Here is a 55,556-nt window from a genome sequence, read left to right as displayed (position 1 = left end):
CGTACATGATCGGGAACATCGTGATCTCCCTGATCGCCGGCGCCGCCAGTTACGTCGCCCTGGAACTGCTCGGCGTGCCCTTCGCCCTGCCGCTGGCCTTCCTGGTGGCGGTGACCGACCTGATCCCGATGATCGGCGCGACCCTCGGCGCCGTGATCTGCATACTCGTCGCGCTGGCCGCCGTCCCGATCTGGCCGCAGGCCGCGCTGGTCGCCGCGTTCTTCGTCCTCTACCAGCAGATCGAGAACTACCTGATCCAGCCGCGGGTCATGCGCAACGCCGTCGACATGCCAGCGATCGCCGTGCTGCTCGCCGCCCTGGCAGGCGGGCAGATCCTCGGCCTGCTCGGCGCGCTGATGGCCATCCCGATCGCCGCCGCCGCGAAGATCATCCTGACCCGGTGGCGGCAGGTGCGCAAACAGGCACAGCCGGAGGGTGCACAGTCCTAGGGGGAGCGATGCTGACGAAGGAAGACCTGAAACTCGCCGTCACCCGGCAGGCGGTCCGGCTCGTACCGGACGGCGCGCTGATCGGCGTGGGCAGCGGGGGAGCCGTGCGGGCGTTCCTCGACGAGCTGGCCGGGTGCGGCAAGAGCCTGCGCGGCGTGCTGGCCAGCTCCGAGAACTACATGATCCACGCCAAGGCCCTCGGCCTGCCGCTCGCCGGGGACGACCTCGGGCAGCGGCTGGACGCCTATGTGGACAGCCCGAGCGAGATCAATCCGGCGCTGCGGCTGACCAAGGCCACGGCCGGCGCGCTGACCCGGGAGAAGATCCTGGCCGCCCAGGCCCGCCAGTTCATCTGCGTGGCGGCGGTGGACTGCGGGGTGCCGGTGCTCGGCGCGGTGGCTGTGCCGGTGGAGGTCGCCCCCCAGTACCGGACGCACGCGGCCCAGCAGCTCGCCCTCCTGCCCTCGACCGGGGCCCGGGTGCACGCCGAGCTGCGCATGACGCTCGACGGCGGGCATCCGTTCGTGACCGGCGACGGCAACAACATCCTCGACACCACGGAACTCGACCTCACCGACCCGGCCGGCACCGAGGGCCGGATCAACCAGATCGCCGGAGTGATCACGTCGGGACTCTTCGCGGTCAGGCGGGCCGACGTGCTGGTGATCCCGGGTCCGGACGGCGCGCTCGTCAGGCAGCCGTCCTGACCCTTGCGCGCTTACGGTAAGTTCGCTCCCGTCTATCGGGAGGAGGACGGCGTGGGGTTCTGCCTGGACACGACCAGTGCGCATGGCTGAGCGCTTCGGCCGCGGGCGGGTGTTCGCCGTCCTGGCCGCCGTCGCCGTCCTGCTGCTGGTCATCACCCCCATCAGCGTGTACCTGATCGCGGGCCCCGACCGCTACGGCACCGACTCCGGCCGCGTGGTGGCGACCGGCACGGCCGTCGTCGAGGACTGCACGCCCAACACCGTCGGCCCCGGATACCTGTGCCGGGCCGCCATCACCTGGGCGCCGGACCCGGCGACGGGCGTCCAGCGCAAGGCGACCCAGGAGGTGCTGTCCCGGCTCCCGCTGAACGGCCAGGCGACGGTCGAGGAGCGGTACTGCGGGGACGAGGGCGCCAGCGCGCACACCTGCCAGGTCGTGATGAAGGGGTACCCGGTGCGGCCGAGGGCCCTCACCTGGGTGCCGGGTGCACTCCTGCTCGTCGTCGCCGCCCTGCTCTACCCGCTGTACAAGCTCTCCGGGCGCATCGCGAACCGGCTGGGACGGTAGGAAAGCCCGGAGCCGCGACGGCGTACACAATCAGATCTTTGTTACTGAAGGTATTTCTCGACCTCGTCGATCGGGGCCTGCTCGGCGTCGTCGGGGTCGAGGCCCGAGTCGCGCAGCGCGCGGCGCTTGCGGAGCAGGTCCCAGCACTGGTCGAGCGTCTCCTCGAGTGAGCGCAGGCGGCGGGGGTCGACAGCGGTGCCGGACTGCTCGGCCGCTCGCAGGTCGTGTTCGGCGTTCACCAGCTCGCGGATCTGGTCGAAGATCTGCTTGTCGTCCATGCTCGAAGCCTCGCACACGGCCCTGCCCCCGGCAGGCGTTCGCGTAACCAGCCCGGCGAGGGCTCCGAAGCGGGCAGCGGCGGCGTCCGTCCCCGCCCGGTCGCCGGTCGCCAGCAGGTCGAGCAGCAGGCCGCGCATGGCGGCGACGGCGAGCCGCGCGTCCGCCCGGTCGAAGCCCTGGGCCTCGGCCTGGTCGAGCCACGAGGTGACGACCCCGTCCAGGAGGCCGGTCGTGCCGGGGCGGCCCTGGAGCGCCTGCCCGTAGATCTCGAAGAACAGCCGCTCGTGTGGCCAGAGCGCCGGGTCGGCGAACCGTTCCCAGGCGCGCACGAAGTCCGGTTCGGCGCCGGCCATCGCGTCGCGCTGCCCCTGCTCCACCGCGCGCACGACCTCGGTGAGCAGGCCTTCCTTGGAACCGAAGTGGTAGATCAGCATCCGGTGGCTGGTGCCGAGGGCCGCGGCGAGCTGCCGCAGGCTCAGGTCGCTGATCCCGCTGGCCGCCAGGTGCTCGATCGCCGCGCTGAGGAGCCGTTGCCGTGCGTCTGCCATGTACCGTATGGTACATGTACCGAGTGGTACATCGAGGGATCGGAGTGTCCTGTGCACCGGATCGACGCCACGGCCCGGTCGGCCGCCAGCCCGCACGTCGTCTTCCCGCTCGTGGCCGACGGGTCCACCTGGCCACAGTGGAGCGGCATCGGTTCCTTCGAGCTCGAACGCCCCGGGGCGTCCGCCCGTGAGGGCATCGGGGCGATCCGTGCCTTCCGGACCTGGCCGGTCACCAGCCGCGAGGAGATCGTCGAGCTGGTGCCCGGCGTCCGCCTCGGGTACGCGCTGCTGTCCGGCCTGCCCCTGCGCGGGTACCGGGCGGCTGTCGAACTGTCCCCACTGGACGATGGCGGCACGCTGATCCGGTGGCGCTCGTCGTTCACGGCGAAGATTCCGGGTACCGGCTGGTTCTACCGGTGGTTCCTGGGCCGGTTCATCCAGCAGTGCGCCGACGGCCTCGCCGCCCACGCCGCCCGGATCGCGGGGCAGCGCGCGGACGCGTAGCCGGGATATGTTGGCCCCTCCATACACGAGGGGGTACACATGCGGCGGTTCATCGCTGTCTTCGCACTGGTCGCCATGGGAATGCTCGCCGCTGGCGCGGGCCACGGCTCCGGCACGTCCTCAGCCAACGCGGGAAATGACGCCGGGTTGATCAAGGCCGCCTCGGGTGGCAGCACGGACGGCGACCTGCACCACGTCGGCTAACGCCGTAAGAAAAGGCTGGCGGCATCGTGCCGCCAGCCTTTCCGCGCTACGGGGCGGATACCTCGTGCATGGTGCAGCCGAGCAGTACCGAGGGGTCGGCGAAGATGCCCACGACCGACACTCCGGACGCCACCGGGGCGACCCGGACGGCTGTCCCGCCGTACCCGTCCGGAGCGGACGGCATGGTGAAGGTGCCGTAGTTCACGATGTAGTCCGCCATGCCCCCGCCGGGCGCGGGCATCAGCTCCGGCCGGGGGCGTACCCGGCGCTGGAGCACCCAGGTGCCGTCGGCCCCGGCCTTCACGCGGCTGGCCCAGTCCTCCGGGGTGGTCTCCCAGCCGGGTACGACGCCGTGGCCGCCGTGCAGCAGGGCCGGCTTGAGGACGAGGTCCTCGCGGGCCGCGACCGCGTAGTCCAGCAGCTCCGCCGTCTCGCCGCCGCCGATGCTGACCTCGCCCGGCCGGCAGATCCGGGTCCACGGCAGGATCCGGTCCAGGCTCTCCCGGGTGGCCGGGGGGTGCTCCTGCGCCGCCAGCAGCCCGAGTGCGGCCTTGGAACCGAACACCTGGCAGCCCATCGGCGTGAACATCCGTACCTCGCCCCGCTCCACGGCGGCCAGCAGCGGCTCGATCAGCTCGCGGGCCTCGGGGTGCACGGCGTGCTGGAGCATGAAGATCCGGTACACGACGTCGACGGGGCGGCCCTCGGCCCAGACCCGGCCACCCCGGTACTCCAGCCGGCCGAGGTGCGTGGCCACGGTGTCGACGTCGTACCGCTCGCGGTGCAGGTCGCCGCACAGCCGCAGGGCGGGCTCGTTGGCCGGGTACTCACCCGGCCAGTCGCACAGCGCCACGACCGGCCGGGAACCGGCGGGCAGCCCGCACTCCAGCCGCATCGTCGCCAGGCTCTCGCCGATCATGTCCACGTACCCGAGCCCGCGTTCCGCCGCGAACTCCGCCAGCGCCGGGTGCCGCAGCAGCGCGTCGTTGAGCAGGCTGGCCTCGATGAGCCCGATCGTGCTGCCGACGTTGTACTCCAGCAGTTTGAAGCCCCCGGTGTCCGCGTACAGGTCCGCGCGGGTGAACCGGGTCAGCGGCAGCCCGGCCTGGCTGCGCTCCGCGAACTCCGCCTGCTGTGCTGTCAGGCCAGCCATCCGGGCGAGCCGGGCGATGCTCCCGCCTGCCACAGCCTCCGGCAGCCCGGCCAGCGCGCCGTGCAGGGCGGCGAGATCGGCTGTCAGCTGGCTGACCTCCGCGCGGTTCAGGAACACGGGCCGGGCGAGCATGCGCTCGCGGTAGAAGGCCCTCAGGATCGGCGGGATCCGGTCAGCCGGCAGCAGTGCCGCGGCGTCGAGCCCGCGGGCCGTCAGAGTGTCCAGATAGGACTGCGTGAGATGCACGTCTCATCATAGGCTGGCGGGGTTCTGTAACGGCCGCGAGTCCACTGTGGATCGCAAGCGGGATATCGAGTGCGATCAACGACAGTGCCGACCGGCTGGTATGGGAACCGCCCGGTTTGTCTCCCCTCCCGTTGCTGCCATGCACTTTCCTGACCGGTCAAAGAACTGGATCCCGGATCCCTTGCGGGGCAAGGTATTTGCAGACGACGACGGCGCGGACAAGAAAAGATCCGCCATTGACGTAAAAGGGAAGACAGGCCAAAGATGAGCAAGCGTTTTGCTGCTGTGCTGACCATGCTGGTGCTCGGGGTGACCCTGGCTGGCACGATTGCCGCCACCGCACCCGGCGGCGGCAGCCACGCCCCGCTCGCCGACACGGGCTGGGGCAAGGAAACCGCTCCCTACGGCCCTATTCCGGTGACTGTTACTCCGTGATCCGAGTGTCGGGCAGGTGACTGTCCGCTGAAGACTTACCGCCCCTCCAACCGGCAGCTTTCCGATGATCCGGTAACAGAAGGGGACTCCGCCGCCGCCTGACGCGACACGGCCCAGCCGCGCCAGCCAGGTCCGGACGTTTTGCTGATCCGGCCTGTGGTCGCCGTATTGATCACGCCATTCATTCGACGAGCACCGGGGGTACAACTGTGTCTGTTTCTGTTCACCACCTGCCCAGTGACCTTGCTTCATTGGTCAACGAAATATCGGGCTGGCTGAGTCTTCCCGCCGACGAGGTCGATCGTTTGCACGGCCACGGCAGAGCCGGAATCGCATCGGCGGTCAGCGCCATGAACGAAAAGGCGCTGGCCGGCGACGAGGAGGCTTTCTACCAGCAGCAGCTTCTCCTTTCCCGCATTTACGCGATGGCGATGCGCATCCCGGAGGCCCCGACCGCCGAGGGTTCGATCGTCATCCATGAGGTGACCCGCCTGCTGGAGTCGGCGACCATCGCCGCCGAGGACCGGTGGATCGAGGCCGGCACCCTGGAGGGCGCGCCGGTGGAAGGCAAGGCGTTCCTGTCCTGGATCAAGTCGATGGCCCGCGACCACCGGGTGTTCAAGCACCCGTACTACGTGGACTTCATCAGCGCCCACGCCGGCGCCGAGGACCTGCGGACGTACGTCATCCAGGAGTCCCTGGTCGACGGCCGGTTCGACGACCTGCTCGCGATGATGCAGGTCGGCACGGACGGGGCGGCGAAGATGGAGATCGCCCAGAACTTCTGGGACGAGATGGGCAACGGCAAGCCCGAAGAGGTGCACACCTACCTCTTCAACAAGATCTACGAGGTCTTCGAGATCTCCGAGGACGAGATGGAAGCCGCGATGACCGCCAGCGACCTGCTGGCCGGGAACCTCGCGCTGCTGGTCTGCCGCTACCGGCACCTGTACCCGGAGGCGGTCGGCTTCCTCGGGATGACCGAGTGGCTGGTGCCCGACCGGTTCACCAACGTGATCCGTGCCTGGGAGCGGCTCGGCCTGCCCGACGTCGGCATCACGTACCACCGGCTCCACGTCCAGATCGACTCGCTGCACGCCGCCGGATGGTTCCACAACGTCGTGGTGCCGGCGGCGACCAACGACCACATGCGCCGGGGTATCGCCCGGGGCACCCTGTGGCGGCTGAACTCCTCGGCCCGCCACCTCGACGAGCGCCTGGCCAACACGCCACTGGCCGCCGCGGCCAGCTGACTACCAGGGAAAGGAGATCGCCATGCCGCTGAACGAACAGCACTTCGCCATCATCGATCTGCCGGAGATCGCGCCAGAGGTCCTGGCCAGCTACGACAACTGCGCGCTGGACCCGTACATGGGCAACCTGACCCGGTACAAGCGGTTCTCCCAGTACCGGCTGCACCACGACGCCGACACCGGCTGGGGCTTCGAGCTGCTGGAGCACCGCGACTACACCACCTTCACGCACTTCAACAAGGTGGCCGGGGGCATCAAGCGCAAGTACGACCCGCTGGAGGCGGACTTCAGGCCGATCATCCGGGCCGGTATCGCGGGCTTCGGGCTGGACGAGTCCGAGGACTGGCAGATCAACGTCCACCAGAACCGGACCAAGGCCACCCCGGAGAAGCCCGGCCAGCTCACGCCGGAGGGCGTGCACCACGACGGGCACGAGCTCGTGATGATCGCGATCCTGGCCCGCAACAGCGTGACCGGCGGCGAGACCCGGCTGTGGGAGAGCAAGGACGCGACGGAGCCGTTCTGGAACGGCACGCTCCTGCCCGGCCAGGCCGTCCTGCTCGACGACCGGGCCATCGCCCACGACGTCACGGACGTGCTGCCGCTGGACGGCCAGCCCGGTAACCGCGACATCCTCATCGTCGCCTTCTCCCGGTGGAAGGAGAAGTGGTACGGCGACGACCACGACGCCGCGGCACTGGCGACAGCTGGCGAACAGTCCGCGATGTAGCTGACCAGCAGTGGCCGGCCCGGTCCCGGGGCCGGCCACTGCCACGAGTGGGGAGGTGAGAGGACATGGCAGAGTTCGCCAAGTACCAGGCCCTGGGCAACGACTATCTCCTGATCGACCCGGCCAGCGCCGCCGTCCCGCGCACGGCTGAGGCCGCGCGGGCGCTGTGTGACCGGCGGTTCGGCGTCGGCGCCGACGGCGTGATGTTCGGCCCGCTGGGCGGCGTCACGGCCGGCGAGCCGGTCGCGGTGCAGATCTTCAACGCCGACGGCACCGAGTGCGAGCGCAGCGCCAACGGGCTGCGGCTGTTCGCGTTGTACCTCGCGGAGCACTACGAGCCCCGCGACCACTACGTCCTGCGCACGGTCGCCGGGGAGTCCGCGGTGGACATCCTCGACCGCGAGCGTGGCCTGATCCGGATCGGCATGGGCGTGCCGTCCTACGACCCGGCCGTCATCGGCGTGCTCGGCGTGACCCAGGCCCTGGCCTTCCCGCTGAAGGCCGGCCGCAGCGAGTACACGGTGACCGCGCTGCACAACGGCAACCCGCACGCGGTGGTCCTGCTCGACGAGGCATCCGAGGCGCTCGCCCGCGAGGCTGGCCCGCTGATCGCCGGGCACGAGCGGTTCCCGTCCCGGGTCAACGTGTCCTTCGCCCGGGTCGCCGACCGGCACACGATCGACCTGTTCGTCTACGAGCGCGGGGCCGGCTACACCCCGGCCTCCGGCGCGTGCGCGTGCGCCACGGCCGCCGCCGCCCGCTCGCTCGGTTTCATCGAGGACACGGTGACCGTCCGGATGCCTGGCGGCGAGCTGGAGATCAGCATCGCGGCCGACGGCGCGGTCAGCATGACCGGCGTCACGGCGCTGGTGTGCACCGGCCAGCTCGCCCCAGCCCTGCGCTCGGCACTCGGAGGTGGATCGTGAAGGAAATCGGTTACCCGATGCGGCAGTGGTTCTTCGAGGACTCGGCCGGCCGGTTCGACATCGACCTGGGCGACAGCTACGCCCGGTGCGGCACGCTGGCCGAGCTGTCCGTCCCCGCCGACATGGAACTCGGCTACGGCTACGACCGGGGCGGCCCCGGGCTGCGCGCGCAGATCGGCGAGCTGTACGGCGGCCCGGCCGGCAACGTGGTCGTCGCGCACGGCGCGCAGGAGGCCCTGTACCTGCTCTACAACGTCCTCCTCCGCCCCGGCGACCGTGTCATGACGTTCCGGCCCGGCTGGCAGCAGTCGTGGCTGGTGCCCGACCTGCTCGGCTGCGCGGTGGACGTGCTCGACCTCGACGGCGACTTCTCGATCGACGTGGACGCCGTCCGGGCCGCCGCCGGGATCGGCCACCGGCTGATCGTGCTCAACACGCCGTGCAACCCGACCGGCCGCCGCATCCCGGAGCAGACGCTCGCGGAGCTGCTGGAGCTCGTGACCCGCCTCGACGCGTACCTGGTGCTCGACGAGGAGTACGAGACGGACCTGTCGGGCTCGCTGGCCGCCCGCTCGGACCGGGCGATCTCGGTCTCCGGGCTGTCCAAGGTGTACGGCTACGCTGGCCTGCGCCTCGGCTGGATGTACGGCCCGCCAGAGCTGATGGCGGCCTGCGCCGAGCGCAAGCACCTCACGACGATCGCGAACTCGGTGCTCTCGGAGGAACTCGCCTCGGACATCCTGGCCCGGCGCTCGGGGTACGTGCGGCGGTACCAGGACCTGATCTCCGGCGGGCGCGGCCTGCTCGGCGACTGGGTGGACGGGCACGGCGCCCGGCTGGGCCTCGTCGAGCCGGAGGGCACGCCGTTCGCCTGGGTGCACCTGCTCACCGGCGAGACCTCACTCGACTTCTGCCGCAGGGTGCTGGAGACCGGCGTCCTGCTGGTACCGGGGGAGACCCTCGGCGGCTCCGGCGGCTTCCGGCTCAGCTTCGCCCGCCCGCCGGCCGTCCTCGCGGAGGGGCTGGCCCGGATCGACACGGTACTGCACGGGGGCACGGGTGCCCGGATCCCGCGCCAGGCCGCCAAGACGACGACAGGGGTATAGGCGATGACCATGACGAACGAGCGGGTGCCGCTGTCCTTCGGCCAGGAACAGCTCTGGTTCCTCGACCAGCTCGCGCCCGGCGAGACCACGTACAACATCCTGCTCGCGTGGCGGCTGCGCGGCGAGGTGCGCACCGACCTGATCCGGCGGGCGCTGACCGTCGTCGTCGGGCGGCACGAGTCGCTGCGCGTGACGATCCACGCGGCGGACGGCACGCCGTACCAGGTGATCGCCCCGGCACCGTCCAGTGTGGACCTGCCGCAGGTCGACCTGAGCGCGCTCGGGCCGGACGAGCAGGAGAAAGCCGTGCAGGCGGCGATCTCCGAGCAGACCTACCAGCCCTTCGACCTGGAACAGGGCCCGCTGTACAGATTCACCCTGTTCAAACTGTCCGAAGAGGACTATGTTCTCTGCCAGGGTTACCACCACATCGCCACAGATGGCTGGTCGTCCGCCGTGATGAACAACGAGCTGTCCGCCGCCTACCGTGCACTGCTCGGCGGCGAGGACCCCGAGCCGGCCGGGCAGGCGATGGGCTACACCGAGTTCGTGCGCTGGCAGCGCGACCGGCTCCAGGGCGAGGCGCTGGAGGAGGAGCTGGCCTTCTGGCAGGAGAAGCTGGCCGGCCTGCCCGTGCTGGAGATCCCCGCCGACCGGCCGCGCCCGCAGACCGCCGCCAACCAGAACGGCGCGACCGCCATCCGGATCTACCCTGAGGCCCTGCTTGCCAAGGCCCGCACCCTCGCTGAGGAGCACGGAGCCTCGCTGTTCATGGTGCTGTCCGCGGCGTTCAGCGTCGTGCTGGCGCGGTACTCCGGGCAGGACGACTTCCCGCTCGGCGTGCCGATGCTGGGCCGGGTCGAGCCGGAGCTGGAGGACGTGGTCGGCCTGTTCACCAACATGGTCGTGATGCGCTGCGACCTGTCGGGCGACCCGGAGTTCACCGAGCTGCTCGACCGGACGGCCGACGCGAGCCTGGAGCTGTACGAGCACCAGGAGGTCCCCTTCCACCAGGTCGTCGACCGGGTGCAGACCACACGCGACCCGAGCCGCAACCCGCTGTTCCAGATCGCGGTGCAGGTGCTCGGCGGCGGCACGTCGGGGGACAACATCTTCCTGCCGGGCGTCGACCCGGAGTACCTGCTGCTGCCGTCGGTGCGGTCCCGCTTCGACATGTCGCTGAACTTCATCGAGACCCGGGACACGCTCAAGGCCAGCGTGGAGTACTCCTCCGACCTGTACGACGCGTGGCGGGTGGAGGCCATGCTCGGCCACATCGAGACGGTGCTGGAGGCGGTGACCGCCAACTCCGCGCTGAAGGTCTCGGAGATCCCGCTGCTGACGGCGGGGGAGCGGGCGGAGCTGCTCGCGGCCGGTACGGGCGAGGTCGTCCCGTTCTCGCAGGACCCGCTGCACGTCCGGCTCGCTGGTCAGGCCGCCGAGACGCCGGACGCGGTGGCGATCGTGTGCAAGGGCGCCGAGCTGACGTACGCGGAGTTCGACCGGCGGGCCGGCCAGCTCGCCAGGTACCTGCGCGCGAGGGGCCTGAAGAACGGCGAGGTCGTGGCGGTCGTCATCGACCGTGACCTCGACGCGTACGTGACCATGCTCGGCATCCTCAAGGCCGGCGGCGCCTACGCGATGCTCGACCCGAAGCACCCGGCCAGCCGCCTCGACCTGATGATCCGGGACACCGGGGCCTCGCTGCTGGTCACCCGGACCGGGTTCGTGGACGTGCTGCCCGAGTCGAGCGGCTGGTCTGCGGTGCTGCTCGACACCGAGCAGGAAGCGATCGAGGCCGAGGGCGGCGAGCTGGCGGAGTGGGCGACGAACGAGTCGCTGGCGTACATCCTGTACACCTCGGGCTCCACGGGTACGCCCAAGGGGGTCATGATCGAACATCGGGCCGTGGCCTTCTTCGCCGAGGCCTATGTCCGCAGTTTCGGCCTGACCTCGGCCGACCGCATGCTCCAGCTGCCCGCGCTGACCTTCGACATGTCGCAGGGTGAGATGTGGACGGCGTGGGCGGCGGGCGCGACGGTGATCGCCGTCGCCCCGGAGGAGGCCCTGTCGCCGGAGTCGCTGGCCACGCTGATCCGTGAGCAGCGCTGCACCTACGCCGGCCTGCCGCCGGCCATCCAGTCGGTGATCGACGCCGACTCCTACCCGGACCTCAGGTACGTGATGGGCGGGGCGGAGGTGCTGCCGCCCGAGCTGGTCAACAAGTGGAACCTGGACGGCCGCAAGTACCTCAACCTGTACGGCCCGACCGAGGCGGCCATCGCCTGCACCGAGTACCTCGTGGACCACAAGGTCTGGGAGACCTCGCCGCCGATCGGCCGCCCGCACGTCAACCGGGTCGTCTACGTGGTCGACCAGCACCGCAACCTCGTCCCGAAGGGCGTGCCCGGCGAGCTGCTGATCGGCGGCGAGCCCGGCGGCCTGGCCCGCGGCTACCTCAACCTGCCCGAGGCCACGGCGGAGAAGTTCGTCGCCGACCCGTTCGCCGACGGCCGGCTGGTCTACCGCAGCGGCGACCTGGTCCGGTGGAACGCCGACGCGCAGATCGAGTTCGTCGGCCGGGTCGACAACCAGGTCAAGCTGCGCGGCCTGCGGATCGAGCTGGGCGAGATCGAGGCGGCGCTGGCTGCCCACGAGGACGTGGACCGGGCGGTCGTGCTGCTCCGCCCCGACCGCAACGGCGAGAACAGGCTGGTCGGCTACGCGACCGGCGAGAACCTCGGCGTGGACGGCCTCAGGGCCCACCTGGCCGGGCTGCTGCCCGACTACATGGTGCCGACCGCGTGGGTGCTCCTCGACGAGTTCCCGCTGAGCGGCGGCTGGAAGATCAACCGCAAGGCGCTGCCGGATCCCGTCGAGGACGGCGGCGGAGCGGAGTTCGTCGAGCCCCGCACCGAGACCGAGGCGACGGTCGCCGGGATCTTCGGCGAGGTGCTGTCGCTGGAGCGGGTGTCCGCCGAGGACAACTTCTTCGGCGTGGGCGGCAACTCGCTCCAGGCGATGCGGGTGGTCAGCCGGATCAACAAGACCTTCAAGATCAAGATCAATATCCGTCTTTTGTACGGGAACGCGACGGTCGCCGCGATCTCCGTTGCCATCGATGAGCGCGTCAAGGAGAAGGCGAATGGCTGACCTCGAACGGCTCGTACCCCTCCGCGAGGAAGGCACCCGCCCCCCGCTCTTCTGCCTGCACGCCGTCTCCGGCTCCGCGTACTCCTACACGGGCCTCGTCCAGCTCCTCGGCGACGACCAGCCGGTGTACGCCTTCGAGGCCCCCGGCTTCGACAACGAGCGTGCCCCGGCGGACTCGGTGCCGGGCCTGGCGGCCGAGTACGCGGCGATCCTCCGCGAGTTCCGGCCGGAGGGCGGCTACGACCTGCTCGGCTGGAGCTTCGGCGGCGTGCTGGCGGTGGAGATCGCCCAGCAGCTCGCCGAGGCCGGCGTCGGCGTCCGCCGTCTGATCATGGTGGACTCCGGCGTGCCGTGGGTGGCGGAACTGCCCGCCGAGAAGGAGATCATCCGCCGGTTCATGGCGGACCTGATGGGCATCGCCGGCACCTCGGCGGCCGAGGTCGAGGCGGTCATCGCGCGCGACGGGCTGTCCACAGCGGACGAGGTCTTCGCCGCCATCGAAGAAGCGGAGATCCTCCCGGAGGAGCTCGACGCGGAACTGCTCGGCGAACGGTACACAGTGTTCCGTGCGCATCTTGCAGCGCTGTTCGGTTTCGAGTTCACTAAGGAATACTCCGGACCGGTTACGCACATCATGGCCGGGGATGAGTCGTTACGGCAGTACATGCGCTGGGAGAAGGTGACGCCGGAACTGACCGAGCGCACCGTTCCCGGCACCGACCACCACTCGATCTGGTCCGGCGGGCTGACCCAGCTCAGCGAGATCGTCCGGGCGACCTTGGCAGAGAAGGGGACCACACTGTGACCACTGGGCAGGAGTCAGTCAAGGCGGAGGAGGAGGCGCCGCCGGAGAGCCTGTGGCGCAACGGCGACTTCCTCAAGTTCTGGTTCGGCGAGACCCTGTCGCTGTATGGCACCCAGGTCACCAGCCTCGCCCTGCCGCTGACCGCGATCCTCGCCTTCAACGCGACGGAGGAGCAGGTCGGACTGCTCCGGTTCCTCCAGCTCGCGCCCTACCTGGGCCTGGCCCTGATCTTCGGCGTGTGGATCGACCGGGTCCGCCGCAAGCCGGGCATGATCGCGGCCAACGCCGCCCGGCTCGTCCTCATCGCCCTCGTGCCGATCCTGTACTGGGCCGACATGCTCGCGATGGCCCCGCTGCTGGTGATCGCCTGCGCGATCGGGATCGCCTCCGTCTGGTACGACCTGAGCTGGATGTCCTATGTGACCACCGTGGTGAAGGAGCCGCGGCAGTACGTGGAGGCCAGCTCGAAGATGGGCATCTCCTCCTCGTCCGCCGACGTGGTCGGCCCCGGCCTGGCCGGCGGCCTGGTCAGCCTGCTCACCGCGCCGGTAGCCCTGGTCGTCGACGCCTTCAGCTACCTCGCCTCGCTGGTCAGCCTCCTGCTGATCCGCAAGCCCGAGGCCGCGCCGAAGCCCTCCACTGTGGAGCGGCACCTCGGCCGGGAGCTGAAGGAGGGTGTGGGCTTCGTCTTCAAGCACCCGATCCTGCGCCCCCTGGCGATCGTCGCGCCGTTCTGCAACTTCTCCCTGGTCACCGTGTGGACGATGTTCCTGCTGTACGCGGCCAAGGACCTCAAGCTGAACGCGACCATCATCGGCGTGATCTTCTCGGCTGCCTCGATCGGCGGCCTGGTCGGCGCGACGATCTCCCGTAAGGTGATCGACCGCTTCCCGATCGGCCCGGTGTACCTGGTCTCGATGTCGATGATCTTCCTCAGCCCGCTGCTGATCGTGTTCGCCCAGGGCGGCACGCTCGTCCGGTCGGCCTTCTTCGTCCTGTCCTTCTTCATCAGCTACCTGGGTCTCGGCGTGGCCGGCGTCGTCATGGTCAGCCTCCGCCAGACCTGCACCCCGCCCTCGCTGATGGGCCGGATGAGCGCGGCGTTCCGCACGATGCTGTTCGGCGGCGGCTCGCTCGGCGGCCTGTTCGCCGGGCTCCTGGCCGGCGGGATCGGCGCGAAGCCCGCGCTGGTCTGGGCCGCGGCCGGCTCAGCTGCGGTCGTGATCGGCCTGCTCGTCTCGCCGGTCAGCCGCCTCCGGGAACTCCCGCCGGCCGCCAAGGAAGCGGAGGCCGCGTCCTGATGACCGGCATGTACATCAAGGAACTGTGGCGCTACCCCGTCAAGTCGATGCGCGGCGAGCAGCTCGAGGAGGCCGTGCTGACCACGAACGGCGTGGCCGGCGACCGGCTGATCCACGTCCGGGGCAGCTACGGCCCGCTCACCGCCCGGACCAGGTACGGCATGCTCGGCCTCGCCGCGACCACCGGCCCGGACGGCAAGGCCCTGATCAACGGCAGGCCCTGGGACGACCCGGTCACCACCAAGGAGATCCGGGCGGTGGCCGGCCCCGACGCCGAGGCCGTCGAGTACGACGGGCACGAGCGCTTCGACGTGCTGCCGCTCCTGGTGGCCACCGACGGCGCGCTCACGGCCTTCGGCTACGACTACCGGCGGCTGCGGCCGAACATCGTGATCGGCGGCGTACCCGGCCTGGCCGAACGCGACTGGCCGGGCCTGGCCCTGCGGGCCGGCGGCGCGCTGATCGGGATGCTCAAGCTGCGCGCCCGGTGCGTCGTGACCACACTGGACCCGGACACCACCGACCAGGACCTCGACGTGCTGCGCATGCTGAACCGGCAGTACGAGGGCCGCTTCGCCCTCGACAGCTGGGTCGCGGAAGAGGGCACGATCCGGGTCGGCGACCCGGTCGAGCTGGTCGCCGGCTGCCCGACGGGCCCGCGCCCCGGCGGCTGGATCGTCGGCGCGCCCTACACCGTTCCGTAGGCAGTGCCGGCCCGCTGAGAGCGCCGATGCGCGCGTTGTCCCGCCTTCGCCTCGGCGCTCTCAGCGGGCCACCCCGCCTGAGATCGAGACCAGAAGATCAAACCACCCGCAGGGCGCTGTATTGTGGAGGAACTTCAGCATGTCTGAGCTGCGGATCTATAACTTCGAGCCGACCGGCATCATGCCTGCCGAGTGCGGTGACCAGAACGGCATCATCGTCATCCGGCAGCTCTTCGCCGGCCTGGTGTCCTTCGATCCGGACAGCGGGGCGCCGGTCAACCTGATCGCCGAGTCGATCACCTCGGCCGACAACACGGTCTGGCAGATCGTGCTCAAACCCGGCTTCGCGTTCAGCAACGGCGAGCCGGTGACGGCCAGGTCCTTCGTGGACGCCTGGAACTTCGCGGCGTACGGCCCGCGCGAGTTCGCCAACGCTGGCTTCTTCGAGCGGATCGCTGGCTTCGCTGACCTCCAGGGCTCAGAGCCGGCCGCGACGGAGATGTCCGGCCTGCGGGTGACCGGCGAGCTGGGCTTCGAGGTCACGCTGACCGGCCCGTTCCCCGGCTTCCGCGCGCTCGTCGGCTACTCGGCGTTCTTCCCGATGGCCTCGGTGTGCCTGGCCGACTTCGACCTCTACCGCGAGGCGCCCATCGGCAACGGCCCGTACCAGATCGTCAGCTGGGAGCACAAGTGCGAGATCGCCCTCGTCCGGCACGACGGCTGGGGCGGCGAGCCGGCGAAGGCCGACCGGCTGGTCTTCACGCTGTACCCGTCCCTGGAAGCCGGGTACGCCGCGCTGGTCGACGGCGAGCACGACCTGATGGACAACATCCCAGCCGAGAGCTACGTCGCCGCCCGCCGCGACTTCGCCGGCCGGATCTTCGAGCAGGCGAGCAACAGCTACAGCTACCTCGGCGTCCCGCTCTACGACGAGCGGTTCCGGGACAAGCGGGTCCGGCAGGCCCTGTCGCTGGCGATCAACCGGGAAGAGATCATCGAGCGGGTCTACGAGGGCCAGTACCTGCCGGCCCGCGGCGTGATCAGCCCCAACTTCCTCGGGTACCGCCCGGACCTCACCGGCTACTGCACGTTCGACCCGGAGCGGGCGCGGGAGCTGCTGGCCGAGGCGGGCGGCTGGCCGGGCGGGAAGCTCGTCCTGCACGCCAACGTGGGCGGCGGCCACGAGCCGTGGCTGGAACTGGTCGGCCAGCAGATCACCGAGCACCTCGGGATCGAGACCGAGCTGGACGTCAGCCGGGCCTTCGCCGACTACTTCGAGCAGGCCAAGCAGGCGGAGTACCAGGGCTTGTTCCGCCGGGCCTGGGCACCGGACTACGCCTGGGCCGACAGCTACCTCCGGCCGATCTTCGCCCGGGGCGGCTCGGCCAACCAGCAGTTCTACGACAACCCGGACTTCGACGCGCTGCTCGCGGCCGCCGACGCGGCCCCGGCGGAGGCCGAGACCGTCCGGCACTACCAGGCGGCCGAGGACCTGGTCCTGGAGGAGATGCCGATCATCCCGCTCTGGTTCCAGAAAACCTCCATCGTGTACTCGGAACGGATCACCACCTACGCCCGCAACATCATCAACGGCTCCGACTACTCGGTGATCGAGGTCGGGTAACCCTGACCGGTACCGGGCTCCGGGGCCTTACTCCCGGAGCCCGGCCGAACAGCCCGTTGGTGCTGGGCCTTCGGCCAGTTGCCAGTTCCGGGCTCGGCGACCAGGTCTGTTCGCCCGTACCTGGGAGCCCCGCCGGGCACTGCGGACTGGTGCGTGGCGCACCTCATCGGGCCCCGGCAAGGTGCGCCAGGCGTGCCGCGTCGCCGATGCGGCAGCCGGTGTCGTGGCAGAACGTGAGGACTTTCAGGGCTTGGGTCGCGGCTTGGGCCGGTTGGCCTTCGGAGGCCAGGAGAAGAGCGAGTTCGGCTCTGGCCTGGTGTTCGGCGACGGGGTCCCGGCCACCGGTCGTGACGGTGAGTACCTGGTCGATCTTCGCCCGAGCCTGGGGAATCCAGCCGAGGTGGCGGTAGGCCGCAGCGAGGGTGAGTCGCAGCGGTGCCATCTCCGGGTTTTCCGCCGTTGTGCCCGAGTGGGCGATGCCTTCTTCACATACCCGCCGCGCGTCGTCGACGTTGCCGTTGAGCAGGTCGATTCGTGCCTGGACGTGCAGGACGGCGGGATGGCCGATCGGATCGCCTATCCGGTCCGAGAGGGCTCGTGCCTGGGCGAGGTCGCGGCGTGCCTCGCCGTGACGGCCCAGTTCGCAGTACGCCAGTGCCCGGATGGTCAGCGCAACACGGCGGAGCTGGTGGTTGGGGATGTCTGCTGCGAGGTCGAGTGCTCTCGCCGCGATGGTCAGCGCACCTTCGTGGTCGCCGATAGTGGACAGTGCCCAGGCATACACTCCGTGTGCCTGCCCGGCCAGAGGGTTGCCGGTGTCGCCGAGGATGCTGATGCTGCGTCGCAGGTGGTGGTGCAGATCGCGCGTTCGCCCCACGCGGGTGTAGAAGACACCCAGGGCGATGTGTGCCCTGGCCAGGCTGATCGGGTCGCGGTGGGTTTCGCTCATGGCGAGACCTTCGTGGAGGTGGCGTTCGGCCTCGGCTGCCTTGCCCTGCCTCATGAGGACGATACAGAGGAACGAGGCGAGGCTGGCCCGGACGCGGGGGTGCCCCCACTGTGCGGCTGGTGGCATGGCCAGCCGGTAGTGCTTCTCGGCTTCGTCTGGCCTGCCGCTGAAGTTGTGGAACATGCCGCGGTGAAAATACGCGATCGCCAGCGCCCTCGGGCTCGCGTCCTGGATGGCGGCCGAGAGCCCGAGACGTGTGACTCTGTCCCAGTGGGTGTAGTGGCCGCCTGTGTGCAGGTAGCTGACGAGGTGGTCAGTGAGCAGCCAGCCGGCGGAGTAGTGGTGTCGTTCGTAGGCGCGTTGTGCCGCGTCGATGAGGTTGACAAGTTCGGCCTCGAACCAGGCGAGCGCCGTCTCACGGTCAGGGGCGTCGGCGGTGTCCGGTGGGTCGGTGAGGCCGAGGGTGTCGGGGAAGGCATGGTGGTTGGCGAGGGAGGTCCGGCGCAGATACCAGTCATACAGTCTGGCGAGTGCCTCCTCGGCTTCCACGGAACCGCACAGTTCTGCGGCGTAGTGGCGCAGAAGATCGTGCATCGAGTACCGGTCCGGTCCGCTCCGCTCCAGAAGATGCGCGGCGCACAGCAGGGCAAGGGTCCGGCGGGTCTCGGCGGCGTCGACCTCGGCGAGCGAGCCGGCGGCCTCAGCGGTGAAGTCTGATCCGGGGACCAGGCCTGTCAGCCGGAACATCCGCGCGGCTTCTGCGGGTAGTGCCTGGTAGGACAGGGCGAAGGCGGCGCGTACGGAACTGGACGGATCGCCGTCGATCTCCAGGACGTTGAGCGCGTCAGCGCCACGGAGAAGTTCCGCGTAGCCCTCGGCCGTCATATGGGGCCGGTCGAGGAGGCTGGCGGCGGCGATGCGCAGGGCCAGCGGCAGCCGGCCGCACGCCTCGGCCAGGGGCTCCATATCGGCCGGGTTCGCGCGGGCTCCGATGATCTGGTTCAGGAGGGCGGCGGCCCGGCCGGGCGGAAGCGGGCCTAGAGACAGACGCCGTGCGCCGTCGCGGGCGATCAGGCCGGTGAGGGTGTTCCGGCTCGTGACGAGAGCCAGGCTGCCGGGTGAGCCGGGTAGCAACGGCCGGACCTGATCGGCGGAACACGCGTTGTCGAGCACGACCAGAACCCGCCGGTCAGCGAGCACGGTGCGGTAGAGCATGACAGAGGCCTCAAGGTCGCCGGGGACGCGGTCGGCGGGTACGCCGAGTGCGCGGAAGAACGCGGCCAGCGCCGCCTCGGGACACACAGCGGGGACGGAGGAGTAGCCGTGCAGGTTGATGTAGAGCTGACCATCGGGGAACGCAGGCCGGACACGGTGGGACCACTCGACGGCCAGCGCGGTCTTGCCGGCCCCCGCGGCTCCGGTGATCATCAGAAGTCCGGCCCCAGAACCCAGCCGCTCCAGGGCGTCAAGGGCGTCGTCTCGGCCGACGAAGTCAGCGGTACGAGGGGGAAGCTGCCGCGGGACGGGTACCGGATGCGCGCTGCCCTCTGCCTCCGGAGTGGCCGGTGGTTGGGCCAGTGACGCTACGGCGGCCTTCTCCCAAGCGGTCGCCCACCGCCGGCAGTCCTCGGCGGAGGCACCCAGTGCCAGCACGACCGCGTCGAGTACGTCCGCAGGCATGAGAGTCTCGCCGGACAGGTAGCCCGACAGGGTGCTGCGGGGTACACCGGTCGCCGCAGCCAGGTCCCGCAACGAGACCCGGGTCTTACCCGTGCCGCGCGCCGCCCGCACCCTCCAGCGAGCGAGTTCATCCAGCAGTGCACGCACAGTGTCCACAGTGTGCCTCCCCGTCGCCCGCGAGTATCCCTCGCCAAGATCGGTAACCGGTGGCCGGGGGTGGCTGAGGATGTCCGGGGATGTCCGGCATCGCCGGAGCCCGCGTCAGGGTTCAGAGTTCTTGTGTGAATGCGTGTCTGCCCACCACGGGGAGAAGGGATCGGCGGCACGGGCCGCCGCGCCGGAGCCGATCGGCGCGGGTGCCGGCCCGGCCGCTCCTGGCCCGGTTCTATGTGTGCGGGTGGGCTCCGGGCGTGAAGGCGCATCAGCATGCGGCGGGAGCCCGCAAAAGGGGCTGAGTGCCGCCGATTCTCAGGCATGGCAGGGCATCGGGCGGTCCAAAGGCGGGTTGACCAACGAAGGTCCATACCCTCGCCGACGGGAGGGGCCGGTCGCTGACCAGTCTCATCACGCCGGGCCAGGCGCGTCTGATACCCGGCAGTTGGCGGCCCTGCTCGATCAGGTCCGGGTCGCCAAGCTCGACGGTGGCCGGCCGCGTCAGCGACCCGTGCCGGTGACCGCCGACAAGGCCTACTCGTCACGAGCCAACCGGACAACGCTTCGCCGGTTAGGCATCATCGCCGTCGTTGCTGAACCCAGCGACCAGATCGCCAACCGGAAACGTAGGGGCCGCCACGGTGGCCGCCCCTACGCGTTTGACTCCACGGCTTGCAGACCTGGACCCGGTAGACCGGCCCCCCGTCGGCGTCACTGTCTGCGGACGGTGAGTGCGGAGTCGTGTAGATCTTCGTGCCGCTCGAGCCGTACATCGCGACCCGGTCGTACGTGCCCGGCAGATCGTTGATCCAAGCTCCGCTGTACCAGCCTGACGAGATGCGGTAGCTGCCGCAGCCCCATGCCTCCCACTCGCCGTAGCGGCCGGCGATGACACAGAACTTGAAAGCGCATGGATCGCTGCGCCGCGCGGGTCGGCGGCGCCGGAAACTCCAGAGTTATGTGAGGTTGTGATCTTCCGGCGGAACGCCGGCGAACGCAGCCTGGCTCCGTGAGCTGATGCTTACGCCCGCAACGGTTTCTGAGGAGCTAGCACATGCGTACCGAGGGGTATCACGGCAAGGCTGGGCGCTACGTGGTCATCGGCACAACGGTGGTGGCGAAACGCGTGTGCGACAGCCTGACCGGTCTCGGCCATGATGTCGTTCACCTTTCGGACCCGGCTGAGGACGAACTCCGGGCCGCTACGAGCAATCCGATATCCGCGGTGGCCGTCCTGGTCCACGACGACGTCGCCTGTCTTCGCTATGCGCTGACGGTCGCCCATATGCTTCCTCGCACCCGCCTTGTCGTATCACTGTTCGACCGCACCGTTGCCGACCAGCTTCGGCGCGTGATGCCGGAATGTGTCATCGCCTCGCCTGCTGACGTCGCCGCGCCCAGCCTGGCCGCGGCATGCCTGGATTCCGGTCTCCTCGCACTCTGGTCCACCGCAAGCGGCTCGCGGGCCATACGGCAGGCTGAGGACGGTCATGCCGTCACACCTCATTCCTTGTCGCCACGCATGCGGTGGCGTTCCCGTCTGGGCCGCATCCGGGGGCAGCTCCGGCCGCACGACAACGGGTCTCGCATGCTTCTCGTGGGACTGACAGGCATCACATCACTTCTGTCAGCGGACTGGCTGTGGCTTTACTGCGGACACCACCGGGACGCAGCCGGGGCCTTCTACGAGGCTGCCCGGGTTGTCGCGACCGTCGGCCCGGCCGAAGACCCGGGCGCTTCTGCGGCGTACCGGATGTTTGCCGCTTTCTCCATGCTGGCGACCATCATCTTTACTGGCGTCTTCACCGCGGGGGTTGTGCACCGTGCGATGAACGGCCGGCCTTTCGGTCTCGTCGGCTATCGGACACCACCCGTCGACGGCCATGTGGTGGTGGTCGGTCTTGGGCAGGTGGGGCTGCGTCTGTGTATCGCGCTGAAGCGGCTTGGTGTCAATGTCGTCGCCGTGGAGCGCGATCCGGCTGCGGACAATCTTCGCATCGCCAAGCTGAGCCGCATTCCTGTGCTGGTAGCGCATGGCAGCGATCGCCAGGTGCTCCGGCGCCTGCGGCTGCGTCGTGCTACCGCGATCGCGGCCGTGGGCTCCGACGAACTCGGCAACATCGCTGTCGCTGTGGCGGCGCTAGCGGTTGCACCAGGGGTGCGGGTGGTGCTGAGGGCTGGTGAGAGCGAGGCCATTGCTGAAACCCGCTCGCTGTTCCAGATAGCCGAGATCCGTGACGTGACCGCGATATCGGCTACCTACGTGCTCCTTGCGCTGCAGGGATCCGAGCCAGAGCATCTGTGCAGTGATGGCGTGCACGTGTACGCCCGCCTGGACGGCGGCGTTTTCGCTGACTGCACACCCCATGGCGCGCCTGCTTGCGGCCACACGTCACAGAGATAGCCGGCCCGTCCTGGCTGAAGTCGGACGCGAGGGGCTGGCCTCTCTGCCTCCCCATTTGCGCCAGTTACTGCCGGAATGGCGCGCATGTGAAACCGCCATTACCCGGCAGTGATGTACCCCCGTGATTACCGCGCAGCCGCAGGCAGGCGGCACTGTGTTCCGCAAACCTGAACCCCTGGCTGTGCCCGATCCACATGCCAGGCGGCTCAGGTACCCCTCGAACTGGCAAGGGAGTCTTCATGCGACAAGGCCCCATCATCACGCGCCTGACTGTGGCCATCGCGGCCATGGTCACCGCCGTCCTGGCAACCTCCTCGGCTCATGCCGTGCCACGAGGTGAGGAACGAGTCTGGCGCGAGGTGTTTCTCCCCAACGGCACTATCACCGAGATGTACCTGCCGGCCGAACGCCCGGCAGCCGTGCGGTCACGCGATCTCGCCGCCGCCGCGACGGCTAACGTGTCGGCGCTGCAGGACACCGGATCTGTGGACTCCCGGTTCGACCTGGTCTTCGTCGGTGACGGCTACACCGCATCCGAACTGGGCACCTACCGGCAGCATGCGCAGGCGAAGTGGAACGAGATCGCCGCGACCGCCCCCTGGAGCAAGTACCGCAGCTACGTGAACGTGTGGCTGGTGGAAGTCATCTCGGCACAGTCTGGAGTGGACAATGATCCCACTCAAGGGGCGGCCCGCAGCACCGCGCTGGACATGTACTTCTGGTGCGGCGGGACCGAGCACCTGCTGTGTCTCAACGAGGCCAAGGCACAGCAGTACGCGGCACAGGCGCCGGCCGTCGACGCCATCGTCGCGATCGGTAACTCCGGCAAGTACGGCGGCGCAGGGTATCCGAGTCTTTCCACCGCGTCCGGGGCCAACGCCTCGTCCGGGCAGATCGCGATACACGAGCTAGGCCACTCGGTCGGCGGCCTGGCCGACGAGTACTTCAAGACCGGCACCACATACGGTGGTGCTGAGCCCGCCGAACCCAACGTGACCAGGAGCCCGAGCGGCTCGAAGTGGGGTGCATACCTGGGCAGGCCCACACCGGACGGCGGGGTGATCGGCGCGTTCCAGGGCGGGTACTACCACGAGCACGGTATCTACCGGCCATCGCAGGACTCGCTGATGCGCAGCCTCGGTAAACCGTTCAACAGCATCGGCCTCGACGTGATGGACCGCGCCATCGGCTCGAAGATCAGCGGCGGCACCCAGGCCTGTGCCGGCTACGCCTCGGCACGCACCGGATCACTGGCCGCCGGCGGATCTGCCTACCAGCCGGACGGCACCTACTACTACGCCACAGCGGCGGGCCAGCACCGCGCCTGCCTGGACGGTCCACCGGGCACGAACCTCAACGTGTACCTGCAAAAGTGGAGCGGGTCGGCCTGGCAGACCGTGGCCAGCGGCACCACCACAGGGCCGGACGAGACGCTGAGCTACCAAGGGACCTCCGGTTACTACATCTTCCTGATCCAGGCCGTGTCCGGATCGGGTGCGTATACCCTGGCCTATACCACCCCATAACGGGTTCCTCTGTCCGGGCGGGCACAGGCAGACCAGCCAGGTGCCCGCCCTGGCTTGCCGCTTCACGGCATGCGGATGGTGCCCTACCCTTTGGCGATGGAGCTCGAGCTGAGGCATCTGCATTCCGTGTGCGCGATCGCCGACGCGGGAAGTGTCACGAAGGCGGCGGCCGTCCTCGGCGTCACCCAGCCCGCGCTGACCGCACAGCTCCAGCGAGTCGAACGTGAACTCGGCGGGCAGATCTTCGCCCGTGACCGGCATGGCGTGACACCCACACCGCTGGGACAGTTCCTCCTCACCCGGGCACGAGGCATCCTCCTGGCAGTACAGGAGCTGCGCTACGGAGCCGCACGGCACCTGCCAGGCGAACGGCCTGCCGTGTGCCTGGGTGGCATCGTGGGAGCCGTCTCGGTTGGACTGGCTGACCGCCTGAGCGATCTGCTCCCGGAGTCAGACGTCCGGCTTCACACCGAATACTCGCCACAGGTGCTCTGGGAACTCATGCTCACCGGCCGGCTCGACGCCGCCGCGCTGGTCGACTATCCAGGTTTCACGCTGCACGTCCCCGCGGAGATCGTCGTACAGGAGATCGCCACCGAGCCGCTTTTCGTGGCGATGTCCGATCAGCACCGCCTCGCGGGTGAGGACGAGGTAAGCCTCGCTGACCTGGCCACCGAGTCATGGGCGATCACGCCAGCCGACGGCGCCGGGTGGCCAGACTACTTCTACACCGCCTGCCAGCAGGCAGGGTTCTTCCCGCACGTGAAGTACTCCGTGTCAGACGCGGTTCCCGTCCGCGAGATAGTGGCCACCCGCAGGGCCGTATCGCCTTGCCAGGCAGTTTTTCCCAGCGGCGACGGCGTTGTCGTCAAACCTCTCCAAGGGGACCCGCTCAGCATGCGGCACCTGCTTGCCTGCCGGCGCGACAGTCACCTAGCCGCGATATTCGGCCCCATAGCGCGCCTCGCGGAGGAGGCCTACTGGGCCTACGCCAGCCGTCGCCCCGACTACCAGGCATGGCTGCGATCGCACGGCCTCGTGACGGCCTGACCTGACTGGACAGGCTGAGATCCCCGGCGACCTGAGGTAGCGGGTCACCCACGATGTCGCCCGATGCCTGGACATGGCCGAGCAGCCGGAGCGGGACCGGCCACGGTACCGCCCCCGGTTGGGGCTTGGGAGTGAACGGGCCATCGTCCGGGATGCAGACATCCAGGAAGGGCCCGGTTCCCGACGCTGGCAGCATGTCACGGGCCCCAGCCTGGGGCCGGCGGTTTAACGCGGCAGGTAGCCGTTCGCGAGCAGGTTCACGACCTGGCGGGCCGTGTGCTCCGCCGTGTCGCCTGGCTGGGCGTGGTAGGCCCGGAGGTGCACGTACGTCAGCAGGACGGCATTGCTGAGCGTGCCGATGAAGGTGTACGGATCCTCGGGCATCGGCAGGCTGCCGTCGGCGGCGGCCAGCTCCAGGATGCGCAGCCACGGCCCGAAGTAGTCGAGCTGGATCCCGGCCGCGTCCAGGTCCGGGCCGTGGAACGCGGTCTCGGTGTGCGCGAGCAGCGGCAGGTTCCGCTCGGCGACCGCGCACAGCGCCAGCAGCGCGGCGGTGAGCCGCTGGTCGCCGGGGCCAGGGCCGGTCAGCGGGACCCACATCAGCTCGCGGTAGTCGGCGGCGAGCTGCTCCCGGAGGATCCGCTCGACGGCTGACCTGGTCAGGCCCGCTCGCCACACCGTGGCCCGGGAGACGCCTGCCCGCTCGGCGATGGACTCCAGATTCAGTGCGGACCAGCCCCGCTCGTGCAGGAGAGCGATGGCGGTGTCGAGCAGCGCGCTCCTGGATGAGACAGCTTGTTTCATGCTACGAACATAGCCGTCTCACGAGGAGGTCACCATGCTGATCGATACCGACTTCGCCTGGGCCGGTGCCGCCGAGGCCGTCCTGCTCCGGCTGACCGCGGAAACCGACGAGGCGTACGAGGCCGGCGACCTCGGTCCCTACTGGATGGAGCGCGGCCCGGACGGCTGGGCGCTCCGGCTCGCGCTCCCGGCCGGCCTGCGCACGTCGTACCAGATCTGCCCGGTGACCGACGGCCCCGCCGAGGCCAGCCCGGCCCCGGAACGCTGGACGGCCATCTGCGCGGCGGGCGTGCCGGACCCGTCAGCCCCGCTCGTCCTGGCAGCCGGGAACATCTTCGGTAACGCCGGCCCGGCCTCGATCCTCGAACTCCCGGACGCCCCGCCCCAGCCGTGGCGGGACCGCCGCCCCGGCGTCCCGGCCGGGACTCTCGACCGGCACGAACTCGCGGGCGAGGTCGTCCACCGCTACTTGCCGGCCGGGTACCGCGCTGGCGGGACGTACCCGGCCCTGATCGTCTTCGACGGCGCGTTCTGGCTAGGCGTGGACCTCGCGGCCACTGTGGACAACCTGGTCGCCGAGGGCCGGATACCGCCGCTGGCCGTCTTCCTGGTGGAGTCCGGCCGGGGCCCGTCCCGCTGGGCCCGGCTCACCAAGCCCGAGGTGCTCGACCCGTTCGTGCTCGACCGGCTCCTGCCGCACGTGGCGGAGGTGGCCGGCTCCGGCCCGGTGTACCTGGCTGGCCAGAGCCTCGGCGGGATCGGCGTCACCCATCTCGCCAGCCAGTACCCCGGCCGCTTCGCCGGTGTCATCGTCCAGTCCGCAGCCCTGTGGTGGCCGGGTTCGGACGGCGGCCTGACCGGCCGGGACATCCTGGACCGGTACCGCGACGCGGCCCCGGCCACCCCGTTCTTCCTCGAAGCGGGCAACCGCGAGGGCGAACTCCTCGGCACCGTCCGCGAGCTGCACGCCACCCTGCTCGCGCACGGCGCGACTGTCCACTATGGCGAGTACGAGGGCGGGCACGACATGGCCTGCTGGCGGGGTGGCCTCGCCGACGGGCTGGTCATGCTGGCTGGTGCGCCACGGTGATGTGCGGGTCCCGGCCCGGGTTCTCCAGCTCGTCGAGCACGGCGACGGCCAGGTCCTCGGCGCTGATCCAGGGCCGGCCTGCCGGGTCGGCGAGCATGGTGTGCGTGCCGCGCTGGTACCTGCCGGTGCGCTCGCCCGGTTCGAGGAGGGCTGGCGGGCTCAGGTAGACCCACTCGCCGTGCGGGTGTTCCTCGCAGGCCCGGAGCTGGGCGACCCCGGCGGCGGCGACCGCCCGCAGCGAGGCCGGCACGTACCCGGGGTTGTCGGCGACCAGCAGCCCCGGCTCGCCCGGGCTCCGCAGGGCTCCCGCGCCGCCGACCACGAGCACGCGCATGCCGGACCGCGCGGCGATGTCCAGCACCGCCCGCGTGGTACCCACCAGGAATCTCTCATCGGCCGGGAACGTGCGAACGGTCAGCACCACCGCGTCGGCAGCACCTGTCAGGACCTCCCGCAGCGCGGAGTGATCGGCGGCGTCGACCGGGACCGGCGTCACGCCCGGCGCTGCGATCTCGGGCTTCCGTGCCAGCGCGAGCACCTCGTGCCCGCGCGTGCCGGCCTCGGCGGTGACCCGGCTGCCGACCATTCCGGTGGCACCCAGTACAGCGATCTTCATGATTCCCTGCTCCTTGTTGAGATTGGCGGGTTGAGCTGGGCGGCGAGCATGGCCGCCAGAGCGAGGACGAAGCCGGACGACTGCCCGAGGCTCAGCGACTCGCCCAGCGCGGTACCGGCGGCGGTGGCCACGAGCGGCGACAGCAGCACCAGCGGCGCCGAAGCTCCGACCGGCAGCTTCCCGATGCCCCGGAACCACAGCGTGTAGGCGATCAGCCCGCCCATGCTGCCGAGCCACAGGTATCCGGCCACCGCCTCGGCGTCGATCCGGGGCGGCACTCCCTCGGCCAGGAGCGCGAGCGGCAGCAGGACCAGCCCGCCGGCCGTGAGCTGCCAGCCGGCCAGGGTCATCGGGCCGGCTCCCGGCGGGCGGCCCCAGCGCTTGGTGAGCACCACCCCGGCGGCCATGCTCGCCGTGCCGCCGAGCGCGGCCAGCACCCCGGCCAGGTCCAGCCGCGCGTTGGGTCCGAGGACGACCATGCCGACGCCGGCCATGCCCAGCACCGCCCACACCCACCGCCACGCCGTCGGGCGATCCCGGAGCACCACTGTGGCCAGGCCGGCGACCAGCAGTGGCTGGGCGGCGGTGAGCGTGGCCGCGACGCCGCCGGGCAGGCGCTCGGCCGCCAGGAACAGCAGCGGGAAGAGCGCGCCGATGTTGAGCACTCCGAGGACGGCCGACTTCCACCACCACTCGCCGCGCGGGAGAGCGCGGGTGATGGCCAGCGCGACGAGCCCGGCGGGCAGGGCGCGCATGAGGCCGGCGAAGAGCGGGTGCCCGGGCGGCAGTAACTCGGTGGTGACGGCGTAGGTGGTGCCCCACGCCGCCGGGGCGAGTGCGGTCAGCGCGACGGTGACCGCCCGCTGGCCGTTCCCGGTGGAGATCTGCATGGCGTGAAGTCTCGGCCGGGCCAGCCATGTTTCCAACGCATGGTTGCGATCGCAGCTATGAACCACAACGATGGCTGAAATGGACCTCCAGCAGATGCGGTACGTCGTCGCGCTCGCCGAGACCCGCAACTTCACCCGCGCCGCCGAACGCTGCTTCGTCGTCCAGTCGTCCCTCAGCCACCGGATCGCGAGCCTCGAACGGGAGCTCGGGGTGCAGCTGTTCGCGCGTTCCAGCCGCAGGGTCGAGCTGACCAGCGCCGGGGAGGCGTTCCTGGCCGGGGCGCGCGAGTGCCTGGCCGCCGCCGACCGGGCGGTCGCCGACGCGGCTGCGGCCACGGGCGTGGTGCGGGGCAGGCTCGCCGTCGGGGTCATCGTCACGACGGCCGCCGTCGACGTGCCGGAACTTCTTCAGCGGTACCGGGCCCAGCATCCCGGCGTCCACGTCCTGCTCAAAGCTGGCGGCAGCGACGAGCTCGCCGCAGCCGTCCGCTCCGGTGAGCTCGACATCGCCTTCCTCGGCCTGCCGGAGACCGAACGGCCGACCGGTGTGGAGACCCTCGCCCTCGACCACGACCGGCACGTCCTCGTCGTACAGGCCGGCCACCCGCTGGCCACCGCCGGCCAGGTCACCCTGCACGACATCGCGGGGGAGACCTTCGTGGACTTCGTGGAAGGTACTCCGGCCCGCGCCCAGTCCGACCAGGCCTTCGCGGCGGCCGGGCTGGTCCGCGACGTCTCGTACGAGGCCGGCGTCGCCGAGATGATCACCCGGCTGGTCCTGGCCGGCCTGGGCGTCGCGCTGCTGCCCTCCGCGTTCGTCCGCCCGCTCGCGGCCGCCGATGCCCGGCTGGCCCTGGTGCCTGTGGCCGGCGGCCCGCGCCGCGTCGAGTATCTGGTGTGGAGCCGGTTCAACCCGAGCCCCGCGACCCGCGCGATGCTGGACGTGCTCGGCGTTCGGAGATCCCATAGCAATTGAGTCGTTATGATCCGGTTCATGCCGGTCGCAGTGCAGCATCGGGCCCGGACGGGCCGTCACTCCGTGCCCGCGTGGCCCCGGCTCGCCCGGGCACGCGGCGGTCCCTGGCTGCGCGACGCGGCGGTGAGCGGGGCGTTCCTGGCCCTGGCCTTCTGGGTGACCGCGGGCCTGTGGGCCGGCCCGGGTACCCGTGGCGTCGCCGTGAACCTGAACGACCAGGCCCAGACGGAATGGTTCCTCGCGTGGGCCTCACGGTTCTGGCTGGGCGGCGCTGCGCTGCTGACGGACCTGATGAACAGCCCCGACGGCGTGAACATGATGGCCAACACCAACAACCTGTTCCCCGGTGCCCTGCTGGCCCCGGTGACCTGGATCTGGGGCCCGGCGGTCACGTTCACGACGCTGGCGACGCTCAACCTGGCACTGACGGCGGCCGGCTGGTACCTGCTGTTCGCCCGGGGCTTCCGCCTGCACCGGCTCGCGGCGGCCGCCGGAGGGGCACTCTGCGGGTTCGCGCCGTGCATGGTCTCCCACGCCCACGGCCACATCAACCTGACGAGCCACTGGCTCATGCCAGCCATCGTGTACTGCGTGCTCCGGCTGACCCGAGGTCAGACCCCCGTCCGGACCGGCGCCGCCCTCGGCCTGCTCGTCGTGGCCCAAGCCTTCACAGGCGAGGAGGTCCTGTACCTGGGCGCGCTCACCCTGGCGCTCCTGACCCCCGCCTACGCGCTCGCCGACCGGGAGCTGACCCGCCGCGCTGCCCGGCCGCTGCTGACCGGGCTGGCGGTGGGCGCCGCTGTGGCTGTCGTCATCCTCGCCCGGCCACTGTGGCTCCAGTTCGCCGGGCCGCAGCGCGGCTGGGAGGGGCTGTACCCGCCGGAGAACTACTCCGCCGACCTGCTCAGCTACCCGGCCCTGTCCCCGTTCACGCTGGCCGGGGCTGGCGGGGACGCCGGCCGGCTGGCTGGGCACCCCGCCGAGATGAACACGTTCCTCGGCTGGCCGCTTCTGCTGCTGTTCGCGGCTGCCGTGGTGTCGTGCTGGCGGCTGCCGTTCGTCCGCGCCGCCGTACCGGTGTGCATCGTCCTCTTCGGACTCTCGCTCGGGCCCGGCCTCGTGATCGGCGGCGAGCGCACGGACTACCACGGGCCGTTCCAGCTGCTCCGGGACGTGCCGGTGATCGTGTGGGCGCTGCCGACCCGGTACGCGATGGCGCTCGTGCCGCTCATCGCCGCCGTGCTCGCCCTGGCCGTCCACGCGGCGCTACAGGCCACGCGCCTCCGGGCGCTGATCAGCGCAGGCCTCACCGCGACCGTGCTGGCCGCACTCTTCCCGATGCCGATCGAGGCCGCCGGCCGGACCCCGGTACCGGAGTTCTTCACCCAGGGGCACTGGAGGGAATGCGTCCAGCCGGGCGGTGTCCTGGTGCCCGTACCCATCCCGGTGCCGAGCGACCCGGGCAGCCTGCGCTGGGCCGCTGCGGCTCACGCGGCCTTCGGCGTACCGGAAGGCCAGTTCATCGGCCCCAACGGCTACGGAACGCCCGCGCGCCCGACGTCGGCACTCCTCGCCGAGGTACGCCGGACCGGCGTCGTCCCGCCGATCGGCGACCGGGAACGCGCCTCGGCCGCCACGGACCTCCGGCACTGGCGGGCGTCGTGTGTGGTGCTGGGCCCGGCCGAGCACCGTACCGAGCTGAACACCGTCCTGGAGCGGCTGCTCGGCCCGGGACGGCGGATCGCTGACGTGCAGGTGTGGCAGCCACAGCTGTGAGGACGGGACTCAGGTCACGACCCCGAGATCCCTGGCGTTCGGCGTGAGGCCCCTCTGGCTGGCCATGATCCCGGCCTGGAACCGGCTGGTGGCCCCGATCTGCTCCATCATGTCGGCGATGTGGCGGCGGCAGGTACGCAGGGAGATGCCCAGCCGCCGGGAGATCACCTCGTCCTTGAGGCCGTCGGCGAGCAGCATCAGGATCGCCCGCCGGGTCTGGTCGGTGACCTGCTGGGCCGCTGCCGGGCCCGGCTCGTAGCCGATCGCGCGGTGCCAGATCTGGTGGAACGTGTCTACCAGGAACTCGATCAGCGCCCGGTCCCGCACCACCACCGCGCCACCCTCGTGCGCCCGGTCGGGCAGGAACGCCGTAGCCCTGTCCACAATGATCATCTGGCCGGGCAGCTCGTCCATCGTCCTGACCTGGCTGCCCGCCGCGATCACCTGGTCGATGTACTCCCGCGTCGGCTCGTGGAACCGCGCCGTGTGCTGGTACAGCGTCCGCATCGCCACGCCCCGGCCGAGCAGGGCCAGATCCCGGGGCAGCGCCTCGGCGAGCGCGGCCGGGGGCCGGGCGCCGCCCGACTGGCAGGTCAGCACCTCGTCCCGGCACTGGGCCACGGTGTCGGAGATGAGCGCCCGGACGGTCTGCTGGTCGTGCACACTCTCCAAAGAGGACTGGTCCTGGTGCCGGGCGTGCAGGTATATCGGATTCAGCCCGGCCATGTACGCCCGGTGCTGTGCGATCTTGTCCCGCTTGCGGCGCAGCTCTTCCTCCGCTGCCCGCAGCTCCGCCTCGCCGGGGCCGAGCAGTGCGGCCGCCGCGGCGTCCGGGCTGACCGGGATGAGCCGGAGCCCGTCCGGCTCGGGCTGGAGGAGTCGCAACTCTGTCAGTGTCGACATCGCAATTGCGCATTCGCCTTCGGGCAGGCACAGTTCTGAGGCGAGATTCGTAAGATCATCCGCCTGCACGTGCCGGCACCGCAACGCCCATCGATACAGGGCCAGGGCTGTGTCACTCATTCCCGGAAGGTCATCGAGGTGACCGGCTTGTGTCGTATCACCCACGTTTGCCTTCCTTCCGGTTGCTGCCCTGCACTTTGCTGACCCATCAATTCCCTGGTTTCGCCCATTTGCGCCGGGCAAGGTGAGTCTAGAACGGCAAGCCGTGATGTGTTGCCACAGATTCGTTCCGCTCCGAGAGTCCAGTTAGGAATGATCTCGGCCGGCCGGAACGGCGTGAACGTGGCGCCTTCGCCCCTCACGGAGAGGAACAATCCGAGGCCCGGCCAGGTGCTGCCGCCTCGCGGATGCCCAGGAGCGCGCCAGGGGAGTGCCAGCACTCGCCGGTGCCAGACAGGGCACAGTGGACAATTGCCAGGATTGGCGTTGTCAGCGAGCCGGTCAGCCGGAGTCAGTCCGCTCGTGAGAGAGTGACGGAGCTAACGTTCCATAGTTTCCCGTCTCGGCGGGGACAGCGGTGGTATCCAACTGCCGCGGGGTGGGTGGCGGGTCCCACGCCGGTGAACTGAGGCGGCCCGGGGCGCGTACAGCGCTCCGGGCCTCCATTGTGCTCGGTCGTCCCCAGTTTCCACCCGTCCGGTGAGGACGCTCAGGCCGCTGCGGCTTCCTCCGCCACGCGGGGAGCCGGAGCAGGCTCGGCGTCAGCTGCGGGGGCGGCTGTCCGCCGGGCGAGCGGCCAGGCCACCAGGGTCAGCAGCAGGCCGATCCCGCCGATCGCCGCGAAGGCCCAGGACGGGCCGAGCTGGTCGCTGGCGAGGCCGGCCAGCGGCGCGCCGATCGCCATGCCGACCGTCATCGCCGAACCCTGCAGGCCCATCGCCTCGCCACGCGCCGAAGCCGGCACCCGGGCGGACAGCTCGGCGGTGTTGGAGGTGAGGGCCGGTGCGCACAGCGCGCCAGCCGGGATCAGTGCGAGCGCCATGAGCCACCACTGCCCGCTGGCGAGGCCGATCGGGATGGTCAGCAGGGCCATCCCCGCGGCGAGGATGACGGAAGGCGTGCCGTTGCGGAGCGCGCCGTAGACGAAGCCGCCAGCCAGCGAGTACACGCACCACAGGCCGATGACGACGCTGATCATACTTTCCTGGCCGCTCTGCCGGAGGTTGGCGACCATCGCCAGCTCCGTGCCGGTCAGGGTGAACGTGGTGGCCAGCGCGACGATGAGCATCCCGATGAAGCTGGGCCGCAGCCAGGTCCGGCGCGGCGGGGCCGGGGGCGCTTCCTCTGAGGCGCTGTTCTCGTTGGTCCTGGGGTTGAGCACGAACAGCGCGACGCCGACGGCCACGGCCCCCGTACCGACCACGATCATGCCGAGCCTGGGCGAGAACTGGGTCGCGAGGACCACGGCCATCGCCGGGCCGATCATGTACGACAGCTCGGTCGACATCGAGTCCAGCGCGTAGGCCGTGCGGCGCTGGTCCTCCGGTACCTGGGCCGCGATGGCCTGGCGGATCGCCGAGAAGATCGGGATGCCGGCCAGGCTGCACAGGAACCCGGCGACCAGCAGCGCCGGATACGGCAGCAGCGGCGCCGTCGACCAGAAGACCAGCGCGAGGATCGTGCCGACGACGGTCGTCGCCCGCAGCCCGCGCCGGTCGGTCATCCGGCCCATGAAGGGCGCGCCGATCGCTGCCGCGACGGTCACGGCCGTGGCGACCAGGCCGGCCTCGGCGTAGTTGCCCTTGAGGTCGCCGAGGACGTGGAACGTCAGCGCCATGCCGGAGGCGACCAGGGGGATCCTGGCCAGGAACGCGAAGATCATCAGAACCTTCACGCCCGGCAGGGCGAGCACGGTCCGGTAGGCAGTCAGGCGCATGCCGCCATAGTCGCTCCTGGGTATGACAAGACTCAGGCGAATTAGCCCTGCGGGTGTCCGAGATCACCTCCGCAAGCCGGCCGGCGAGAGCCGGAGGTGCCCAGCTCGGGCAAGATGGCTGGCATGCGCGCAGTGGTACAGACCGTGAGCCGGGCCAGGGTGACCGTCGGCGACGAGGTCACCGGGGAGATCGGCAGGGGTCTGCTGGTGCTGGCCGGCGTCACGCACACCGACACCGCCGCCGACGCCGCGAAGCTCGCGCGGAAGATCTGGGAACTGCGGATCATCGGCACGGCCGACGGCGAGCGGTCGGCCTCCGACCTGGGCCTGCCGGTGCTGGTCGTCAGCCAGTTCACCCTGTACGCCGACACGCGCAAGGGCCGCCGCCCGAGCTGGAACGCCGCGGCCCCGGCCGGCGTGGCAGAGCCGCTCGTCAAGGCGCTCACCGAGGAACTCCGCTCGCTCGGCGCGACGGTCGCCACGGGCCGCTTCCAGGCGCACATGCTCGTGGAGAGCGTGAACGACGGCCCGTGCACGATCGTGCTGGAGACAACCTAGAGACCGAGGACCGCGGCCCCGACGCAGGTGCCGGACGCCGGCGGTACGAGATAGACGCCTGATCCTGTGTGGACGGTGAAGCGGTTGAGCGCGTCAGACGCGGCGAGCCGCTCCTGTACCGGCACGAAGGCCGTGCGCGGATCCGCCTGGAACGCCAGGAACACCAGCCCGGCATCCTCAGGCCCGTCGTCGTAGCTGTACCCGCGCCGCAGCATCCGGGCGCCGCGGTTCACGCCGGGATTGGCGAGCCGGATGTGCGCGTCGGCCGCGATCACGTACTCGCCGCCGGCATCGCGCCTGTTCAGCTCCGGCGGGTCGGATTCGGCCTTGCCGGTGAGGGGTGCGCCGTCGGTGAGGCGCCGCCCGATGACTCGTTCCCTGACGGCGGGCGGGGTGTCGTGCCAGGTGCCGAGCAGCATCCTGATCCGCCGGTACACGAGGAACGTCGTGCCGGACGGCTGAGCCCAGACCGCGCTGTCGAACAGGCCGGAGCCCGGTGCCGGGTTGGCTGTCCCGTCCAGCTGCCCCATGAGGTTGCGGGCGGTCGCGGCAGGGTTGACCGAGGCGGCGGCGGTCGGCCGGAAGCCGCTCTGCTGCCAGCGCAACCGCGTGCCAGGCACGCGCCGGAGCTTCTCCGCCGCGAACGCCACCACCATCGGGTCTTCCGCGCACACCTGGAGCAGCACGTCCCCGCCGCCACGCTGCTCTTCCAGGCGGTCACCGGCGAAGGACGGCATCGTGAGCTGGCCGGGCACCGGCCGCCCGAGCTTGGCGAACAGCGACTGCCCGAGCCCGGCCGTCACGGTCAGCGCCGCCGGGGCGAGCCCCAGGTCAGCCTGCCCGGCTGCCAGCTCGGCCGCCAGATTCGTCCATGCCGTCAGCGCGGCCTTCGCGGCCGCTGGCTCAAGGTCAAATGCCAGGAGGCGGAGGTGTGCTGGCGGTGCCTCCGCGATGCCCGGCTGGCCAGGCCCGGTGCCGCGCACGGTCTCCCACGCCCGTCCCGGCCGCTGCGGCTCAGGCGACTGCTCATTTTGTACGAGAGCCGCAGCCCCCGCTCCCAGCCCAGCACCCGCCGTCGCGGCCCCGCCGGCCACCAGCCCGAGCACCCGCCGCCGCCCGAAACCCACCGGCTCGGGCTCCTCAGCCAGCTCCGGGTCCTGGCTCATGCTCCGGTCTTGATCGGGGCGTCGACCACGAGCACGCCGCCCTTGGTGAAGCTCAGCGCGAGCCGGACCTTGCCGCCGGCCTTGAGCGGGCGCGGCACGTCCAGCAGCATGATGTGGTACCCGCCGGGCTTCAGGACGGCCTTGCCGTTCGCCGGTACCGGGATGCTGTCCACCTTGGACATCGTCTCCGCGCCGTTCTCCGCCTTGACGGTGTGCAGCTCGATCCGGTGCGCCGACTCGGTGAACACGGACTGGAGCTCGTCGGCCTCCCCGGTGTTCGTGATCTCCAGGTACGCGGCGGCGACCTTCGGGTTGGCCGGTTCGCGGACCCACGCGCCCGAGACGCTGAGCGCGCCCTTGCTGGCCTGCACCTCGCCAGCAGCCGGGGCTGCGGACGCGGTCGTGCCCTGGCCAGTCTTGCCGGGCTCCTTGCCGCCGTCACCCGAACAGCCAGCCGCGAGCCCCGCCACGACGGCCAGCGCGAGGATCGGGGAGATTCGCCGGATCTGCACTACTTCTCCTTCGGGTAGATCTTCAGCAGCAGCGGGATGTCGTGGGCGAAGTCGTCCGGCGACGTGCCGCTGCGGTAGAACCGGTGGGCCAGCCCGTCCGGCGTGAACGCGACGACCTGCGCGCCGTGTTCCACCTCGTAGTCGCCCTGGGAGTTGACCTTCGGCGGGTCGAGCCCGATGCCCACGCTCCTGGCCAGCTCGACGATCGGGGTGATCTCGCCGGTCAGGCCGGTGAACGACGGGTCGAACCTGTCCAGCCAGGCCCGGAAATCCTTCGGGGTGTCCCGCGCGGGATCCGAGCTGACCATCACCACCCTGACCTGCGCCCGGGTCGCCTCGGGCAGCTTACGCAGCGCGGCGGCCAGGTCGGCGACCGTGGTCGGGCAGACATCCGGGCAATTGGTGTACCCGAAGTACAACAGGGTCAGCTTGCCCTCGCCCAGCCGCGCCGCGACGTCGAAGGGCTGCCCGGCCAGGTCGGCCAGCACAGCCTTCGGCCGCTCGAACGGCTTGCCCAGCTCGGTACCCCGCAGCTGGCTGACCTGCTTCGCGTCCGGCTCCTCAGCCGCCGAGCAGGCCGGAACCAGCAGTACAGCCGCCGCCGTGATCGCGGCGAGCACTCTCCGTCGCATCTGCCCTCCCGCACTGGTGTGACGGTGGGTAGTCGGCGGCGGAACCGGCCACGGTTCCCGGTATGACCGGAGTCACCCCAGCACGGACAGCGTCCGCAGCCAGGTCTCACCGGAGGGGCTGTGCTGCTCGCGCGCCTCCCGTACCCCGAATCCGGCCTCGGTGAGCCGTTCGCGCAGCTCGGCCTCCGAGTACTTGGCGAAGAACCGCTCCACGACCGACTTGTTGCTGATCTCCCAGGTCTCGCCGTCGCCGGCCTTCACGGCGAGCATCAGCACGCCGCCCGGCCGGAGTACCCGGGCCATCTCGGTGAGCGCTGCCGGGGCGAGTGACTTCGGCACGTGCAGGAACGAGGCGTTGCACCACACCCCGCTGAAGACAGAGCCGCCGAACGGCAGGGCGCACAGATCACCCTGGACCAGCGGCCCGGCGTTCCGCGTGGCAGCCTCGGCGAGCATCCCGGCCGACAGGTCCAGCCCGGACACCCGCGCGCCGGCCCCGCGCAGGTGTGCCATGTCCTGCCCCGGCCCGCACCCGAGGTCGAGTACCTGCCCCGCCAGCGCGCCGAGCGCGGCGAACTCGGCCGCGAGCAGCCGCAGCGGCGGGGGAGTCTCCACATGGAACGAGGCGTAGCGGCCAGCCTGTTCGTCGTAGATCGCGCGCATCCGGTCACGTACTTCGCTCATGCACGTGACCCTAACCGGTCACGGTGGACAGCCGTTCGCGCACGGCGGCCCGGATGACCGCCACGTCCACGGCCGTCCCGTCGAAGCTGATCCGTTCCTCGCCGGGGACCTCGACGCTGTACAGCCCTGGCCAGCCGAGTTCCGCCCACGGCACGAACCGCCGCCTGCCCGCCGTCCGCGACGTGATCCCGGCCGGGCCCAGCTCCAGCCACCGCAGCCCGCCCGCGACCGTGAACCAGGCCGTGATCGCCCACGGCACGCCGACCAGCCGGTCACCGTCCACAGCGAACTCCGGGTACGGCGGACGCCGGGCCAGCCGGCGAGCCACGTACCCGGCCAGCAATCCACCGCAAATGCCCGTGATACCGGCTGAATCGCCCGAGTCGCCGAGCCCGAGCGCCAGCAGGCACACCAGAACGGCACCCAGGGGCGGGACGTAACGGGGGCATGGGGAAAGAGTAAGTGTTCACCGCAGGTACAAGATAAAGAAGGGTTTGGGGTTTTTCCTGGTCGGCGTCCCGACACCAGGCTGACCTGTTCCTCGGCTACCCTCGGGAGAAGGCTTATTCGACAGGAGTCACCAAGTGGTCTTCAAGAAGATGATGCGTGCGTTCGGCGTGGGCGGCCCGTCCGTCGACACCGTGCTGACCAACCCGAACACCCGGCCGGGTCTCAACCTGGAAGGCCACGTCAACATCACCGGTGGCGACCACGTGGTCGACATCGAGTACGTCTCGCTGGGCCTGGTGACCAAGGTCGAGGTCGAGAGCGGCGACAGCGAGTACAACCAGGTCACCGAGTTCCACCGGCTGAACGTGGCCGGCCGGTTCCAGGTCATGCCGAAGCAGCCGATCTCGATCCCGTTCCAGTTCCCGATGCCGTGGGAGACCCCGATCACGAACGTGACGGGCGGCCAGCGCCTGCACGGCATGACGATGGGCCTGCGCACCGAGCTGGCCGTGGCCGGCGCGATCGACAAGGGCGACCTCGACCAGGTCAACGTGCACCCGCTGCCGGCCCAGGAGCGGATCATCGAGGCCTTCGGGCGGCTCGGCTTCCGGTTCAAGGCCGCAGACGTCGAGCGCGGCCACATCCGTGGCTCCCGGCAGACGCTGCCGTTCTACCAGGAGGTCGAGTTCTACGCCCCGCCGCAGTACCCGGGCGTGAACGGCGTCGAGGTCACCTTCCTCGCGAACCCGCAGTACATGGACGTCATCCTGGAGTTCGACAAGCGCGGCGGGCTGTTCACCAGCGGCCACGACACGATCACGTACAACACGGTCGACTACCGCACTGTGGACAGCACCGACTGGGCAGCCCAGGTCGACGCCTGGTGCCGCGCGGCTCTCGGCCGCCGCCAGTCCTACGCCCCGCAGCAGGGCCACTACCCGCCGCCGCAGCAGCCGCACTACGGCCACCAGCAGCACGGCTACCGGCACCGCCGTGGCCACGGCATGGCTGGCGGCGTCGTCGGCGGCCTGGCGGCCGGCTACGTGGCCGGCGAGGTCCTCGACGACCTCTTCGACGGCGACTGACCAAGAACCAGGGCACACCGGCCGGTCAGGCCGGCCGGGAGCCCCGGCAGGACGTGCGGCGCGGGACGGACGAACCGTCGCGCGCCGCGCCATGCCACCAGCTACCCGGCCAGGCCCTGGGGCAGTGCCTGGCCGGCCACCCACGACAGGCGCGCGTCGCACAGCACATCGGAGTTGTCGCTGATCATGTCGACGCCGCCGGTCGGCGGGGCACCGCGCAGCACCGGGTCGCTGATTCCGGCCATGAGCCCGCCGATCAGCCCAGCGGTGTCGACCACCCGGAAGGGCCGGTCGTGGAAAGGCCTCGGCGTGGCGTCGACCGGAGCGGTCAGCCCGGTCGCGTTGTGCGCCGCGATCAGGTCCGCGTAGGACCGCAGCAGAGCTTCTTCTCTTTCCTGCCAGGTGCCGGCGCTGAGCGCCGTTGCCAGGTGCGGGTTCTGCCCGGCGGCCGAGCCGAGCCACTTCGCGTACGGAGGGTAGCGGCGCTGGTAGAGCAGCCCGAGCCGGAGCACGTCCCTGGCGAGCCGGGCGGTGACCAGCCGCGACCCGAGATCATCACCCACCTCGCCGCATCGCCCGGCGAAGGGCTGTTCCTCCTCGATCCGGCTCCACAGCCCGGCGAGCTGGAAACGCCACACGTCCCCGGGGTAGAAGGTGAGCTGTTCGCGGACGGGCGCGAGCACCCCCAGCCCGTCGTGGAACACCGCCCCGGCCGTCACCTCCAGCAGCCGCTGGGCCGGGATGGCCAGCCAGCCGCGGGCGGTGAGCCCGGCACGCGGGTCGGTGCCGAGGATCCCGGTCAGCCAGGCCCCGATCTCGTGTACCGCGATCCGGTGCTCCGCCAGCCCGGGTATGCGCAGCTCGGGGACCTGCGCCGGGTCCTCGGCGAAGATGTCCAGCCGGTACCACCAGTCGTGGTCACGGGACCGCTCGGTGTCCAGGCCCAGCACGTCGGAGCCGGGGCCCAGCCGGCCGGCCGAGTGCCGGATCCCCAGCTCGCGCAGCATGGGCCCCACGGTCCCCGCGTAGAAGGCGCGGGCCATCTCCAGCCCGGGTACGAAGGTCATGCCGCTATTCGTACCCGGCCGCGCGCGTTCCCGCTGTCCCTACTGGACCGGTTCGGCGCAGTACACCAGGCTGTCGAGGGCGACGGCTGCCGCGCCCAGCACCCCGGCGTTCTCCCCGAAGGATGTCGGGGTGATCTCCAGGTTCTCGCGGAGGGCCGGGCTGATCCGGCCGAGCAGCCCGCGCCGGAGCCGGTCGAGCAGCGGATCGGCCAGCTCGGTGAGCGCGCCGCCCAGCACGACGAGCGTCGGGTTGAACAGGCTCACGGCCGGGGCCAGCCCGTCACACAGCCGCCCGAGGAACTCGTCCGCGCGGGCCGAGGAGTCGCCGAGCTGGATGCCGAGCCGGGCCAGGTACTCGGTGGACACCACCGTCTCCAGGCAACCGTGCCCGCCACAGTGGCAGGGCCGGCGGTCCGCGACGACCTGCTGGTGCCCGAAACGCGGGATGCCGTACCGGCCGGCCTGGAACAGGTCGTCGGGAATCACGATCCCGACGCCAGTGCTCTCCTGCACGGACACGAACAGCACACTCCTCGCGTGCCGCCCGTCGCCGAACCGGGCCTCGGCCAGCGCCATCGCCTGCGCGCCGAACTCTTCGACCACGGGTGCCTGCAGTGCCCGGCTGATCCGCTCGGCGAGCCGGTGGCCGGCCCGCTCCGGATGGTCGATCGGGTCGGGGGTGGCCACGCCGATGCCGAGCACCGTCCGGCCGGTCGCCTCCACGTCCTGGCACATCCGGCGGAGCCTGGCCGGCACGTCGGCCGGAAGGCAGTCCACGGCCTCGATCAGCTGGCCGAGGATGTCGTAGCTGGCGACCCGGACCCGGTCGGAGGCGCTGTCGACGGCCAGCACGGCCGAGGCCCCGGCGTCGAGGGCCAGGTCGGTGCCCGGCGGGCCGACCTTGCTGCGGCGCGACCTGGTACCGGTCTCTGCGACCAGGCCCTGCCCGGTCAGCTCGGTGATGACGGCGGACACCGACGGCGCGGAGAGCCCGGATCGGCGGGCCAGCTCCTGCCTGGGCAGTGGTCCTTCGTCACGTAACAGCCGGAGAATCATTCCACGATGATGGGCGCGCAGATGCCGGGGCATCAGCGGTCGGGCTGACACGATGTTTGTTCCTCCCCAAAGAGCACAGCGGCTCTCCCCGGGCAGCGTGGCTCCATCGCCAAGCGCCAGCCCCCGCCGCCATCTCTGACCGTAACAGCACGGATACGGTCGGTGGAAGTGGCGTTTTCGCAAATACTGCGCGAAAACCCGGGCCGCAGACTGTCTACAGTGTACCCGGGCGGGGTACTAGAGCTTCTGGAGTGCGTCCTCGATCGCCCGGTGGAAGGTCGGGTATGCATAGATCATGGTGCGCAGCCGGTCGATTGGCACCTCGGCGTGCACGGCCACGACCAGCGCGGACAGCACCTCGCCGCCCATCGGGCCCGCCGACGTGGCGCCGACGAGCACCCCGCGGTCCGCGTCGGCGACGAGCTTGACGAAGCCCTCGTTGCCGACTTTGTGAATCCAGCCACGTGTCGCCGACGGCAGCTCGGTGAATCCAGTCCGGACATTGACGCCCTGTTCGCGTGCCTGCGCCTCGGTCAGCCCCGCCGCGCCGATCTCCGGGTCGGTGAACGTGACCCGGGGGAGTGCCGTGTAGTCGGCCGCCGGGCCGTCCTCGCCGAGGATGTCGCGGGTCGCGATGGCCGCCTGGTACATGGCGATGTGGGTGAAGGCGCCGTGGCCGGTGATGTCGCCGACGGCCCAGAGCCGTTCGGCCGCGCGCATGTGGCCGTCCACTGTGATCGTCCTGGCCTGCGGGTCGAGGCCGACGGCGTCCAGGCCCAGCCCGGACAGCGCGGTGCGGCGGCCGGTGGCGACGAGGAGGCGTTCGGCCCTGATCTCCGTACCGTCGTCGAGCGTCACGGCTCCCTCGCGGACCCGGACCGCCGAGCGTCCGGTGAGGACGGTGATGCCGTGGCTGGTGAGTACCCGGGTGATGAGTGCGGACGACTCCGGCTCCTCCATCGCGAGCAGCCGGCCGGCCGCCTCCACAATGGTCACGCGCACGCCGAACCTGGCGAACACCTGTGCCAGCTCCAGCCCGATCGCCCCGCCGCCGAGGATGGTCAGCGTCTCGGGCAGCTCGGCGGCGGCCACGGCATCCCGGCTGGTCCAGTAGCGGGTCTGCGCGAGGCCCTCGATCGGCGGGACGGCCGGTTCGGTACCGGTGGCCAGCACGATCCCCAGCCGGGCCTCGTACACCTGCCCGGCGACGGTCACCTGGCCCGGGCCGGTGATCCTGCCCCGGCCGCGCAGGAACGTCCCGCCCTTGCCGGTGAACCGGTCCACCGCCACCCGGTCGTCCCAGTCGTCGGTGGCCTCGTCCCGGATCCTGTTGTGCACGGGGGCCCAGTCCGGTGTGGCCTCAGCTGTGCCGGCCAGCCGGGGTACCCGCCGGGCCTCGGCGAGGGCGTTGCCCGCCCGGATCATCATCTTGCTCGGGACGCAGCCCCAGTACGGGCACTCGCCGCCCACCAGGCGGTCCTCGATGCCCAGGACCTCCAGGCCAGCCTCGGCGAGCTTGCCGCCGACCGCCTCGCCACCCACACCCATGCCGAGCACGATCACGTCCATTGCGCCAGCTTAGGGTGTGCTGCCCCGATACCCGGCCGGCCGCGCCGCGTGGTGGCCAGCGCCCGGCGTGTATCTGATCTGTATGCCCCGCCGGTAACGTGACCGGCGGTGGCCGTCACGGGGGCGGCCGGCCCCGGTCACGACGTGCCCAGCGTGGTCATCGCCTGCCTGACCTCCGCCTCGCCGGCCTCGTCGCCGAGTTCCTCGCAGAGGGCCAGTGCGGTCTCCAGATCGGCGCGCGCCTGGTCTGCCTGGCCGAGCCCCGCCAGTACGGGAGCGCGGGCTAACAGGGCGTTCCACTCGTGGAGCCTGCTGCCGGTCTGGCGGCACAGCCGGAGCCCCTCGGCGTAGTAGGCCAGCCCGGCTCCGGTGTCGCCGAGCGCCGAGCAGGCCCGGCCGAGGGAGAGCAACGTCCGGGTCTCGCCGGTCAGGTCGCCGTTCTCGCGGCGCAGCACCAGGCAGGCCGTGAGCCGTTCGACACCCTCCGCGTACCGTCCGAGTTCGACGGACAGGTCACCGAGGTTGTGCAGGGTGATCCCGGCGGCCACCCGGTCGCCGATGGCCTGGTGCAGGGCCAGGCTCCGGCTCAGGCAGGCCAGGGCCTCGTCGTGCTCGCCCTCGCTGAGTGCCGTGATCCCGAGCCCGTCCAGCAGGAACCGCTCGACGTCGAGGCCTGCCGCGAGTTCCAGCCCGCGCCGCAGGCACTCGCGGGCCTCGCCGAACCGGCGGGCCCGGCCGTGCGCGCCACCCAGGTCGAGCATCGCCCGCGCCTCGGACTCCACGTCGCCGATCCGGCGGGCGGCCGCGGCGGTCAGCTCACTGGCCTCCCGCCACGCGCGTGCGTTGTTCGCCGCCAGGTGGGTGTTGATCGCCCCGCCCAGATGGATCGTGTACGTGGCCAGCTCGTCGTCCTCCGCCGACTGCCGCAGGAGTGCCATGACGCTGGCCTCCTCCTGGGCGAACCACGCGGTGACACCGGCGGCCCCGCGCACGGCTGGCACCTCGGTCTCCGGCAGCCCGGCGACGAAGCCCAGCAGCGGCGAGCCCTTCAGCAGCGGGCGCAGCTCGGCACGCAGGGTGGCGGCGGCGCGCACGTAGTAGCCGAGGACCCGGCGCATGGCCGCCGTCCGCTGTTCCCTGCCGAGGTGCAGGCTCGCGAGGCCGGCCGCGAAGAGCCTGAGCAGGTCATGCATCTTGTACCGGCCGGGCCCGCACGGCTCGATCAGCCGCTCCCCGGCGAGCTGGTCGAGCGCGACGGCCGCCTCGGCAGGGCTGGTCTCCAGGAGGGCTGCGGTGACCTCCGGCCCGATCTCGGCGAGCTTGAGCAGCCCGAGAGCGGGGAACGCCCTGGCGGCCAGCTGCCCGGCGTCGGTGGCGAGCGCCGCGTAGCTGACCGCGAGCGAGGAGCGGACGGCCAGCTCGTCGAGGCCGAGTTCGTCGAGGCGGCGGCGCTCGTCGCGCAGCCGGGCGGCCAGGGCTGCCGCCGTACGGTCGGGCCTGCCGGTCAGCCGGGCCGCCGCGATCCGCAGGGCCAGGGGCAGCCCGCCGCACAGCTCCGCGATCTCCCGGGCCGCCTGCTCGTCGCCGAGCGGCCCGAGCAGCGCCACCGCCTCACCGGCAGGCAGGACGTCGAGGGACACCCGGGCGGTCGCGTCCAGAGTCGACAGCACGCGGCGGCTGGTCACGATCACCGCGCACTGCGGGGCCGAGGTGAGCAGCGGCCGGACCTGGGCGGCGCTGGCAGCGTTGTCGAGCACGATCAGCACCCGCCGCCCGGCGAGCAGCGTCCGGAACCGCCCGGCTGCCTCCTCGGCGGCAGCGGCCGTGGTGTCCCCGAGCACCCCGGGGTCCCCGAACGCGCGGAGGAACCGGCCGAGGGCCTCACCCGGCTCGACCGGCGGCAGCCCGGCGTGGGCGCCCTGGAGGTCGATGTAGAGCTGGCCGCCGGGGAAGTCCCCGGCCAGCCGGTGCGCGGCGTGCAGCGCCAGTGTGGACTTCCCGACGCCGCCCGTACCGTCCACGGCGATCAGCGCCCCGCCCGCCCGGGCGGCCCGGAGGATCGCGGCCAGGTCATCGGCCCGGCCGGTCAGCGGCGGTACCGGCGGGAGCTGCCTGGGCACAACCACCGGCACCGGGGTCAGCACGGGATCGCGGGCCAGCACGGCAGCCTGGAGTTTCTGGAGGCCGGGGCCGGGCTCGACGCCCAGCAGGTCCTGGAGGGCGCGGCGGGCTGCGGAGTAGACGGCGAGCGCTCCGGCCGGGTCGCCGCCCCGGTACACGGCGAGCATCAGGTGCTCCCAGCTCCGCTCGCGCAGCGGATGCTCGGCTGTCGTGATCCGCAGCCCGGGGATCAGCTCGGTGTGCGCGCCGAGCGCCAGCCGCGCCGCCGTGTACTCCTCGGCGGCCAGCAGCCGGCTCTCGTCGAGGGCCGCGAGCCGGTGCCCGAGCAGCGGGCCGGCCGGGAGCTGGTCGCCGGCCGGCCCCCGCCACAGCGCCAGGGCCTGCCCGAGTGCCGCCACCGTCAGCGCCGGATCGGCGGCGGCGCGGCCCTCGGCGACGAGCCGGGTGAACACGTCCAGATCGGATTCGCCCGGTTCGACGCGGAGCTGGTACCCCTGGTCGCGGGCGAGCAGGCGGCTGGGGCCGAGGAGCTGGCGGAGGCCGGCGGCATAGGTACGCAGGTTGGCGGTGGCTGAGGCGGGTGGCGTGCCCTCCCACAGCAGCTCGGTCAGCTTGCGCAGCGACACGGGTGCTGGGGCTTCGAGGACCAGGACGGCCAGCATGGCGCGCTGCTTCGGCGCGCCGAGGGTCAGCGCGGCACCCCCGCTGCGGACTTCGAGCGGGCCGAGCAGCCGGAACTGTGTCTCCACGGCCCTCACCTCCCGACCGGCAGCGTCTGGCGTACGGAAACGTCCACTCTAGACCGTCGCGGTCTCAGGCGGCTTCTCCTGCGGGGGCGGGATTCCTGGTACGAGCACTGGATGATCACTCGCGGTCCGTGCAGTGTCAAGCCAGTCGTCTCAGCCGGGACACAGCTGCCCAGGTCCAAGATCAGATCATGAAGACCACGAAGACCGTGATGGCCGGTGTACCGCGCTGGGCGGACCGCCTGGCTCGCTGGGTGCCCCTCATGACCCTCCCGTCGGGGCTGTGGCGCGTGGCCCTCGTCGCCGGCCTGCCGATCGGGGCCGTCAGTGCCGGCACCATGCCGCTGTGGGAGAAGGGCTACGTCCTGAGCCTGAGCGTGGTGAGCGAACTCCTCGCCCTGCTCACCCTGGGCCTGGTCCAGCCGTGGGGCGAGCGGGTACCCCGCTGGGTACCGCTGCTGGGCGGCCGTCGCATCCCCCGGATGGCCGCCGTCGTCCCCGCGGTCCTCGGCGGGCTGGCGCTGACCCTGATCTGGGAGTTCTACGCGATGGGGGTGCTGTTCCTCGAGGGCGGCTTCGACAACGCCGGATTCACGATCGCCGGGAACGTCCTGCTCGTGGTCTGCTACGCCCCGCTGCTCGCCTGGGGCCCGGCCCTGCTGGCCGTGACCTGGGCGTACTACCAGCGGCGGGGTTTGCGGCAGCCCGTGGCCGGGTAAACAGGAAAAGTGGTGAGATTCCCGCTCAGATACGACCGGCGCTGGCTCCCGTACCTGCGGGCGCTCGGCCTTGGGCCGCGCCGTAGTGCCGTGGAGGTCGACGGGGGAGTCGCCGGCCGGGTCGAAGCCCGGATGGGCTGGGCGAGCCTGGGCACCACAGTGGACAACGTCGCTTCCGCGCAGGTGACTGGCCCGTACCGATGGTGGCGTGCGATCGGTGTCCGCGCCTCGCTGACCGGCGGAGGCCTGACCTTCGGCTCGAGCACCCGGGCCGGGGTACTGATGACCTTCCGCCGGCCGGTGCGGTACGTGGGAGTGCGCTGGCGGAGCCTGACGGTGACCGTCGCGGACCCGCACGGGCTGACCGCTCACCTGCTGCACGCCGCAGTGGCACCCGGACCCGCCCGCCGGGCCGGAGCCTCCATCGCCGACCGCGATCAGAAGCCAGCCAGGGAAGACGCCCCTGACCCAAAGCCCCAGCCGCAGCCGGTGTCCCGGCCGGGGCCCCGCCCGCCCGGCCGCGAGCTCCCGTCCCGGATGGAACCAGCCGGCGAGCCGGGCACGGAAAGCTGACCGCCAGGGTCCTCCGCTCGTTTTCCCGTCATGAGCACCGATCAGCCCCGTCCCACGGGCATGACGACCGAACCCGGGGACGCCCCCGCCGCAGATCCGGAGCCAGTGCCCGAGCCGCCACCAGCCCGGCCCGGCACCCTCGCGGAGTTACTGGGCACGCTCGACGCGGGCTTCGCCGCCAACGACGAGCGCCGGGCCAGCCGGGACGCGGCCCGCCGCCTGAGCAGGGACACCGATGCCCCTAGCTGATCACCGCAGCAGGAGGAGCAGCGCGGCGGCCGACCAGCTGAAGTTCGGCGAGCACAGGCGCGCGCCGGTCAGCGGCTGGTAGTTCTCGTGGATCGGCGCGTCGCCGAGCAGGCCGTCGGCGTTGCGGAGCAGCTGGTCGAGGAACAGTGCCGCCTCTGAGGCGTACCCGCTGCGCCGCAGCCCCTCCAGCGCGAAGTACGCCTGGTCCAGCCACACCGGCCCCCGCCAGTACCCGTCCACGGTGAAGTGGGGGCTGCCAGCCGCGACGGTAGGGAACGGCACGTGGGTGGCGAACTCGGCCTGCAGCCCGGCGAGCACCCCGGCTGCCTGGGAGGACGTGGCGATGCCTGCCCACAGCGGGATCACGCCCTCGATGCCCTTGCCGGGCGCGGTCAGCGGCTTGCCGTCGAGAGCGTCGTAGAACCAGCCGGTCGCCGGGTCGTACATGCGCTCGCGGATCAGGCCGGCCGCCGGGGTCGGCAGGTAGACGTCGGACACGCCGATCTCGCGGGCGATGAGGGTGAGGTAGGACTTCTCGGCGACCAGGTACGCGTTCAGGCAGACGGACTGCTGGCTCAGCACGTACCCGTCGTGCGGCACCGCGGCGTCGAACCGTGGCGCGTTGTCCATCCCGGACTCCCACGCGGCGGCCTGGACGACAGCGGGCGCTGTGTCGTTGGCCGGGTCGACCGTCGCGCCGTACGCGCACAGCCCGTCGCCGGCGGCCCGGTGGTCGTACCACCACTGGTGGTAGGAGGCCAGGCGCGGGTACAGACGGCGGAGGAAGGCGAGGTCGCCGCCGGCCTGGTACACCTCCCACACCGCCCAGGCGGCCAGCGGCGGCTTGGTGTTCCGCTCGTTCCAGTTCTCCCCGGCACGGTTGTAGAACACCGCGTCGGGGACCATGCCGTCCTCGCGCTGGTGGTCGAACATCGACTCGACGATCGACGCGCCGAGCGCCGGGTCGAAGACGGCGACGCCGACCGCGTGCTTCCACGAGTCCCAGGCCCAGAAGCCGTTGAACACCGAGCAGCTCAGCGAGGGCGTCACGCCGTCGCGGCGGAGCGCACCGGCGGGGCTGCGCCAGTTGGTGACCAGCGTGACCAGGCACTTCACGGCGAGCCGCCGGTGCCCGGCCGCCACTCCGGCGAGCACGCGGTCGAGGTAGCCCTGCCAGCGGTCCTTCGGGTCGGCGTCGTCGACCGGGCGGGCCCGCTCAGCGGCCGTGAACGTGTACCGCTCGGCCCACCGGATCGGGAAGGCCGACCGGCGGGCCAGCACGACCTCCTCGTCCAGGGTCGTCTCGTACTCCCCGCCGGTCACCGTCGTCGTCACCGGCCGGTTGTGGATCACCTCGAACTGGGCGTCGGAGGTGGACAGGAACGACGCGGGCTCGCGGACGTCGCCGAACACGGCCCGCACGCCACGCTCCGTCGGCTCCAGCGCCGGGGCGTGCTCGTGGCCGAACAGCTTCCCGTGCCAGCTCACGCGGAGCCGCCGCGCCTCCAGCGTCGGGTTCGACAGGACGGCGGTCACGGTCGCCGACCGGGCCGAGCTGAACCACAGCCGCAGGGTCAGGTGCACACCCGGCCCGGTGCAGACCTGGGTCAGGGTGCCGGGCAGGTACTCGTTGGACTCCACCGTCAGCGGAACGGCCTCACCCGTCTCCGCGTCCGTGACCGCGATCCGGGTGAAGCACTCCGACAGCCACCACGGGTACTCCTCGGCCACGTACAGCGGCCCGGTGAAGCCGCCCGGCCCGGGGCTCAGCGCGTACGCGTGCCAGGCCCCGAGGTCGGAGAAGACGCTGACCGGGTTGAAGCCGGGCGGCTGGGCGGACTCCGGCACACCGGCCAGGTCCACGACGTTCGCGAACTCACTCATCGGCGTGCCCGGCCCTGATCACCGCCGCATCGCCAGGCCCGACCACCCCCGTGTACGCGGCTCCGGTCAGCAGGTCGAATCCGGGCAGCGGGACGGCCACCGGCTCGTCGCCGTGGTTCAGGACGAAGGTGTAGTCACCCCGGCGGGTGATCTCGGCTCCCGCGGGCCCCGAGGGCACCCCGGCCTCGGCCAGCACCCGGCCGAACAGGTCGGCGAGGCCGGAGTGGGACAGGAGAGTGGACACGTACCAGGCGGCCCCGGAGCCGGACGCGTTGCGGGTGACGGCGGGCCTGCCGCGCAGCACGCCGCTCGCGTAGGAGCCCAGCACCTCACACGTCCCCGGCACGATCCAGTCCCGCCAGAGCGTGCCCGTGTACACCGACCCGGCCAGCTCGACCTGCACCGGCTCGCTCGCCGGCAGCGGCCAGAACTCGTCGATCCGCAGGCCGAGCAGGTCACGGAGCACGCCGGGATAGCCGCCGGGGTGGACGTGGTCGTGCTCGTCGACCAGCCCGGAGAAGAACCCGGTCACCAGGTGCCCGCCGCCGGCCACGTAGGACTCCAGCCGGGCGGCGAGGGCTGTGGTGGTCAGGTACAGGTTGGGGGCGAGGACGACGCGGTATCCGGTGAGGTCGGCGGTCACCGGTACGAAATCGATCGTGATGTTCTTCTCCCACAGCGGGCCGTACCAGGCCCGCACCAGCTCTCTCCACCTGAGGAGCTGGGAGGGGTGTTCTTCGAGCTCCAGCGCCCACCACGAGTCCCAGTCGAGGATGATCGCGACGTCGGCGGTGGAGCGCGCGCCGGTGACCTCGGCCAGGCGGGTCAGCTCGCGGCCGAAGGCGACCGTCCGCGCCCAGCCACGGGAGGCCGTGCCGCCGTGCGGGAGCATCGCGGAGTGCCACTTCTCGGCGCCGGCCTTCGAGGCCCGCCACTGGAAGTGCATGACGCCGTCGGCGCCCCGTGCGATGGCCTGGAGCGAGCCCAGCCGGTACTGCGCGTCGGTCTTCGGCACGTTGACGCTGCGCCAGCTCACGGCGGACGGCGCCTGCTCCAGCAGCAGCCAGGGCTGGCCGCCGCGCAGGGAGCGCATCAGGTCGTAGTTCATCGCGGCGGTGATGTGCGCGAGCGGGTCGGCGGGGTCGGGGTACGCGTCGTCGGAGACGATGTCCTCCTCCGCGGCCCACTTCCAGTAGTCGAGGTCGCGCATCATCGACATGAAGTTCGTGGTGACCGGCACGCCGGCCGGCAGCTCTGCGCGCTCGGTCCGGTAGCACGCCAGCAGCGCGTCGGAGCTGAACCGCCGCCAGTCGAGCTGCTGCGTGGGGTTGCCGGGCCCCGGCAGGGCGCGCGGCGGCTCGACCTCGGCGAACGAGCCGTACCGCTGCGACCAGAACTCGGTGCCCCACGTGAAGTTCAGCGCCTCAACCGTCTCGTACTTCGCGGCCAGCCAGCGCCGGAAGTCCTCGGCGGACACCGGGCAGAAACACTCGGTGACGTGGTCGCCGTACTCGTTGCTGATGTGCCACAGCCGCACGGCCGGATGCGAGCCGAACCGCTTGGCCATCTCCCGGGCCAGCCTCGCCGTCGCGGCACGGAACTCCGGCGACGACGGGCAGTAGTGCTGCCTGCTGCCGAACTCCAGCCGGACGCCCTCGGCCGTGACCGGCAGGGCGTGCGGATACTTCCGGACGAACCAGGCCGGGGGAGAGGCAGTGCCGGTGGCGAGGTCCACCGCGATCCCGTGTCCCCAGAGCAGGTCGATCAGCCCGGCCAGCCAGCCGAGCTCGTACTCGCTCTCCCGGGGCTCCAGGCGGGACCAGGAGAAGACGCCCAGCGTGATCATGGTGACGCCGGCCTCGCGCATCAGCGCGGCGTCCTCCCGCCAGACCTCCGGGCCCCACTGCTCCGGGTTGTAGTCCCCGCCGTAGTGCATCACGTTCCTCTCACGGCCCGACATGATCAAACGGGAAAGTACCTGAGCGCACGGCGTGCCGCTGCCCCGCACCATGATCGTCACTGAGCCGTTAACTCCCCAGCGTTCAGCTATCCCAGTGTTCAGTTCAGCGCCGCGAGGTTGATGAACACCTCCCGGCGCTCCGTGGCGTTACCCCGATTGTCGAGAACGTACACCTCGGCCCAGCCCCAGCCGGCCACCGAGGACCGGCGAGCTGACATCTTGATCACCCGGACGGGCAGCCGGCGGCCCGCGAACTGGACGGACACCTGCCCGTCGAGCATGAACGTGTCACCAGGCTTGAGCAGGGGGAGAGTTTCGCGGCCGGGCAGGGCGAGCGCAGTGTTCATGCTGGATCCGACGCGCCGGACACGGGCCATGACGCGAATCGGCGCAGGTATTACCGCGCGGGCCGGAATCCGGCACGATCAGCTCCACCGGCAGCCCGCCGATCGCTGCCAGAATGAGATTCCCGCTCTGGAGGTCCAGATGCGACTTTCCCGCCTGGCCGCCGCCGTGATCCTCGCGGCCACCGCCCTGCTCGTCCCAGGCGAAAGACCCGTTCCCGGTACCGCGTGGTGGACAGACCCAGCCACCGGCCAGCTCACCGCCGCCGTGGACAGCACCGTCACCGGCCCGGCGCTGGCCAGAGTGGAGGCCACGGCTGCCCGGGTCGAGCGTTATCCCGGCCGGTTCACCGAGCACCTGTCGGGCGGCGACACGTTCCTCAACGGCTCCTACCGGTGCACTGTGGGCTTCAACGTCGTCGACAACCTCGGGGTGCTCTACTTCCTCACCGCAGCACACTGTGTCGGCGCCGTGGGCTCGCCAGTCCCGAACATCGGCGTCGTGACCGGCCGGAACACCACCTACGACTACGCGATCGTGAAGTACACGAATCCGAACATCCCCAAGCCCGGCAACGTCACCCTGCACAACGGGAGCTTCCAGGACATCGTGCCGCCCGCTTCGAACGGCCTCGTCGGCCAGGCCGTCCGCAGGTCCGGCGGCACGACCGGCGTCCGCTCCGGCACGATCACCGCCGTCAACGTGACCGTGAACTATCCGAGCGGCACGGTCTACGGCCTGATCCGCACGAATATCTGCACGGAACCCGGTGACTCGGGTGCCCCGCTCTTCTCCGGCACCAAGGCCATCGGCCTGGCCTCCGGCGGCAGCGGTAACTGCACGTCAGGGGGCATCTCGTTCTACTCGCCCGTCACACGCCCGCTCAGCGCCTACGGGGTCAACGTCTATTAAGGACATCAATCCATTTCTTGTACCAGGGACGCCGCCCCGCCTCCCGCCGCGCCAGCTCCGCCTGCCCGGCAGGCCCGAGCTGGCCGGCCGAGGCGAGCGCCCGCGCGATCCGCAGCCCGTCGGCGTGCGCGCCCAGCGGCGGGTGCCCGGCCAGCAGCGCCCGCAGGTCGGCTTCCCTGGCCAGCGCTGGCCAGGCGGCTGCGACCTCACCCGCGCGCTTGACCAGCAGCGCATGCCGCATCACCGCCAGCTGCCCGGGATCGAACCCTTCCGGGTCCGGCCCGCCGGCCACCAGTGCCGCGACCAGCGCGGCCTGCCGTTCCGCGAGGCTCATCGGGTGTCTCCGGTGATCCGGGCCAGACCGGCTGCGTCAGCAACGGCGTCGAGCTCGGCCCGCAGCTCGTCAGCGGGCGGGTAGTGCCCATCCCGTTCGAGCAGTACCGGAGCGCCCCGGACGGCGTCCAGCAGCTCCAGCACGGCGCTGGGCACGGGCGCGGCGTGCGTGTCGTGGTAGATCCCGTCGTGCTCGGCCCCGCCCGCGACGTGCACGTACGCGATCCGGTCGAGGGGGAGCGAGGTCAGCGCCCCGAGCGGGTCCTGGCCGGCGTTGACGGCGTTGGCGTAGACGTTGGCGACGTCGAGCAGCAGGTACACCCCGGTCCGCTCCAGCAGCTCCGTCAGGAACTCCGCCTCGGTCAGCTCGTCCTCCGGCCAGCCGAACAGCGCGGCGATCGGCTCCAGCGCCAGCGGTACGGGCAGCGCGGCCTGCGTGCGGCGGACGTTGCGGACGAGGACGGCCAGGGCTTCGCGGCTGCGGGGTACGGGCAGCAGGTGCCCGGCCTCCATCCCGCCGCCCCTGACGAACGCGATGTGCTCGCTGACGAGCGGGGCCCGCAGCCACTCCGCGCACCGGGCCAGGTGCTCGACCCGCCGGGCCCCGACCTCCTCCGCACCGCCGAGCGAGAGCCGCACCCCGTGCGGGACGATCGGCACACCCCGGTCCCGCAGGTCAGCGAGCGGCCCGTCGAGGACGGCTGGCAGCGACTCCGCGATCACCTCGGTGAACCCCAGGCCGGGCAGCCCGGCCACGAACCCGGCGATCGGCGGCCGCCAGCCGAGCCCCAGCCCGCCGAGGGCCAGGCGCTCCGTCACCCGCCACCGCCGCCACAACCACCGCCTCCGCCGCCCCCGCAGCTGGAGCCGGAGCCCCCGCTACAGCTGGAGGACCCGCTGCCGCAGGCGGAACCGCTGCTACCGCCACAGCCACCACCGGAGTACATGCCGCTGTTGTACCCGGCGGCCTTCGCGGACGGCAGCCCCAGCTCGTCGGCGAACTCGTGGTCGGCGGCCCAGATCGCGGCCGCCCCGAACAGCGCGGCGCTCATGGCGGCACCGGAGTACCCGTAGACCGTCCACGACGGAGCGCTGGCCGGGTGGAGGTGCCGGTTGGAGCGGCGCAGGTCGTTCAGCACAGCCCTGCCACCGGGCGTCTGTTCCGGTACGCGGAGCGCGAAGAAGCCCGCGACGACGCACACCAGGGCCACCGCGAACATCCAGAACGGCGTCTCCGGTACCAGGATGAAGGCCGCCCCGCCGAAACCCCAGCCGAACAGCGTCAGCGCCCTGGTCCTGGCGGCGTCGCGCTCGGCGGGTCCGGAGAGCAGGCCCTGCCGGACCAGGTTGTCCCGCACGACGTCGTACTGCCGCATCACTTCCGGGTCGTAGACGGTCGCCGCCGTGTCCATCCGGCGGCACGCGGCCAGCACGGCCTTCTCCAGCGCGGTGAGCCCGGCGGGTTCCGGAGCGCCGGTGAGGCCTACTGCGTCGATCAGCCCCCGGGCACGCAGCCCGGCCAGGCACGCGTAGTGCGCGCCAGGCAGTCCACCCGCCAGCGCGCCGGCCGCGATCGGGCTCGTCAGGCTGGTGGCGGCCGGGGCCGGTCCGGAACGGCCACGGAGTCTCTGCACGGTCACGGCGAGGAGAACCACGCTGATGACCAGGTACGCGTAGTGAAGGATGCCCATCTCATGCCCCCGTTCGCAAGGAAGGTGGGCACCAGTGTGAGGCCGGTAGATCACAACTGGATGTCGGAATCCAGGCGCCATCCATTGTGAACTGTCGCCTCTCCGACACCATATTGTGACCAAGCTGTGGGTCGTGGACAGTGGCCGCAATGCATCGCCACATATGAATGGATCGATCATGCGGACAAGAACAAGCATCCGGATAAAGGCACGACTGCTGGCGGTCCTCGCCCTGGCCGCCGGGCTGGCAGCCAGTTCGCTGGGCATGGCGGCACCCGCGCAGGCCGCAACGGCCGACCGGTGGGGCTACGCGCTCGTCGACAACCCGGTGGTCCCGATCTGGGCCGGCCTGAACCCGGCCCGGAACTGGGTCACCACCGGCGTGCCCAGCGCGCAGGGCGGCAAGATCGCCACGGGCAGGTTCATGGTGAAGTTCCCCGGCATCGGGACTCCTGGCAACAAGGGCGTCGCCCACGTGACGACGGTCGACCGCAACGGCAACTACTGCGAGGTCGTGAAGTGGTTCCAGTCCGGCCTTGACGAGCTGGTCGACGTGGCCTGCTTCAAGCCGGGCGGCATCGCGGCGGACACGGCCTTCAGTGTCCTGTTCACGGTCAGCTCCGGCGTGCTCGGCGTCCCGCCGGGCAGCCACGCCTACGCGCAGTACGGCACGGTGTCGCTCGTGCAGGCCTACAACTCGACCGGCGGCGCGGTCGTCGTCGCCCCGATCGGCGCCGGCCAGTACCAGGTCCGGCTCAACGGGGTGCTCGGCACGGCCGGGGTCCTGGCCGGGAACGTGCAGGCCACGGCGATCCAGCCCAACCTCGCCCCGCGCCGCTGCAAGATCTACAAGTGGTACCCGAGCGGGCTCGACGTCATCGCCCACGTCTTCTGCTTCAACCAGGCCGGCGCCCTCACCAACACCGAGTTCAACCTGTCCTACCACCGGGAGCGCTCGGTGACCGGCTCGTTCGCCCCGCCGAAGTACATCGGGTACCTCGACACGATCTCCGGCGGCCAGACCAACTTCAACTACGTGATGGGCGGCTTCGGCTTCAACAGCTTCGGCCCGTCCGTCCCGGTCGGCCGGTACACGGTGAAGTACCCGCAGCTGGGCGTCAAGGAGACCCACGCGCAGATCACCGCGCACGGGGCCGGCAGCAACTACTGCAACCTCACCCAGAACTGGCTGCACTCCGGGCCGGACGCCATCGTGGACGTGATCTGCTTCGACAACACGGGCGCCTCGGCCACGCACAACTTCCTGTCCACCTTCACCTCCCGGGTCTGACGCCCTCCCGCGAAAAGCGAAACTGCCGGTCCCGCTGGGTGCGGGTCCGGCAGTTTCTTTTTGTTGCTGTTTTTTAGAATCCGTAGTCGGCCATGTATTTCGCCGAGCCGTAGATCCAGAGCTGGTCGTCGATGAGGTAGGTGAGGTCGAGTGCGGTGTCGCTGTCCCATGTGGCGACGTCGGCGAAGCGGGCTCCGCCGAAGCCGGTGCCGATGAGGACCCGGCTGGCCCCGTAGGCGTAGAGGTTGCCGTTGAGGGGGCCGCCTTCGATCCGGTAGATGACGTCGCCGCTGCCGTCGCGGTCCCAGTCGGCTACGCCGGCGAAGGTCGCGCCGCCGAAGCCGGTGCCGGCGCGCTGGGGGCCGCTGGCGTTGTACACCATGAGGTCGCCGGCGTTGGGGCCGCCGTCGAGCCGGTAGTACACGTTGGTGGCACCGTCGCCGCGTACGGCGAGGCCTGCGAAGGTCGCGCCGCCGAAGCCGCTGCCGGCGAGCCTGGCGCCGTC

Annotated in this window: 52 protein-coding genes and 1 pseudogene (1 of these 53 running past the window's edge); 28 read left to right on the top strand and 25 right to left on the bottom strand. The window is 70.9% G+C overall.

What is annotated here, in order from left to right:
* From A3G1_RS0111835 to A3G1_RS0111825, 3 genes are all read left to right on the top strand, one after another.
* On the top strand, nt 1-449 hold the end of the coding sequence (locus A3G1_RS0111835) for an AI-2E family transporter (RefSeq protein ID WP_157641072.1). The gene continues 610 nt to the left of window position 1, outside the view; the window shows 449 of its 1,059 coding nt (coding positions 611-1,059); its start codon lies off the left edge, out of view; it ends in the stop codon at nt 447-449.
* 8 nt (nt 450-457) lie between these two features.
* Nucleotides 458-1,156 carry a ribose-5-phosphate isomerase A gene (locus A3G1_RS0111830; protein ID WP_018349684.1) on the top strand — a complete coding sequence of 233 codons (699 nt, stop codon included), beginning with the start codon at nt 458-460 and terminating at the stop codon, nt 1,154-1,156.
* Nucleotides 1,157-1,238: 82 nt separating this feature from the next.
* On the top strand, nt 1,239-1,724 hold the full coding sequence (locus A3G1_RS0111825; protein ID WP_018349683.1) for a hypothetical protein: 486 nt from the start codon (nt 1,239-1,241) through the stop codon (nt 1,722-1,724).
* Nucleotides 1,725-1,765: 41 nt separating this feature from the next.
* Here the strand turns inward: A3G1_RS0111825 and A3G1_RS41745 are convergent, their stop codons facing one another.
* Nucleotides 1,766-2,002 (bottom strand): DUF2630 family protein, encoded by a 237-nt coding sequence (locus tag A3G1_RS41745; protein ID WP_083936886.1) that lies wholly within the window; start codon nt 2,000-2,002, stop codon nt 1,766-1,768.
* 399 nt (nt 2,003-2,401) lie between these two features.
* A pseudogene (locus A3G1_RS41740) lies at nt 2,402-2,551 on the bottom strand (TetR/AcrR family transcriptional regulator); the annotation flags it as partial.
* Between the two features lie 51 nt (nt 2,552-2,602).
* Between A3G1_RS41740 and A3G1_RS0111815 the strand changes: the two are divergent.
* Together A3G1_RS0111815 and A3G1_RS40490 are read left to right on the top strand one after the other, a co-directional pair.
* Nucleotides 2,603-3,055 (top strand): SRPBCC family protein, encoded by a 453-nt coding sequence (locus A3G1_RS0111815; RefSeq protein ID WP_018349681.1) that lies wholly within the window; start codon nt 2,603-2,605, stop codon nt 3,053-3,055.
* 39 nt (nt 3,056-3,094) lie between these two features.
* Nucleotides 3,095-3,259 (top strand): hypothetical protein, encoded by a 165-nt coding sequence (locus A3G1_RS40490; protein WP_018349680.1) that lies wholly within the window; start codon nt 3,095-3,097, stop codon nt 3,257-3,259.
* A 46-nt stretch (nt 3,260-3,305) separates the two neighbouring features.
* On the opposite strand, the gene A3G1_RS34425 is transcribed toward A3G1_RS40490, so the two are convergent.
* On the bottom strand, nt 3,306-4,658 hold the full coding sequence (locus tag A3G1_RS34425; RefSeq protein WP_018349679.1) for a hypothetical protein: 1,353 nt from the start codon (nt 4,656-4,658) through the stop codon (nt 3,306-3,308).
* A 264-nt stretch (nt 4,659-4,922) separates the two neighbouring features.
* Here A3G1_RS34425 and A3G1_RS40485 point away from each other — a divergent pair, with 264 nt between their 5' ends.
* The 10 genes from A3G1_RS40485 (at nt 4,923) to A3G1_RS34420 (ending at nt 16,695) form a co-directional block, all read left to right on the top strand.
* Nucleotides 4,923-5,093 (top strand): hypothetical protein, encoded by a 171-nt coding sequence (locus A3G1_RS40485; RefSeq protein ID WP_157641071.1) that lies wholly within the window; start codon nt 4,923-4,925, stop codon nt 5,091-5,093.
* 350 nt (nt 5,094-5,443) lie between these two features.
* Nucleotides 5,444-6,346: an iron-containing redox enzyme family protein gene (locus A3G1_RS0111795; RefSeq protein ID WP_018349677.1), complete on the top strand. Its 903-nt coding sequence runs from the start codon at nt 5,444-5,446 to the stop codon at nt 6,344-6,346.
* A 22-nt stretch (nt 6,347-6,368) separates the two neighbouring features.
* On the top strand, nt 6,369-7,076 hold the full coding sequence (locus A3G1_RS0111790; protein ID WP_018349676.1) for a 2OG-Fe dioxygenase family protein: 708 nt from the start codon (nt 6,369-6,371) through the stop codon (nt 7,074-7,076).
* Nucleotides 7,077-7,141: 65 nt separating this feature from the next.
* A complete protein-coding gene (gene dapF / locus A3G1_RS0111785) occupies nt 7,142-8,002 on the top strand; it encodes a diaminopimelate epimerase (RefSeq protein WP_018349675.1) in 861 nt (286 codons plus the stop codon).
* A complete protein-coding gene (locus tag A3G1_RS0111780; RefSeq protein WP_018349674.1) occupies nt 7,999-9,108 on the top strand; it encodes a pyridoxal phosphate-dependent aminotransferase in 1,110 nt (369 codons plus the stop codon). Before dapF ends, A3G1_RS0111780 begins: the two co-directional genes overlap by 4 nt.
* 3 nt (nt 9,109-9,111) lie before the next feature.
* Complete coding sequence (locus A3G1_RS0111775) at nt 9,112-12,261, top strand: non-ribosomal peptide synthetase (protein WP_018349673.1); 3,150 nt, start codon at nt 9,112-9,114, stop codon at nt 12,259-12,261.
* Nucleotides 12,254-13,066, top strand: coding sequence for a thioesterase domain-containing protein (locus A3G1_RS0111770; protein WP_018349672.1), 813 nt, complete (start codon nt 12,254-12,256; stop codon nt 13,064-13,066). Before A3G1_RS0111775 ends, A3G1_RS0111770 begins: the two co-directional genes overlap by 8 nt.
* Nucleotides 13,063-14,367 (top strand): MFS transporter, encoded by a 1,305-nt coding sequence (locus tag A3G1_RS0111765; protein WP_018349671.1) that lies wholly within the window; start codon nt 13,063-13,065, stop codon nt 14,365-14,367. Before A3G1_RS0111770 ends, A3G1_RS0111765 begins: the two co-directional genes overlap by 4 nt.
* Entirely contained in the window at nt 14,367-15,071 is a 705-nt protein-coding gene (locus tag A3G1_RS0111760; protein WP_018349670.1) for an MOSC domain-containing protein, read from the top strand. Before A3G1_RS0111765 ends, A3G1_RS0111760 begins: the two co-directional genes overlap by 1 nt.
* A gap of 139 nt (nt 15,072-15,210) precedes the next feature.
* The gene (locus tag A3G1_RS34420; RefSeq protein WP_018349669.1) at nt 15,211-16,695 is read left to right on the top strand and encodes a peptide ABC transporter substrate-binding protein; all 1,485 of its coding nucleotides are present in this window, start codon (nt 15,211-15,213) and stop codon (nt 16,693-16,695) included.
* 163 nt (nt 16,696-16,858) lie between these two features.
* Here the strand turns inward: A3G1_RS34420 and A3G1_RS38445 are convergent, their stop codons facing one another.
* Complete coding sequence (locus A3G1_RS38445) at nt 16,859-19,480, bottom strand: ATP-binding protein (protein ID WP_157641070.1); 2,622 nt, start codon at nt 19,478-19,480, stop codon at nt 16,859-16,861.
* Nucleotides 19,481-20,531: 1,051 nt separating this feature from the next.
* Between A3G1_RS38445 and A3G1_RS34410 the strand changes: the two genes are divergently transcribed.
* The 3 genes from A3G1_RS34410 to A3G1_RS0111735 all read left to right on the top strand — a co-directional run bounded on the left by A3G1_RS34410 (nt 20,532) and on the right by A3G1_RS0111735 (nt 24,457).
* Nucleotides 20,532-21,881 carry an NAD-binding protein gene (locus tag A3G1_RS34410; RefSeq protein ID WP_018349666.1) on the top strand — a complete coding sequence of 450 codons (1,350 nt, stop codon included), beginning with the start codon at nt 20,532-20,534 and terminating at the stop codon, nt 21,879-21,881.
* Between the two features lie 239 nt (nt 21,882-22,120).
* A complete protein-coding gene (locus A3G1_RS34405; RefSeq protein ID WP_083936877.1) occupies nt 22,121-23,407 on the top strand; it encodes a M64 family metallopeptidase in 1,287 nt (428 codons plus the stop codon).
* Between the two features lie 96 nt (nt 23,408-23,503).
* Nucleotides 23,504-24,457, top strand: coding sequence for a LysR family transcriptional regulator (locus tag A3G1_RS0111735; protein WP_040478169.1), 954 nt, complete (start codon nt 23,504-23,506; stop codon nt 24,455-24,457).
* A gap of 225 nt (nt 24,458-24,682) precedes the next feature.
* On the opposite strand, the gene A3G1_RS34400 is transcribed toward A3G1_RS0111735, so the two are convergent.
* Entirely contained in the window at nt 24,683-25,261 is a 579-nt protein-coding gene (locus A3G1_RS34400; RefSeq protein ID WP_018349663.1) for a TetR/AcrR family transcriptional regulator, read from the bottom strand.
* Nucleotides 25,262-25,295: 34 nt separating this feature from the next.
* Here A3G1_RS34400 and A3G1_RS34395 point away from each other — a divergent pair, with 34 nt between their 5' ends.
* Nucleotides 25,296-26,351 (top strand): alpha/beta hydrolase, encoded by a 1,056-nt coding sequence (locus tag A3G1_RS34395; RefSeq protein WP_018349662.1) that lies wholly within the window; start codon nt 25,296-25,298, stop codon nt 26,349-26,351.
* On the opposite strand, the gene A3G1_RS0111720 is transcribed toward A3G1_RS34395, so the two are convergent.
* Together A3G1_RS0111720 and A3G1_RS0111715 are read right to left on the bottom strand one after the other, a co-directional pair.
* A complete protein-coding gene (locus A3G1_RS0111720) occupies nt 26,326-26,967 on the bottom strand; it encodes an NAD(P)-dependent oxidoreductase (RefSeq protein WP_018349661.1) in 642 nt (213 codons plus the stop codon). The two genes, A3G1_RS34395 and A3G1_RS0111720, sit on opposite strands and share 26 nt — an antisense overlap.
* Nucleotides 26,964-27,857 (bottom strand): EamA family transporter, encoded by an 894-nt coding sequence (locus A3G1_RS0111715; RefSeq protein ID WP_018349660.1) that lies wholly within the window; start codon nt 27,855-27,857, stop codon nt 26,964-26,966. Before A3G1_RS0111715 ends, A3G1_RS0111720 begins: the two co-directional genes overlap by 4 nt.
* A 70-nt stretch (nt 27,858-27,927) precedes the next feature.
* On the opposite strand from A3G1_RS0111715, the gene A3G1_RS0111710 reads away from it, so the two are divergent.
* Nucleotides 27,928-28,833, top strand: a complete 906-nt coding sequence (locus tag A3G1_RS0111710) for a LysR family transcriptional regulator (RefSeq protein ID WP_245563485.1) — start codon at nt 27,928-27,930, stop codon at nt 28,831-28,833.
* An 18-nt stretch (nt 28,834-28,851) separates the two neighbouring features.
* Complete coding sequence (locus tag A3G1_RS0111705) at nt 28,852-30,609, top strand: DUF6311 domain-containing protein (protein WP_245563484.1); 1,758 nt, start codon at nt 28,852-28,854, stop codon at nt 30,607-30,609.
* Between the two features lie 9 nt (nt 30,610-30,618).
* Here A3G1_RS0111705 and A3G1_RS34390 read toward each other — a convergent pair whose 3' ends face one another.
* Nucleotides 30,619-31,512, bottom strand: coding sequence for a helix-turn-helix transcriptional regulator (locus A3G1_RS34390; RefSeq protein ID WP_018349657.1), 894 nt, complete (start codon nt 31,510-31,512; stop codon nt 30,619-30,621).
* A gap of 709 nt (nt 31,513-32,221) precedes the next feature.
* Nucleotides 32,222-33,448 (bottom strand): MFS transporter, encoded by a 1,227-nt coding sequence (locus A3G1_RS34385; RefSeq protein ID WP_018349656.1) that lies wholly within the window; start codon nt 33,446-33,448, stop codon nt 32,222-32,224.
* A 123-nt stretch (nt 33,449-33,571) separates the two neighbouring features.
* On the opposite strand from A3G1_RS34385, the gene dtd reads away from it, so the two are divergent.
* Nucleotides 33,572-34,006, top strand: a complete 435-nt coding sequence (gene dtd / locus A3G1_RS0111690) for a D-aminoacyl-tRNA deacylase (RefSeq protein WP_026212060.1) — start codon at nt 33,572-33,574, stop codon at nt 34,004-34,006.
* Here the strand turns inward: dtd and A3G1_RS0111685 are convergent.
* The 5 genes from A3G1_RS0111685 to A3G1_RS0111665 all read right to left on the bottom strand — a co-directional run bounded on the left by A3G1_RS0111685 (nt 34,003) and on the right by A3G1_RS0111665 (nt 37,412).
* Entirely contained in the window at nt 34,003-35,172 is a 1,170-nt protein-coding gene (locus A3G1_RS0111685) for a Dyp-type peroxidase (protein ID WP_018349654.1), read from the bottom strand. The two genes, dtd and A3G1_RS0111685, sit on opposite strands and share 4 nt — an antisense overlap.
* Nucleotides 35,169-35,684, bottom strand: a complete 516-nt coding sequence (locus A3G1_RS34380; RefSeq protein WP_018349653.1) for a copper chaperone PCu(A)C — start codon at nt 35,682-35,684, stop codon at nt 35,169-35,171. The genes A3G1_RS0111685 and A3G1_RS34380 overlap by 4 nt, the downstream gene beginning before the upstream one ends.
* Nucleotides 35,684-36,316, bottom strand: coding sequence for an SCO family protein (locus tag A3G1_RS0111675; RefSeq protein WP_026212059.1), 633 nt, complete (start codon nt 36,314-36,316; stop codon nt 35,684-35,686). Before A3G1_RS0111675 ends, A3G1_RS34380 begins: the two co-directional genes overlap by 1 nt.
* A gap of 72 nt (nt 36,317-36,388) precedes the next feature.
* Nucleotides 36,389-37,000 carry a class I SAM-dependent DNA methyltransferase gene (locus A3G1_RS34375; RefSeq protein WP_083936876.1) on the bottom strand — a complete coding sequence of 204 codons (612 nt, stop codon included), beginning with the start codon at nt 36,998-37,000 and terminating at the stop codon, nt 36,389-36,391.
* 10 nt (nt 37,001-37,010) lie between these two features.
* Nucleotides 37,011-37,412: a hypothetical protein gene (locus tag A3G1_RS0111665; protein WP_018349650.1), complete on the bottom strand. Its 402-nt coding sequence runs from the start codon at nt 37,410-37,412 to the stop codon at nt 37,011-37,013.
* Nucleotides 37,413-37,584: 172 nt separating this feature from the next.
* Here A3G1_RS0111665 and A3G1_RS0111660 point away from each other — a divergent pair, with 172 nt between their 5' ends.
* Entirely contained in the window at nt 37,585-38,535 is a 951-nt protein-coding gene (locus A3G1_RS0111660; RefSeq protein WP_018349649.1) for a sporulation protein, read from the top strand.
* A 101-nt stretch (nt 38,536-38,636) separates the two neighbouring features.
* Here A3G1_RS0111660 and A3G1_RS34370 read toward each other — a convergent pair whose 3' ends face one another.
* The 4 genes from A3G1_RS34370 to A3G1_RS34360 all read right to left on the bottom strand — a co-directional run bounded on the left by A3G1_RS34370 (nt 38,637) and on the right by A3G1_RS34360 (nt 45,097).
* Nucleotides 38,637-39,602, bottom strand: coding sequence for a DUF4037 domain-containing protein (locus A3G1_RS34370; protein ID WP_018349648.1), 966 nt, complete (start codon nt 39,600-39,602; stop codon nt 38,637-38,639).
* 39 nt (nt 39,603-39,641) lie between these two features.
* Nucleotides 39,642-40,658, bottom strand: a complete 1,017-nt coding sequence (locus tag A3G1_RS0111650; RefSeq protein ID WP_211216286.1) for an ROK family transcriptional regulator — start codon at nt 40,656-40,658, stop codon at nt 39,642-39,644.
* A 237-nt stretch (nt 40,659-40,895) separates the two neighbouring features.
* Nucleotides 40,896-42,227, bottom strand: coding sequence for a dihydrolipoyl dehydrogenase family protein (locus A3G1_RS0111645; RefSeq protein ID WP_018349646.1), 1,332 nt, complete (start codon nt 42,225-42,227; stop codon nt 40,896-40,898).
* A 137-nt stretch (nt 42,228-42,364) separates the two neighbouring features.
* On the bottom strand, nt 42,365-45,097 hold the full coding sequence (locus A3G1_RS34360; protein ID WP_018349645.1) for an AfsR/SARP family transcriptional regulator: 2,733 nt from the start codon (nt 45,095-45,097) through the stop codon (nt 42,365-42,367).
* 188 nt (nt 45,098-45,285) lie between these two features.
* On the opposite strand from A3G1_RS34360, the gene A3G1_RS0111635 reads away from it, so the two are divergent.
* From A3G1_RS0111635 to A3G1_RS34350, 3 genes are read left to right on the top strand one after another with little or no spacing between them, the layout of a single operon-like run.
* Nucleotides 45,286-45,813: a hypothetical protein gene (locus tag A3G1_RS0111635; protein WP_018349644.1), complete on the top strand. Its 528-nt coding sequence runs from the start codon at nt 45,286-45,288 to the stop codon at nt 45,811-45,813.
* Between the two features lie 12 nt (nt 45,814-45,825).
* Nucleotides 45,826-46,386 carry a hypothetical protein gene (locus A3G1_RS39575; protein ID WP_018349643.1) on the top strand — a complete coding sequence of 187 codons (561 nt, stop codon included), beginning with the start codon at nt 45,826-45,828 and terminating at the stop codon, nt 46,384-46,386.
* A gap of 30 nt (nt 46,387-46,416) precedes the next feature.
* Nucleotides 46,417-46,635, top strand: coding sequence for a hypothetical protein (locus A3G1_RS34350; RefSeq protein WP_157641068.1), 219 nt, complete (start codon nt 46,417-46,419; stop codon nt 46,633-46,635).
* Here A3G1_RS34350 and A3G1_RS0111620 read toward each other — a convergent pair whose 3' ends face one another.
* The 3 genes from A3G1_RS0111620 to A3G1_RS34345 form a co-directional block, all read right to left on the bottom strand.
* Nucleotides 46,636-48,519 (bottom strand): MGH1-like glycoside hydrolase domain-containing protein, encoded by a 1,884-nt coding sequence (locus A3G1_RS0111620; protein ID WP_018349641.1) that lies wholly within the window; start codon nt 48,517-48,519, stop codon nt 46,636-46,638.
* Entirely contained in the window at nt 48,512-50,479 is a 1,968-nt protein-coding gene (locus A3G1_RS0111615; RefSeq protein ID WP_026212057.1) for a beta-galactosidase, read from the bottom strand. The genes A3G1_RS0111620 and A3G1_RS0111615 overlap by 8 nt, the downstream gene beginning before the upstream one ends.
* Before the next feature lie 98 nt (nt 50,480-50,577).
* Complete coding sequence (locus A3G1_RS34345; protein ID WP_018349639.1) at nt 50,578-50,826, bottom strand: hypothetical protein; 249 nt, start codon at nt 50,824-50,826, stop codon at nt 50,578-50,580.
* 139 nt (nt 50,827-50,965) lie between these two features.
* Here A3G1_RS34345 and A3G1_RS0111600 point away from each other — a divergent pair, with 139 nt between their 5' ends.
* Nucleotides 50,966-51,736 carry a S1 family peptidase gene (locus tag A3G1_RS0111600; RefSeq protein WP_018349638.1) on the top strand — a complete coding sequence of 257 codons (771 nt, stop codon included), beginning with the start codon at nt 50,966-50,968 and terminating at the stop codon, nt 51,734-51,736.
* On the opposite strand, the gene A3G1_RS34340 is transcribed toward A3G1_RS0111600, so the two are convergent.
* The 3 genes from A3G1_RS34340 to A3G1_RS38435 are packed head-to-tail and all read right to left on the bottom strand — an operon-like array spanning nt 51,723 to nt 53,760.
* Nucleotides 51,723-52,070 carry an SCO6045 C-terminal-like domain-containing protein gene (locus A3G1_RS34340; protein ID WP_018349637.1) on the bottom strand — a complete coding sequence of 116 codons (348 nt, stop codon included), beginning with the start codon at nt 52,068-52,070 and terminating at the stop codon, nt 51,723-51,725. The genes A3G1_RS0111600 and A3G1_RS34340 overlap by 14 nt on opposite strands.
* Complete coding sequence (locus A3G1_RS0111590; RefSeq protein ID WP_026212054.1) at nt 52,067-52,888, bottom strand: MbnB/TglH/ChrH family RiPP precursor modification enzyme; 822 nt, start codon at nt 52,886-52,888, stop codon at nt 52,067-52,069. The genes A3G1_RS34340 and A3G1_RS0111590 overlap by 4 nt, the downstream gene beginning before the upstream one ends.
* Complete coding sequence (locus A3G1_RS38435) at nt 52,885-53,760, bottom strand: TIGR04222 domain-containing membrane protein (protein WP_018349635.1); 876 nt, start codon at nt 53,758-53,760, stop codon at nt 52,885-52,887. The genes A3G1_RS0111590 and A3G1_RS38435 overlap by 4 nt, the downstream gene beginning before the upstream one ends.
* A gap of 178 nt (nt 53,761-53,938) precedes the next feature.
* Here A3G1_RS38435 and A3G1_RS0111580 point away from each other — a divergent pair, with 178 nt between their 5' ends.
* A complete protein-coding gene (locus A3G1_RS0111580) occupies nt 53,939-55,051 on the top strand; it encodes a hypothetical protein (RefSeq protein WP_051110510.1) in 1,113 nt (370 codons plus the stop codon).
* Nucleotides 55,052-55,124: 73 nt separating this feature from the next.
* On the opposite strand, the gene A3G1_RS0111575 is transcribed toward A3G1_RS0111580, so the two are convergent.
* Nucleotides 55,125-55,556 (bottom strand): hypothetical protein (locus A3G1_RS0111575; RefSeq protein WP_018349633.1); only part of this gene is annotated, 432 nt, incomplete at its 5' end.

The organism is Longispora albida DSM 44784, from assembly GCF_000379825.1.
Classification (GTDB): Bacteria; Actinomycetota; Actinomycetes; order Mycobacteriales; family Micromonosporaceae; genus Longispora; species Longispora albida.
Note: the sequence above shows the minus strand (reverse complement) of the source record. Positions and strands in the feature narration are given on the sequence as shown.

What these genes read in the sequence shown, in the direction of transcription:
- A3G1_RS0111830 (WP_018349684.1), top strand. Translation starts at nt 458, where the DNA reads ATGCTGACGAAGGAAGACCTGAAACTCGCCGTCACCCGGCAGGCGGTC.
- A3G1_RS0111825 (WP_018349683.1), top strand. Translation starts at nt 1,239, where the DNA reads ATGGCTGAGCGCTTCGGCCGCGGGCGGGTGTTCGCCGTCCTGGCCGCC.
- A3G1_RS41745 (WP_083936886.1), bottom strand. Translation starts at nt 2,002, where the DNA reads ATGGACGACAAGCAGATCTTCGACCAGATCCGCGAGCTGGTGAACGCC.
- A3G1_RS40490 (WP_018349680.1), top strand. Translation starts at nt 3,095, where the DNA reads ATGCGGCGGTTCATCGCTGTCTTCGCACTGGTCGCCATGGGAATGCTC.
- A3G1_RS40485 (WP_157641071.1), top strand. Translation starts at nt 4,923, where the DNA reads ATGAGCAAGCGTTTTGCTGCTGTGCTGACCATGCTGGTGCTCGGGGTG.
- A3G1_RS0111795 (WP_018349677.1), top strand. Translation starts at nt 5,444, where the DNA reads ATGAACGAAAAGGCGCTGGCCGGCGACGAGGAGGCTTTCTACCAGCAG.
- A3G1_RS0111790 (WP_018349676.1), top strand. Translation starts at nt 6,369, where the DNA reads ATGCCGCTGAACGAACAGCACTTCGCCATCATCGATCTGCCGGAGATC.
- dapF (WP_018349675.1), top strand. Translation starts at nt 7,142, where the DNA reads ATGGCAGAGTTCGCCAAGTACCAGGCCCTGGGCAACGACTATCTCCTG.
- A3G1_RS0111775 (WP_018349673.1), top strand. Translation starts at nt 9,112, where the DNA reads ATGACCATGACGAACGAGCGGGTGCCGCTGTCCTTCGGCCAGGAACAG.
- A3G1_RS0111770 (WP_018349672.1), top strand. Translation starts at nt 12,254, where the DNA reads ATGGCTGACCTCGAACGGCTCGTACCCCTCCGCGAGGAAGGCACCCGC.
- A3G1_RS0111760 (WP_018349670.1), top strand. Translation starts at nt 14,367, where the DNA reads ATGACCGGCATGTACATCAAGGAACTGTGGCGCTACCCCGTCAAGTCG.
- A3G1_RS34420 (WP_018349669.1), top strand. Translation starts at nt 15,211, where the DNA reads ATGTCTGAGCTGCGGATCTATAACTTCGAGCCGACCGGCATCATGCCT.
- A3G1_RS34410 (WP_018349666.1), top strand. Translation starts at nt 20,532, where the DNA reads ATGCGTACCGAGGGGTATCACGGCAAGGCTGGGCGCTACGTGGTCATC.
- A3G1_RS34405 (WP_083936877.1), top strand. Translation starts at nt 22,121, where the DNA reads ATGCGACAAGGCCCCATCATCACGCGCCTGACTGTGGCCATCGCGGCC.
- A3G1_RS0111735 (WP_040478169.1), top strand. Translation starts at nt 23,504, where the DNA reads ATGGAGCTCGAGCTGAGGCATCTGCATTCCGTGTGCGCGATCGCCGAC.
- A3G1_RS34400 (WP_018349663.1), bottom strand. Translation starts at nt 25,261, where the DNA reads ATGAAACAAGCTGTCTCATCCAGGAGCGCGCTGCTCGACACCGCCATC.
- A3G1_RS34395 (WP_018349662.1), top strand. Translation starts at nt 25,296, where the DNA reads ATGCTGATCGATACCGACTTCGCCTGGGCCGGTGCCGCCGAGGCCGTC.
- A3G1_RS0111720 (WP_018349661.1), bottom strand. Translation starts at nt 26,967, where the DNA reads ATGAAGATCGCTGTACTGGGTGCCACCGGAATGGTCGGCAGCCGGGTC.
- A3G1_RS0111715 (WP_018349660.1), bottom strand. Translation starts at nt 27,857, where the DNA reads ATGCAGATCTCCACCGGGAACGGCCAGCGGGCGGTCACCGTCGCGCTG.
- A3G1_RS0111710 (WP_245563485.1), top strand. Translation starts at nt 27,928, where the DNA reads ATGGCTGAAATGGACCTCCAGCAGATGCGGTACGTCGTCGCGCTCGCC.
- A3G1_RS0111705 (WP_245563484.1), top strand. Translation starts at nt 28,852, where the DNA reads ATGCCGGTCGCAGTGCAGCATCGGGCCCGGACGGGCCGTCACTCCGTG.
- A3G1_RS34390 (WP_018349657.1), bottom strand. Translation starts at nt 31,512, where the DNA reads ATGTCGACACTGACAGAGTTGCGACTCCTCCAGCCCGAGCCGGACGGG.
- A3G1_RS34385 (WP_018349656.1), bottom strand. Translation starts at nt 33,448, where the DNA reads ATGCGCCTGACTGCCTACCGGACCGTGCTCGCCCTGCCGGGCGTGAAG.
- dtd (WP_026212060.1), top strand. Translation starts at nt 33,572, where the DNA reads ATGCGCGCAGTGGTACAGACCGTGAGCCGGGCCAGGGTGACCGTCGGC.
- A3G1_RS0111685 (WP_018349654.1), bottom strand. Translation starts at nt 35,172, where the DNA reads ATGAGCCAGGACCCGGAGCTGGCTGAGGAGCCCGAGCCGGTGGGTTTC.
- A3G1_RS0111675 (WP_026212059.1), bottom strand. Translation starts at nt 36,316, where the DNA reads ATGCGACGGAGAGTGCTCGCCGCGATCACGGCGGCGGCTGTACTGCTG.
- A3G1_RS34375 (WP_083936876.1), bottom strand. Translation starts at nt 37,000, where the DNA reads ATGAGCGAAGTACGTGACCGGATGCGCGCGATCTACGACGAACAGGCT.
- A3G1_RS34370 (WP_018349648.1), bottom strand. Translation starts at nt 39,602, where the DNA reads ATGACCTTCGTACCCGGGCTGGAGATGGCCCGCGCCTTCTACGCGGGG.
- A3G1_RS0111650 (WP_211216286.1), bottom strand. Translation starts at nt 40,658, where the DNA reads ATGATTCTCCGGCTGTTACGTGACGAAGGACCACTGCCCAGGCAGGAG.
- A3G1_RS0111645 (WP_018349646.1), bottom strand. Translation starts at nt 42,227, where the DNA reads ATGGACGTGATCGTGCTCGGCATGGGTGTGGGTGGCGAGGCGGTCGGC.
- A3G1_RS0111635 (WP_018349644.1), top strand. Translation starts at nt 45,286, where the DNA reads ATGAAGACCACGAAGACCGTGATGGCCGGTGTACCGCGCTGGGCGGAC.
- A3G1_RS34350 (WP_157641068.1), top strand. Translation starts at nt 46,417, where the DNA reads ATGAGCACCGATCAGCCCCGTCCCACGGGCATGACGACCGAACCCGGG.
- A3G1_RS0111620 (WP_018349641.1), bottom strand. Translation starts at nt 48,519, where the DNA reads ATGAGTGAGTTCGCGAACGTCGTGGACCTGGCCGGTGTGCCGGAGTCC.
- A3G1_RS0111615 (WP_026212057.1), bottom strand. Translation starts at nt 50,479, where the DNA reads ATGTCGGGCCGTGAGAGGAACGTGATGCACTACGGCGGGGACTACAAC.
- A3G1_RS34345 (WP_018349639.1), bottom strand. Translation starts at nt 50,826, where the DNA reads ATGAACACTGCGCTCGCCCTGCCCGGCCGCGAAACTCTCCCCCTGCTC.
- A3G1_RS0111600 (WP_018349638.1), top strand. Translation starts at nt 50,966, where the DNA reads ATGCGACTTTCCCGCCTGGCCGCCGCCGTGATCCTCGCGGCCACCGCC.
- A3G1_RS34340 (WP_018349637.1), bottom strand. Translation starts at nt 52,070, where the DNA reads ATGAGCCTCGCGGAACGGCAGGCCGCGCTGGTCGCGGCACTGGTGGCC.
- A3G1_RS38435 (WP_018349635.1), bottom strand. Translation starts at nt 53,760, where the DNA reads ATGGGCATCCTTCACTACGCGTACCTGGTCATCAGCGTGGTTCTCCTC.
- A3G1_RS0111580 (WP_051110510.1), top strand. Translation starts at nt 53,939, where the DNA reads ATGCGGACAAGAACAAGCATCCGGATAAAGGCACGACTGCTGGCGGTC.